Source organism: Roseococcus thiosulfatophilus (assembly GCF_017311575.1).
GTDB lineage: Bacteria > Pseudomonadota > Alphaproteobacteria > Acetobacterales > Acetobacteraceae > Roseococcus > Roseococcus thiosulfatophilus.
In genome coordinates this window covers 55,337-110,090 of sequence record NZ_JAFFQY010000033.1, presented here as the reverse complement: position 1 = coordinate 110,090, position 54,754 = coordinate 55,337, and the positions used below count along the sequence as shown (strand labels likewise).

The window sequence follows — 54,754 nt, the reverse complement described above, 5'->3', positions numbered from 1 at the left end:
GGCGAAGGGCAAGGTGCTGGGCGTGCTCGGCATCCATTTCGACTGGGCGCCCCAGGCCGCCTCGGTGCTGCGCGGCGTGCGCCTGCAACCACATGAGTCGGCCACCACCCGCGCGCTGCTGGTGGACCGGCAGGGGCGGGTGCTGGCGGCTTCGGACGGGCAGGGCGCGCTGGCGGAGACCATCCCCATCCCGCCCCAGGCCGGCGCCTCGGGCGTTTTCGAGGCGGGCGGGCATCTCTTCGCCCATCATGCGACGCCGGGCTACGAGACCTATCGCGGCCTGGGCTGGCGCGGGGTGCTGGTGCAGCCCCTGGCGCGGTGAGGCGGCTCAGGCGTTGCGACGCAGGGCGCGCGCCAGCACGTCCAGCACCGCCATCCGCACAGCGACCCCCATCTCCACCTGCTCGCCAATGACAGACCGCGCGGCGTCATCGGCCACCGCGCTGTCAATCTCGACGCCGCGGTTCATGGGGCCCGGGTGCATCACGATGGCATCGGGCTTGGCATGGGAGAGCTTGGCGGCGTCCAGCCCGTAGAAGCGGAAGAATTCGCGCGGGGAGGGGACCAGGCCGGAGTTCATCCGCTCGCGCTGCAGGCGCAGCATCATGACCACGTCGGCGCCGTCCAGGCCCGCGCGCATGTCGTGATGCACCTCCACGCCCAGCCGCGCGCATTCGGATGGCATCAGCGTCGGCGGCCCCACCACCCGCACCCGCGCGCCCATGGCCAGCAGCAGGTGGATGTTGGAACGCGCCACGCGGGAATGCAGCACGTCGCCGCAGATGGCGACCACCAGGTTCTCCAGCCGCCCCTTCCGTCGGCGGATGGTCAGCGCGTCCAGCAGCGCCTGGGTCGGGTGTTCATGCGTGCCGTCGCCGGCATTGATGACGGCCGCATCCACCTTTTGCGCCAGCAGGGCGGGGGCACCCGACTGCGCGTGGCGGATCACCAGCAAATCCGTGTGCATGGCGTTCAGGGTGGCGGCGGTGTCGAGCAGCGTCTCGCCCTTGTTCACGGAGCTGGTCGAGACGGACATGTTCACGATGTCCGCCCCCAGCCGCTTGCCGGCCAGCTCGAAGCTGGTGCGGGTGCGGGTGCTGTCCTCGAAGAACAGGTTGATCAGCGTGCGGCCCTTCAGCAGGTCCCGCTGGGTCTTTCCCTGGCGGTTGAGCAGGGCGTAGCTCTCGGCCAGGTCGAGCAGGGCGGAGATGTGCGGCGGCTCCAGCCCCTCGATCGCGAGCAGGTGGCCGGAGGGGAGGATGGGATAGGAGAAGCCGCTCATGCCCCCTTGTAGGGCGGGCATGGCGGCTTCGGGAAGCGGCGCCCCCCCCTTCGGCGTTTTCAGCCCAGGCGGAAGGCCTCGTTGATCGCGCTCTTCACGCCGCCGCCCATCTGCGGGCCGCCGCCGGCCACATAGACCGAGTCGCCGATCACCACGGCCCCCATCCCGTGCCGCGGCGTCATCATGGGCGCGTGGGATTCCCAGGAATTGCTGGCGGGGTCGTAGGATTCGTTCTGGCCATAGACGCGGTTGGTGCCCTCGCCGCCCATGCAGAAGATGCGGTCATGGAACCAGACCGTGCCATGGCCCGAGCGCGCGGTGGGGATGGGCGCGCGGAACACCCATTCATCCGCCCGCGGATCATAGGCATGGTGCAGGTTGGAATTGGTGTGGAAGGTGTCCACCCGCCCGCCGATGACATGGATGCGCCCGGCCACCACCACGATACCCGTGTGGTCGCGCCCCACCGGCATGGGCTGGCGGCGGCGGTAGCGGTCGCTGCGCGGGTCATAGACCAGGTGCCAATCAATGGAGCGCCGGTTGTCCGAGCCGATGGCGCCGCCGATGATATGGATCTCCTCGCCCAGCGCGATGCAGGCCATGGCCCCGCAGGCCTCGGGCAGGCGGCGGATGGGCGTCCAGCGCGTGCCGTCGAAGGCGAAGGCCTCGTCATGCGGGGTGCGGTTCTGTTCGATGAAGCCGCCGAAGGCATAGAGACGGTCCCCCAGCGTCGCCACGCCCACATGGTTGGCGCCGCGTGGCAGCTGCGCCAACTCCTCCCAGGAATTGGAGCGGGGGTCGTAGGCGTGGTGGTAGGGCCGGTCCACCCGCTGCTCGGCATAGCCGCCGACCAGGTGCATGCGGCCGCGGTATTCCACGGCCCAGGCCATCTCGGTGCGCGGGATGGGCAGGGGTTCCAGGGCGCGCCAGCTGCCCTGTTGGGCGGCGCGTGGGGCCGGGCTTTCGGTGACGGCATGGGCGTGGTGCAGGTCGGGCAGGCCGATGCGGCCGGGCTCGCGCAGCGCCTCGAACTGGCCGGCCTGGTGGTCATGGACATTGCCCTGGGCCATGGCTGTAAGGGGGGCGGGCCCGGCGGCGAGGGCGAGGCCCCCGCCCAGAAGGTGGCGGCGGTTCAACGGCATGGGCGTCTTCCTCACAGCTGGCGGGGCCATCATGGCCCGTGCCGGTCGTCTTCCTCCGCAGCTTTCCAAGACGGGGCGGTGGCGTCCAGCGCCCCCTGCAGGGTGTAGGCCGCGGCGGCGGCATCCACCGCGGCCGCACGCTTCTTCCGGGTCAGGTCGGCCTCGCGGATCATGGCGCGGTTCACGGCGGCGCTCGACAGCCGCTCATCCCAGAGTGCCACCGGCAGGCCGGTGGCCTCCGACAGCGCCAGCGCCCAGTCCCGCGCCGCCTGGGCGGCGGGGCCGAGGCTGCCATCCATCGAAAGCGGCAGCCCCACCACCAGCCCGCCCGCGCCCTCGCGCCGGGCGATGGCCATCACCTCGGCCGCGATGGCCGTGAGTTTCCCGCGCTTCACGCTGCCATAGGGCGAGGCCAGCATGAGCGACACATCCGTCAGCGCCACGCCGATGATGCGCGCCCCGGGGTCGAGCCCGATCAGCCGTTGCCCGCGCGGCAGGGCGGCGCGCAGCGCATCCATGGCCAGCAGGGGCATCAGCCTCTCCTTCCGGCGCTTCGGCGGGCCGGCTGCCGCCTGGCCCGGCGCCGCAACCTTGCCAGGGCCGCCGAGGGCAGGGGGGAAGCGGGCCGAAGCGCGGCGAGGCGCCGCCAAAGCGCCTCCGCCGCCGCCAACTCGCCCAGGCGCTCCCGCAGGCGGGCCTCCAGCGCCAGCAGCGCGGGGTCGTCCGGCCTCTCCTGGCGCAGTGGCGCCAGCGCCGCCAGCGCCTCCGCCGTCGCCGGCATCGCCGGGCCCTGGCCGATGGTGCCGGAGAGGGTGTCAAGCAAAGCGTGTAGCGCCGCCGCTTCCGCACGGGCCGTCGCCAGCGCGCCGGCGGCATCGTCCAGGCTGCGCGCCATGGGCGGCAGGAAGGGCAGCAGCGTCCCGAGCTGTGGCTGGCCCCGCAGCACCTGACGCGCCTCCGCCTGCGGCAGGGGGCGGGGCGTCGCCCCGGGGCGAAGCGCCTGGAACAACGCGGCCGCCAAGGCCGGCCAGCCCGGCCCCGGCTCGGCCCCGCCGCGCGCGCGGTGCAGGGAAGGGTCGAGGAAGTCCCGCGCGAAGCCCTCGACCACGCCCGCGGGGGGCGCGATGCCGAGGAAATCCGCGCATTCCCGCAGCGTCGCCTCCGGCCGGGCACGCAGCCTCTCCGTGCCGACCAGCAGCGTGCGGTCGTCGGGCAGGCTGGCCAGGACCGTCCGCATGGTCGTGGCCCAGAGCGCGGCCATGCCCTCGCCATGGCGCAGCATGGCGTGGAAATCGGGGTTGGCGGCGGCCCGGCGCGCCTGGCTTTCGGCCACCTCGGCGGGGTCGCGCAGCAGCAGCACGCGGCTCACCCGCCAGCCCATGCGGGACAGCGTGGCCTCCCAGAAGGGCAGCAGGGTGCTGATGCGCGGGTCCTTCAGCACGAAGGGGCCGGGGCCCTGGAAGCTGTCGCGCAGGATGGCCGCGGCCTCATCCTGCCAGGCGATCAGCGCCTCCAGCCCGTCGGCGGTGGCGTCATAGGCCCAGTTGCTCCAGCTCGTGCCCTGTGCCGCCATTAGCCGGTCATTCAGCGCGCGGGGCGCGGGGTGCTCGAAGAAGCCCTTGGGGTTCTCGTCGTTGCTGGGGGCGGCGAAGTGCCCCATGTCGCAGCCAAGGGCCTGGAGGCCCGCCGTCATCAGCGAGGTGCCGGAGCGATGGACGCCCAGCACCAGCACGAGATGGGGCGTGGCACCTGTCATGCCCGCGGGCGCATCATGTTGAACACGGCCATGCCGGGGCTTATGGTCCGCCGCCCTTGTGAATGGAAGTGGAAGACATGTCGCTCGATGCCGCGACGGTGCGTCGCGTCGCCAACCTGGCCCGGCTGCGCCTCGAAGAGACGGAAGTGGAAAAGCTCCAGGCGGAGCTGAACGGGATTCTCGGCTGGATCGAGCAATTGCAGCAGGTGGACACGGAGGGCGTGGAGCCCATGGCCGGCGGCGCGCCCGTGGAGGTGAAGCTGCCCTGGCGCGCCGATGCCGTGACCGACGGCGCCCAGGCCGAGAAGGTGCTGGCCAATGCCCCCGACCGCGAGGGCGATTATTTCGGCGTGCCGAAGGTGGTGGAATGATGCGCCCGACCGATCTGACCCTGGCCGAGGGCCTGGAGGCGCTCGAGGCGCGCGAGATCAGCGCCGTGGAACTCACCCAGTCCTTCCTCGACGCCATCGAGCGGCTGAACCCGCGCCTGAACGCCTACATCACCGTGACGGGCGAGGCCGCGCTGGCCGATGCCGCCGCCTCCGACGCCCGCCGCGCCAAGGGCGAGGCGCGGGCGCTGGATGGCATTCCGCTGGGCATCAAGGACCTGTTCTGCACTGAGGGCACGCGCACCACGGCGGGCTCGAACATCCTGGGCGGCTTCGTGCCGCCCTATGAGAGCACGGTCAGCGCCAACCTCAAGCGCGACGGCGCCGTGTTCCTGGGCAAGCTGAACCTGGACGAGTTCGCCATGGGCTCCTCCAACCAGACCAGCGCCTTCGGGCCGGTGGAAAACCCCTGGTCGCGCGCCAATGACCCGGAGAAGCGGCTGGTGCCGGGCGGGTCCTCGGGCGGCTCGGCTGCGGCGGTGGCGGCCAGGCTCGCCATGGGGGCGACGGCCACGGACACGGGCGGCTCCATCCGCCAGCCCGCGGCCTTCTGCGGCATCGCGGGCATCAAGCCCACCTATGGGCGGTGTTCGCGCTGGGGGATCGTGGCCTTTGCCTCCAGCCTGGACCAGGCGGGGCCGGTGGCGCGCACGGTGGAGGACAATGCCATCCTGCTCCGCTCCATGGCCGGGCATGACCCGAAGGACAGCACCAGCGCGAACCTGCCCGTGCCGGATTTCCGGGCCGCGGTGGGGCGCGGGGTGAAGGGGCTGCGCATCGGCGTGCCGGCGGAATACCGGCTGGACGGGCTGGCGCCCGAGATTGCCGCCCTGTGGGACCAGGGGCTGGACTGGCTGCGAGCGGAGGGCGCGGAGATCGTCCCCATCTCGCTGCCGCACGCGAAATACGCGCTGCCCACCTATTATGTGGTGGCGCCCGCCGAGGCGTCCTCCAACCTCGCGCGCTATGACGGGGTGCGCTTCGGGCTGCGCGAGAAGGGTTCGGACCTGAAGGACCTCTATGAGCGCACGCGTGCGCGCGGTTTTGGCGCCGAGGTGCGGCGGCGCATCATGATCGGCACCTATGTGCTGAGCGCTGGCTACTACGACGCCTATTACCTGAAGGCCCAGAAGGTGCGTGCCCTGATCCGCCGCGACTTCGAACTGGCCTGGGGCAAGGTGGACGCCATCCTGACGCCGGCGACCCCTTCCGCCGCCTTCGGGATGGACGAGAAGCAGGATGATCCGGTGGCCATGTACCTGAACGACATCTTCACCGTAACGGCGAACCTGGCGGGCCTGCCGGGCCTCGCGGTGCCGGCGGGGCTGGACGGGCAGGGGCTGCCGCTGGGCTTGCAGGTGATCGGGCGGGCCTTTGATGAGGAGACGGTGTTTGCCGTGGGCGGGGTGATCGAGCGCGCCGCGGCGTTCTCGGCTACGCCGCAGGTGATGGCGTGAGCGGCGACCTAACCGCCAAGACGAACGCCGAACTCGACACGCTGATCGCCAACCACGAGCGCCTCGGCAAGTTCGGCGCGCCCCTCTTCCTCGCTGCGCTCGCGGAGCGGGACAGGCGCAAAGCCGGCGGGCTCGACCTCGACCAAACGCTCGCGCTCATCCTGCGCGAGGCGCGCGAGGGGCGCTTCGTGACCTACAAGGACGTGGCCGATCAGTCCGGGCGGCCGTGGAACACCGTGCGCTACAAGGTGAACGAACACATCGGCGTGCTGGGCCAGCGCGAGCTGGCACGCCACAGCATCTTCCCTTGCGCAATGGTTGTTGGTGAGGCCGGGCGCGAGACCGGCACCCTTACCGTCGAACAGCTGGAAGGCTTCGCGCGCTTTTGGCAGCGCCTTAACCCATCCGACACGGCAAGCGGCGAGGCGCTGCTGCGGAGGGAGCAGGACAAGGTGATCGCCTTCGCCCGTCGGCAGGAGGCGCCGTGACGGCCGACGAACTCATCGCCCGCCACCCGCGCCTCTACCACCTCACCACGCCCGGCGCCTGGGAGGTGATCCGTGCCCATGGGCTACTCTCCACCGAGGCGTTGCTGCGGCGTGCCGGCCTGCCGGAGGTGGAGGTTGAGGCGCGCATCCGCCGACGGCGCGCGGCGCGGGATGTGCTGGAGCAGACGTCCTTCGGCCGCGTCGTGCTTAACGATAACCTTCCCATCCACATGGGTAAGCTCGCGCGCTGCCTCGACGATGGCCTCACCGCCGAGGAGTGGCTGGCGGAACTCAACCGCCGCGTCTTCTTCTGGGTGCGCGAGGCGCGGATGCTGGGGCTGGGCGAGGCGGCCGTGAACCGCAACGACCCGCGCAAACTGCTGGTGCTGGACACGGCGAGCGTCGTCTCCGCGTGCGGCGTGAGGATGCAGGTCTCGCCCATCAACACCTGCAGCACGCAGCGCAAGCCTGCCCGCCGTGGCCGCGCCACCTTCACGCCGCTTGGCGCTATGCCCTTTGCCGAATGGCGCTGGCGCCGCCGCGACACCAAATCCTCTCCCGACGAGGTGGTCGAAGTCACTGTTCTCGGCCATGTGCCCGACATCGAACGCCACCTGATCGAACGCAGGACCCTCACATGACCTACACCATTGAAGGCGAAACCGGCCCCTGGGAGGTCGTCATCGGCCTCGAAGTCCATGCGCAGGTGACGTCCCACGCCAAGCTGTTTTCCGGCGCGGCCACCGCCTTCGGCGCGGAGCCCAATTCCCAGGTCAGCTTCGTGGATGCGGGTTTTCCTGGAATGCTCCCCGTCATCAACGAGGCCTGCATAGCCCAGGCCGTCCGCACCGGGCTCGGCCTGAACGCGGAAATTCATCTCTGGTCGCGCTTCGACAGAAAAAACTATTTCTACGCGGACCTGCCGCAGGGCTACCAGATCAGCCAGTACGCCCACCCCATCGTGGGCAAGGGCGAGGTCGAGGTCACGCTCGCCGACGGTTCCACCAAGATCATCGGCGTCACGCGCCTGCACCTGGAGCAGGACGCCGGCAAGTCGCTGCATGACCAGCACCCGACCAAGTCCTTCATTGATTTGAACCGCTCCGGCGTCGCGCTCATGGAGATCGTCTCCGAGCCCGACATGCGCTCGCCTGAGGAAGCCGGCGCCTATCTCGCCAAGCTGCGGCAGATCATGCGCTACCTTGGCACCTGTGACGGCAACATGGACGAGGGCTCCATGCGCGCCGACGTGAACGTCTCCGTCCGCAAGGCGGGCGAGGGCTTCCGCACGCGCTGTGAGGTGAAGAACGTCAACTCCATCCGCTTCGTCATGCAGGCGGTCGAGGCCGAGGCGCGGCGCCAGATCGAGGTGTGGGAGAGCGGCGGCACGGTCGAGCAGGAAACCCGCCTCTTCGACACCGCGCGCGGCGTCACCCGCTCCATGCGCTCCAAGGAGGACGCGCATGACTACCGCTATTTCCCCGACCCGGACCTGCCGCCGCTCGTGCTGGAGCAGTCCTGGGTGGAGCAGCTCAAGGCCAGCCTGCCCGAACTGCCCGACCAGCGCCGCGCGCGCTACGTCGCCATGGGCCTCTCGCCCTACGACGCCCATGTACTGACCATCGAGCGCGAGACGGCCACCTTCTTCGAGACGGTGGCGAAGGGTCGCGACGCCAAGGTCGCCGCCAACTGGGTGACGGGGGATTTCTTCGCCGCCCTGAACCGCCTCAAGCGCGACATCAGCGACCCGCCGGTGACGGCCCAGCACCTGGGCGAGCTGCTGGACCTGCTGGCCGACAAGACCCTCTCCGGCGCGCTGGCCAAGCAGGTCTTCGAGGCGATGATCGAGACGGGCCAGGCCCCCAGCGTGATCGTCGAGGAGCGCGGCCTGCGCCAGGTGACCGACACCGGCGCCATCGAGGCCGCGGTGGACGCCATCATGGCGGCGAATGCCGACAAGGTGGCGGAATACCGCGGCGGGAAGGAGAAGCTGTTCGGCTTCTTCGTGGGCCAGACCATGAAGGCCATGGCGGGGAAGGGAAATCCCGCCCTGGTCAATGAAGTGCTGAAGGCGAAGCTGGGTTGATCGGGCTGTCCGGCGGCGGATCCACGCCGCCGGGGCTCAGGCGCCCTCGGCCAGCAGCGCCTCCAGATCCAGCCGGCGGGTGAACATGGTCATCCGCCCGTCGGCATCCCGGGGCCATTCCTCGCGCGGGCGGTCGCGGTAAAGCTCCACCCCGTTGCCATCCGGGTCGCGGAGATACAGCGCCTCGCTCACCCCATGGTCCGAGGCGCCCTCCAGCCGCACGCCCGCCTCCAGCACACGGCGCAGCGCCACGGCCAGCGAAGCCCGGTCGGGGTAGAGCAGCGCCACGTGATAGAGCCCGGTATGCCCGGCGGGCGGCGGCGTGCCGCCCGCGCTCTCCCAGGTGTTGAGGGCGATGTGGTGGTGGTAGCCGCCGGCCGAGAGGAAGGCCGCCCCCGGCCGTTCCAGTATGACCTCGAAGCCCAGCACGTCGCGCCAGAAGCCCAGCGCGCGCGGCAGGTCCGCGACCTTGAGGTGGACATGCCCGATGCGGGCCTGGTGATGGATCGTGTTCATGCCTCCAACATGGAGCCGTGCGCGTCCACGCGCCAATCACCGTCGCGGATGAGGCTTATTCGCCACCCGCCGTCCGGGCCGCGTCACCAGCCACAGCCCCGCGAAGATCAGCGCCACGGCCGGCAGGGCCAGCCAGCCCATGCGCTCGCCGAAGATGATCGCCCCCCAGACCACGCCCGCGATGGTGACGATATAGCCTACCTGGCTGGTGACCACCGCCCCCGCCGCCGCGATCACGCGGAAATAGGCGAGGTAGGCGATGGCGGTCAGCACGGCCTGCAGCGGCAGCAGCGCCTCCGCCCGCCAGTCGGCTGACAGCGGCGGGTGGAACTGGCCCAGCGCCAGCGCGAAGAAGGCCAGGCAGAAGGCCGCCCCGTAGAGCGACCCCGCCGCCACCGCCAGCGGCCCCGTGCCGCGCGGCGCGAACTGCACCGCCACCAGCCCCGACACCGCGTAGCAGACCGGGGTGAGGGCCGCGACCAGCGCCCAGCCGATCAGCGAGGCCGCGGGCAGCGCCGCCCCCGGCGCCATGGCCAGCGCCACGCCGGCGAAGCCCAGCGCGGTGCCGGCGACGCGCCGCGCCGTCAGCCGCTCCTGCCCGATGGCCGCGGCACCCACCACCGTCAGCATGGGGGCCAGCGGGATGAGCAGGGCGAAGAACCCCGCCGGGATATGCTGCAGCGCGTGGAAGCCGAAGACATTGGCCAGGGCGAAGCCCGACCCGCCCGCCGCGAGGTAGTAAAGGAGATGCGCCCGGTCGCGCGGGATGGCCTGCCCCCGGGCCCGGCACAGCAGCGTCAGCGCCAGGGCCGACCCCACGGCCGTCCAGAAGGCGAAGCCCATGGCGGAGATGCCGAGCCCCATGCCCACCTTGGCGATGGCGGGCGTCAGCCCCCAGATGGCCCCGGTCAGCAGCAGCAGGGGCAGGACGGGCGTGCGGGTCATGCCCGCGCAGAGGCCCCCGGTGCGCGCCTCTGTCAACTCAACGCTCAGGCGGCGGGGTATAAGCAGCGCATGGAGTGGCCCGAATCGGAAACCATCGCCCTGCGGCCCGACCCGCTGCTGCCCGAGGCCCCATGCCCCGTGCGTTGGCGGCGTTCGGCCCGGGCGCGGCGCGTCTCGCTGCGCATCTCCCCGGCCGAGGGGGCGGTGGTGGTGACCTTGCCCATGAAGGTGGGCCGCCGCCATGGCCTCGCCTTGCTGACCGAACATGCGGGCTGGGTGTTGCAGCGCGTGGCGGCCCTGGCGCCGGAGCGCAAGCTGGTGCCGGGCGGCAGCGTGCCCATCGGCGGGGTGGAGCACCTCATCCGCCACGACCCCGCGCGGCGTGGCGCGGCGCTGCTGGAGGAGGGCGTGCTGGTGGTCTCGGGCCAGGCGGAGTTCGTGGGAAGGCGCGTGCGCGACTTCCTGCGCGCCGAGGCGCTGCGCCGCATCGCGCAGGCCGTGCGCCCACATGCCGCGGCACTGGGCGTGGCGCCGCGCGCCATCCGGCTGAAGGACACGAAAAGCCGCTGGGGAAGCTGCGCGCCCGACCGGACGCTCGCCTTCTCCTGGCGCCTGGTCATGGCGCCACCCTGGGTGCTGGATTACGTGGTGGCGCATGAGGTGGCGCATCTGCGGGAGATGAACCACTCGGCCCGTTTCTGGGCGCTGGTGGAATCAAGAACCCCGCACCGCGCCGCCGCGAGCGAATGGCTGCGGCGGAACGGGGCGGGGCTGTTGCGGGTCGGCTGAGCGGCGGGGTCAGCCCACCGTCAGCCGCCGCTCCGTGATCTGCTGCTTCATGGACTTCTGCAGCTTCTCGAAGGCGCGCACCTCGATCTGGCGCACGCGCTCGCGGCTGATGTTGTACTGTTGGGACAGCTCCTCCAGCGTGGTGGGCTCGTCCTTCAGGCGGCGCTCGATCAGAATGTGGCGCTCGCGCTCGTTCAGGGTGCGAAGCGCGCCGTTCAGCAGGTCCTTGCGGTTGGACATGTCCTGCCGGTCGGCGAGTTCCTCCTCCTGGCTCTCGCTCTCGTCCACCAGCCAATCCTGCCACTCGCCCTCGCTGTCGGCGCGGACGGGGGCGTTCAGGCTGTTGTCGGGCGAGGCGAGGCGGCGGTTCATGCTCACCACGTCCTGCTCAGGCACGGCCAGCGTCTTGGCGATCTTGGCGACCACCTCCGGCTGCAGGTCGCCATCCTCCAGCGCCCCGATCTGCCCCTTGAGGCGGCGGAGGTTGAAGAACAGCTTCTTCTGCGCGGCGGTCGTGCCCATCTTCACGAGCGACCAGCTGTGCAGGATGTATTCCTGGATGGCGGCGCGGATCCACCACATGGCGTAGGTGGCCAGGCGGAAGCCGCGGTCCGGGTCGAACCGCTTGACCGCCTGCATCATGCCGACATTGCCCTCGCTGATGAGTTCCCCCACCGGCAGGCCATAGCCGCGGTAGCCCATCGCGATCTTGGCGACGAGGCGCAGGTGCGAGGTGACGAGCTTGTGGGCGGCGGCCTCATCGGCCGCGTCGCGCCAGCGCTTGGCGAGGTTCAGCTCCTCCTCCGGGGCCAGCATCGGAAACTTCCGGATCTCCTGCAAATAGCGGGAGAGGTTGCCTTCCGGGGCCATCGGGATGCTCAGTGACGCCATGTGGTCCGAACTCCTGACTGCGCCAGAACCCGCCCCGTGACGGCGACGGGCATCTGGCCGTTCGTGGCAACGACCGCCGGGCCCTTTCGGTTGCATCCGCCCCGGTCACGGAGGGGGCGGTGGCAGCGAACCGAAGTCACGCGGCACCCGGCCGACGTTGCACATTACCGTTCGTTTAGTCCGTTCTCCCCTGCAATGCAAGGATAACCAACCCCGCCACTCTGTCATCCCGGTAAACCGGGCAGGACCCCTAGGCGGAAAGGGCGGAGAGGAGGGCCTGCAGGTCTTTCGGCGGATCAGAGCGGAAAGTTAGCACATCCTTTGTAACCGGATGATGAAATTCCAGACTGGCCGCGTGCAGCGCCTGGCGGGGGAAGGCCAGCAGGGCCTGGCGTGCCGCCTCGGGCAAGGCGCGACTCGCCGCCGGTATGCGCCGCAGATAGACCGGATCCCCCACCAGCGGATGGCCGATATGCGCCAGGTGCACCCGGATCTGGTGCGTCCGCCCGGTGGCGAGCTTGCAGCGCAGCAGGCTCACCCCGCCATGGAACACGCGCTCGGTGCGATAGCGCGTCAGCGCCGCCTTGCCGGACTTCGCGCCGCCGCGCCCCACCACGGCCATGCGCTTGCGGTCGAGCTGGTGGCGGCCGATGGCGGCCTCCACCTCGCCCGCGGCGGGGCTGGGCACGCCCCAGACCAGGGCCAGATACTCCCGGTCCAGGTCGCGCGCCGCGAAGGCCTCGGACAGGGCGCGGTGGGCGCGCTCGCTCTTGGCCACGACCATGACGCCCGAGGTGTCCTTGTCCAGCCGGTGGACGATGCCCGGCCGCTTCTCGCCGCCGATCCCTTCCAGCTCCTCCCCCGCATGGCCGAGCAGCGCGTTGACCAGCGTGCCGTCCAGGTTGCCCGGTGCGGGGTGGACGACCAGCCCGGCCGGCTTGTTCAGCACGATGAGGTGCGAGTCCTCGAAGAGGATGTCGAGCGGGATGTCCTGCGCCACCGGCCGGGCGGGCAGGGGCGGCGGCGGGGCGAGGGTATAGGTCACCCCCGGCCGGATGGGCCGCGCGGGGTCGGTGAAGACTTGGTCGCCCTCCCGGGCCTGGCCTTCCTCGATCAGCGCCTTGACGCGCGAGCGCGAGAGCGTGCCTATCCGCGCCGCGAGGAAGCGGTCGGCGCGTTCGCCGCGGTCGGCTTCGGCCGCGAGATATTCATGGGGTGCGGAGGGGTCGGCCAATGCGGGCGCTCAAATTCCTGGTGGTGGCGATGGGGGTGATGATCGTCGCCGGCACCGTGACGCTGGTCGCGCTGATCGTCCAGCGGGCGGGCGGGGCGGTGACGGGGGCCATGCCGGCCGTGGCGCTGGACCTGCCGGCCGGCACGCGGATCCTGTCCGTCAGCGGGGCGGGCGATCGTTTCGCCGTCCTGGTCGAAGGCGCGGGGGAGGAGCGGCGCATCCTTCTGCTGAATCCGCGCAGCGGGCGCGTGGTGGGCGAGGTCCGCCCCCGCCCGTGACCCACCGCAAGCCCCATCTGCCCGAGAAGACCTGCGCCGCCTGCGGCCGCCCCTTTGCCTGGCGGAAGAAGTGGGCGCGGGTGTGGGAGGAGGTGCGGTATTGCTCCGATGCGTGCCGCGAGGGGCGCCATGCAAAGGCCCGGCTTGCCCAACCGCGCCGGGGGGGCTAAGAGCGGCGCTTCCAAGGCTTGGTCCCCTTCGTCTAGAGGCCTAGGACACCGCCCTCTCACGGCGGCAACACGGGTTCGAATCCCGTAGGGGACGCCACCTCAACGCCTTGATTCGACGCGTTGACACCCCCCGGCGCTTCTGGCTCGCTTCGTCCAAACCCGGGGGCGCTCCATGGCATTCGAACTGACGGCCGAGCAGGCCGAGATCCGCGCGCAGGTACTCAAGCTCTGTGCCGGTTTCGGCGATGACTACTGGCTCCGGAAGGAGCGCGAGGCCGCCTTTCCCCATGAATTCCACGCCGCCATCGCCAAGGGCGGCTGGCTCGGCATCGCCATGCCGGAGGAATATGGCGGCGGCGGCCTCGGCATCAGCGAGGCCGCGGTGATGATGCAGGCCGTGGCCGAGAGCGGCGCCTGCATGTCCGGCGCCTCCGCCATCCACATGAACATCTTTGGCCTCAACCCCGTCGTGGTCTTCGGCAATGAGGACCAGAAGCGCCGCGCCCTGCCGCCGCTGATCGCGGGCGAGGACAAGCCCTGCTTCGCCGTCACCGAACCCGATGTCGGCCTCAACACCACCGAGCTGAAGACGCGCGCCGAACGCCAGGGCGACCGTTACATCGTGCGCGGGCAGAAGATGTGGATCAGCACCGCGCAAGTCGCCAACAAGATGCTGCTGCTGGCGCGCACCACCCCGCTCGACCAGGTGCGGCGCAAGACGGAGGGGCTGTCCCTCTTCTACACCGACCTCGACCGCGCGCGCATCGAGGTGCGCCTCATCGAGAAGATGGGCCGCCACGCGGTGGATTCGAACATGCTCTTCTTCGACGGGCTGGAGGTGCCGGAGGCCGACCGCATCGGTGAGGAAGGCAAGGGCTTCCACTACATCCTGCACGGCATGAACCCCGAGCGCATCCTGATCGCGGCCGAGGCCGTGGGCATCGGCCGCGCCGCGCTGGCCAAGGCGACGCAGTATGCCAAGGACCGCCGCGTCTTCGGCCGCGCCATCGGCCAGAACCAGGGCATCCAGCACCCGCTCGCGCGCTGCTGGGCGCATCTGGAGGCGGCGGAGCTCATGGTGATGAAGGCGGCCGCCCTCTATGATTCAGGCCGCGAATGTGGGGCGGAATCCAACGCGGCGAAGTATCTGGCCGCCGAGGCCGGCTTCTCCGCCGCCGAGACCGCGGTGATGACTCATGGCGGCATGGGCTATGCCCAGGAATACCATGTGGAGCGCTATCTGCGCGAAAGCCTGATCCCGCGCATCGCGCCCGTCAGCCGGGAGCTGATCCTGAGCCACCTCGCCGAGCGCGTGCTGGGCCTGCCGAAATCCTACTGAGAGGCGCTATTCCAGCCCCGGCAGCCGGCTCGCCACCAGCGAACCGTCCAGCGCCTCATGTTCCGAATAGCCCAGCACCTCGTAGAGCTGCGCGCGCGTCTGCAGCCGCGGCAGCATGGCGGCGATGGAGCCGTCGCGCGCCAGCGTCGCATAGACCTCCGTCAGCGTGGCGGCTTCGGCGCGGAAGGCCGTGGCGGGCCAGATCACGATGCGAAAGCCCCAGGCCTCGAACTGGTCGGCGGTGAACATCGGCGTGCGGCCGAACTCCGTCATGTTGGCCAGCAGCGGCACGTCCAGCGCGGCGGCGAAGCGGCGGAAATCCTCCTCCCGCGCCAGGGCCTCGGGGAAGATGGCATCCGCACCCGCGCGGACATAGAGCTGCGCGCGCGCGATGGCGGCCTCGATCCCCTCCTGCGCCACGGCGTCGGTGCGCGCCATGATGCGGAGGTGCCGGCGGGCGCGGCGGGCGGCGGCGATGCGCTCGGCCATCTCCTCGGGCGCGCAGAGCTTCTTGTCGTTCAGGTGGCCGCATTTCTTGGGCTGGTGCTGGTCCTCGATCTGCACGGCGCCCGCGCCGGCCGCCTCCAGCTCCCGCACCGTGCGCATCACGTTGAGCGGCGGGCCGAAGCCGGTGTCGGCGTCCACCAGCACGGGCAGGCCTGTGGCGCGCACCGTGGCGCGGGTGAAGAAGCAGAGTTCCTCCAGCGACACCAGGCCGAGATCGGGCAGGCCCAGCAGCGAGGAGGTGGCGCCGCCCGAGATGTACAGCGCCTCGAACCCCGCCCGCTTGGCCAGGATGCCGCCCATGGGGTGCGGCGCGCCGGGCATGCGCAGGATGCCGGGCCGCGCCCAGAGTTCGGCCATGCGCAGCCCCGCGGGCGTCTCGGGCTCCGGCCCCAGCAGCCAGGTCATGCCGCGGCCTTCCGGCGCGCCCGCCGTCGCGCGAGCAGCGGCGGCAGCACGATGGACAGCACCAGCAGCGCCATCAGGACCAGCGTGATGGGACGGTCCAGCACCATGGAGATGTCCCCTCCCGTGATCTGGTAGCTGCGGAGCAACTCGCCCTCGGTCATGCGGCCCAGCAGCAGGCCGATGACGGCGGCCGGGATCGAATAGTCATACCGCTTGAACAGCCAGCCGATGCCGGCGAAGACCAGAAGGGTGTAGGGCCCCTGCATGTCGCCCGTCAGGCCGAAGCTGCCGAAGGCCGCCAGCACGAAGACGCAGGGCACCAGCAAGGCAAGACGCACGCGCACGATCAGCGTCAGCGCCTGCAACAGCACCAGTCCCACGCCCAGCAGCAGCACCGCCTGCGCGATGTTGGCCAGGATGATGGTGTAGACCAGGTCCGCATTGTCGGTCAGGAAGCGCGGCCCGCCGGTCACGTTGTGCATGGCGAAGGCGGCGAGCAGCACCGCCGTGCCGCCGCCCCCCGGCAGGCCCAGCGCGAAGAGGCTGACCATGGAGCCGCCCTCGCTGCTGCTGTTGGCGGATTCCGCCGCCACCACGCCCGTGGGGTTGCCGGCGCCGAAGCTCTCGGGCGCCGGGTCGCGCCGGCGCGCATCGGCGTAGGAGACGAGGTTCGACACCGAGGAACCGATGCCCGGCACCGCGCCCACCACCACGCCCAGGATGGAGCCGCGCAGCAGCGTCACGGGCCGGCGCAGCGCCATGCCCATGCCCGCCAGCACGCGCGAGAAGCGCACCGTGCGCTGCCCGCTGTCCTGCACCAGGTAGCCGCGCTGCGACATGGCAAACAGCTCGGAGGCCGCGAACATGCCGATCATGGCCGGCACCACCGCGATGCCGTCGATCAGGAAATCCACGCCCATGGTGCCGCGCAGCACCCCGTTGGAACTCATCCCCACCGTGCCCAGCAGCAGGCCGAAGACGCCGGCCAGGATGCCGCGCGCCATCTGCGATCCGCGCAGGGAGGCGATCAGCGTCAGCCCCCACAGCGCCACCATGAACATCTCGGTGGGCCCCATGGCCAGCACCAGGCCCGAGAGCGGCTTGATGAGCACCAGCAGCACCACATAGCCGATGGCCGTGCCGATGCAGGAGGCGGCGAGCGCGATGCCCAGTGCCTCGCCATGCTGGCCGTTGCGCGCCATGGGGAAGCCGTCGAAGGCGGTGGCGACGGCGGAGGACGTGCCGGGGATGTTCATCATGATGGCCGAGACGCCGCCACCGAACATGCCGCCGGTGAAGATAGCCGTCAGGAAGAACATGGCCGAGGTGAAGTCCATGAACAGCGTCGTCGGCAGGAAGACGGCCATGGCCATGCTGGTCTGCAACCCCGGCACGCAGCCGAAGACGAGGCCGATGGCCAGCCCCGGAATCATCAGCAGCCACGGGTTGTAGGAGGCGAAAAGCAGCCCGAAGGCGCCCGAGAGGGCGGCGAGGTCTATCACAGCAGCAGCGTCGGAATGGGGTAGGGCACCAGGGCCCGGAAGGAGAGCGTGGCCAGCACCGCGAAGACCGCGGGCACCACCAGAAGCTGCACGGGCCGCCGCTCGCCCTCCACCAAAAGGGCGGCGGCGACGAAGACCGCGCTGCCCACATCGAAGCCCACGACCGGCAGGGTGATGATGTAGAGGGCGAAGAGCCCCATCAGCGCCGGCGCGCGCCCCAGCGGCGCATCATCCCCCCGCGCCGCCCGCCCGCGCAGGATGCCGATGGCGATCAGCGCGCAGAGCCCCAGCGCCAGCAGCGCGGCGGGCAGGATCAGGATGAGGTTGTCGGTGGTGGGCGAGGCCTGGATGGCGTCATGCAGATACAGGCCCACCACGCCCGCGATGAGCACGACCAGGGCCAGGTGGCCCCAGTCCAGCCGCGGCCGCGCGTTGTCCCCGGCCATGGCGGTCAGCGGCCCACATCCTTGTAGCGCTCGATGATCTCGAAGGTCTGGCGCATGATCTGCGTGGTGCGCTCCGGCCCCACCCAGTCGGCGCCGATGCGGTTGCTGCGGAAATGGGCTTGCGCTTCGGGCTTGGCCAACGCGGCCTCATAGGCGCTCACCAGCTTCTGCCAGCGGTCGGGGTGGCTGGTGCGGAAGCTGGCGCGCGTGGCGAGGCCGCGGATGGAGCCGGAGAGGATGGGCACCTCCACGTTCAGCGGGCGCAGCGCCTCGTTCACCGTGGGCACCTCCTCCCAGCCCTCCACGCGGCGGTCATGGATGACAGCCAGCGGCCGAACCAGTTCGCGGATGCCCGCGCTGCCGTCGCCACCCAGGATGGTGAAGTCCACCTGGCCGCCCGCCGCCGCCGCGCGCGCCGCCGCCCCGCTGTCATAGGTGACGATGCGGAGGTTGCGCGCTGGGATCTGCAGGGCATCGAGCAGGATGTAGACGTTGAGTTGCCCGCCCGAGGAGGGCACCACGCTGACGCTGTGCCGCCCCGGATTGTCGCGGATGGAGGCCATCAGCGCGGCCAGGCTATCCACGCCGATGTCGCGCTTGGCCGCGATGAGTTCCCAGTCCGACCACTGCGCGTTCACGAAGGCGAAGTCGTCCAGCGTGTAGGGCGCGCGGGTGTGGATGATGCTGGTCTGCAGATAGGGCGACATGGCGGTGGCCAGCATGGTGTAGCCGTCATCGGGCTGGGCGCGCACGAAGGCCGCCGCCACCTGCCCGCCGGCACCGGGCCGGTTCACGACGGTGATGGGCTGGCCCAGCTCCGGCGCCAGGAATTGCGCGATGCCACGCGCGGTGCGGTCGGCGCTGCCGCCGGGGCCGAAGCCGCAGATGAAGGTGATGGGGCGGACGGGCCAGGCGGCCTGGGCCTTCGCCATCCCTGGGGCCGTCCCGGCGAGGGCCAGGCCGCCACCGGCGGCGAGAAGGTTGCGGCGGGGCAGCTGGACCATGGGGGTTCCCTTTCCTGGCGGTCATGCCGCCATTCTTGTTGACAATCTTGGCCGTTTCGGCGGCCGTGCGTTTCCTCGAAAGAAGGCTAACCGCCGCGCGGAACCCGTGTCAAACCGCGAGTTGTCCTTGGGTTGTTGACCTGGGTCTGGGGTGGGCAAATACTGGTGCGGTGCAGCCAACCCACGCCCCGTCCACCCGTCAGCCCGCCATTCTGTCGACAGATGACGATGGCGCGCCGCTATCCGAGCGCGCCTATCGCCACCTGGCGGAGGCCATCATCCGCGGCGACATCCCGCCCGGCGCCAAGCTGAGCGAGCCCGATCTCTCCCGCCGCCTCGGCATCAGCCGCGGCCCGCTGCGCGAGGCGGTGCGCCAGCTGGAGGAGCGCGGCCTGGTGCGCCGCCGCCCGCGCGCGGGCGTCACCGCCGTGCGCCTGTCCGAGGCCGAAATCCTTGATCTCTTCATCGCGCGCGAACCGCTGGAGGGCATGGCCGCGCGCCTCGCCGCCGAACGCGCCACGCCGCCCGGCATCGCCCGCCTGCGCGCCATCCTGCGCGAGGAGGAGAACGACCCGCGCGGCACCAACCGCCGCTTCCACGCCGAGGTGGCGCGGCTCTCCGGCAGCGCGCGCATCCTGGCCATTCTGGAGAGCGATCTCTACCGCCTCATCCGCAACTGGAACCACGGCAAGCGCATCGCCGCCGGCCGCGGCGCGCGCGCGGCCGAGGAACACCGGCGCATCACCGACGCCATCGCCGAGCACGACGGCGAGCTGGCCGAGCTGCTGATGCGCCGCCACATCGCGGCCGCGCGCGCCGTGATGCACGCGAGCCTGCTGGCCGGAAGGCCCCATGACATGACGGAGGACGACGCATGAGCGCATCACCCGGGGCGCGCCTGCGCGCCCGCCTGGAACAGGGCCTGCCCACCGTGGCGCCCGGCGCCTATGACGGGCTTTCGGCAAGGCTGGTGGCGGAGGCGGGCTTTCCCGCCCTCTATGCCAGCGGCGGTGCCATCGCGCGCAGCCTGGGCGTGCCCGATCTCGGCCTGCTCGGCATGGAGCAGGTGGTGGAGCGCGTGGCCGCGATGTGCGACGCGGTGGACATCCCCGTCATCGCCGATGCCGACACCGGCTATGGCAATGCGCTGAACACCCAGCGCGCAATTCAGGCCTTCGAGCGCGCGGGCGTGGCCGCGATCCATCTGGAAGACCAGCAATTCCCCAAGCGCTGCGGGCATTACGAGGACAAGTCGCTGGTCCCCGCCGCCGAGATGGCGGGCAAGCTGCGCGCCGCCCGTGACGCCGCGCGTGACCCCGATTTCGTGCTGATCGCGCGCACCGATGCCATCGCGGTGGAGGGGCTGGACGGTGCCCTGGCGCGCGCCCATGCCTATCGCGCGGCCGGCGCCGACGTGATCTTCGTCGAGGCCCCCACCAGCCTGGAGCAGATCGAGCGCATCGCGCGGGAGGTGCCCGGCCCCAAGCTCATGAACATGTTCCACGGCGGCAAGACGCCCATCATGCCGGCGGAGGAGCTGGCGCGCATGGGCTATGGCATCGTCATCATCCCCTCGGATCTGCAGCGCGCCGCCATCCACGCCATGCGCGCGACGCTCGCGGCCATCGCGCGGGACGGCACCAGCATGGCCATGGCCGAGCGCATGGTCTCCTTCACCGAACGCGAGCGCATCATCGGCACGCATCACTGGCTCGAGCGCGACGCGCGCTACGGCGCCTGAACAACACCGGGGAGAGAAACATGGCGGCGGAACGTGACAGCCTGGGCGCCAGGCGCGACATCCGGCTCGGCGAGCATGTGTGGCGGGTGATGAGCCTGGAGGCGGCCGAGGCCGCGGGGGCGGGGCCGCTCTCGCGCCTGCCGCGCTGCCTCAAGGTGCTGGCGGAAAATGTGCTGCGGCACGAGGACGGGCTGGTCATCGGCGCGCCCCAGCTCGCGGCGCTGAAGACATGGGGCGAGGCGGGCGCGGTGGGGCAGGAGGTGCCCTACCACCCCACCCGCGTCGTGATGAACGACAGCGGCGGCCTGCCCGCCATGGCCGACCTCGCCGCGCTGCGCGACGCCGTGGTGCGCGCCGGCGGCGACCCCCGCCGCATCAACCCGCGCGTGCCGGCGGACATGGTGGTGGACCATTCCATCATGGTGGACCACGCCGGCAGCCCGGATGCGGCGCAGCGCAACCTCGACCTCGAATACGAGCGCAACGCCGAACGGTACCGCTTCCTGCGCTGGTGCCAGGGTGCCTTCGACAATTTCCGCGTGGTGCCGCCGGGCAACGGCATCCTGCACCAGGTGAACCTCGAAAGCTTTGCCCGCTGCGTCTGGACCGAGACGCGCGGCAACCAGCGCTGGGCCTTCCCCGAGACGCTGCTGGGCACCGACAGCCACACGCCCATGATCAACGCGATCGGCGTGTTCGGCTGGGGGGTGGGCGGCATCGAGGCGGCGGCCGCCATCCTGGGCCAGCCCATCGGCATCGTGCTGCCGCGCGTGGTGGGCTGCCGCCTGGTCGGCGCGCTCCCCCGCGGCGTCACCGCCACCGACGCGGTGCTGATGGTGACGCAGAAGCTGCGTGCGGTGGGTGTGGTCGCGACCTATGTGGAGTTCTTCGGCCCCGGCCTTACCGCGCTGAACGTCTTCGACCGCGCGACGCTGGCGAATATGGCGCCCGAATACGGCGCCACCATGGGCTTCTTCCCGGTAGACGCGCAGACCATTTCTTTCCTGGAGATGACCGGCCGCGGCGGCGACCATGCGCGCCTGGTGGAGAGCTATTGCCGCATGCAGGGTCTCTGGCACGACGCGGCGGGCGTCCAGCCCGACTATGCCGAAGTGGTGGAGATCGATCTCTCCGAGGTCGAACCCAGCGCCGCCGGCCCCCGCCGCCCGCAGGACCGCGTGGCGCTGCCCCGCATCCGCGACAGCTTCGAGACGGCCTTCCCCCCGGCGCCGGAGGCCGGGGGCCGGCTGTCCGACGGCGCGGTGGTGATCGCGGCCATCACCTCCTGCACCAACACCTCCAACGCGCAGAACATGCTGGCGGCGGGGCTGCTGGCGCGCAAGGCGGTGGCGCGCGGGCTCAAGGCGAAGCCCTGGGTGAAGACCTCGCTCGCCCCCGGCTCGCGCGTGGTGGCGGACTACCTGGAGGCCACGGGGCTGCACGCGCCGCTGGACGCGCTGGGCTTCCACCTGATCGGCTTCGGCTGCACCACTTGCATGGGCAATTCCGGCCCCCTGCCGCCCGAAACCGAGGCCGCCATCGAGGCGGGCCAGACCACCGCCGTCGCCGTGCTGTCCGGCAACCGCAACTTCGAAGGGCGCATCCACACCCAGGCGAAGGCGAACTACATCATGAGCCCGCCCCTGGTCGTGGCCCATGCGCTGGCCGGCACGGTGCGGATCGACATGACACGGGAGGCGCTGGGCACCGGGCAGGACGGCAAGCCCGTGTTCCTGGCCGACATCTGGCCAAGCCCGGAGGAGATTGCTCAGGCCGCCGCCGTGGCGCTCAACGCCCCCCGCTTCACCAACCGCTACGCCACCGTCTTCCAGGGCGATGCGCGCTGGGAGGCGCTGCCGGCGCCGAAGGGTGACACCTTCCCCTGGGAGGGCGAGAGCCTCTACCTCAACGAGCCGCCCTTCCTGCGCGAGGTCCCGCGCGAGGCGGCGGCCATTCCCGACATCACGGGCGCGCGGGCGCTGGCCTTGCTGGGGGATTCCATCACGACCGACCACATCTCGCCGGTGGGCATCATCACGCCCGGCTCGGCGGCGGGGAAGTATCTGATCTCGCTGGGCGTGCCGCCCGCCGAGTTCAACTCCTTCGCCGCGCGCCGCGTGAAGCACGAGGTGATGATCCGCGGCACCTTCGCCAACATCCGCATCCAGAATCGGCTGGCGGGCGGGCGCACGGGCGGCTGGACGCGGCATGAACCCTCCGGCGAGATCATCCCCGTCCACGAGGCCGCCGAACGCTATGCGGCCGAGGGCGTGCCGCTGGTGGTGGTGGCCGGCCAGGACTACGGCGCGGGCTCCTCGCGCGACTGGGCGGCCAAGGGCACGCTACTGCTGGGGGTGCGCGCCGTGATCGCGAACGGCTTCGAGCGCATCCACCGCGCCAACCTCGTCTATATGGGCGTGCTGCCGCTGGAACTGCCCGCGGGCGTCACGGTGGAGACGCTGGGCCTGGACGGGACCGAGCGCTGGGACATCGCGGGCATCCACCCCGCGCCCGAGCCAGGCGCCGGCCTGCCCGCCCGCCTGCACCGCGCCGATGGGCGCGTGGAGGAACTGACCCTGCGCTGCCGCCTGGATACCCCCTTCGAGGCCGAATGTTTCCGCGCCGGCGGCATCCTGCCCCGCGTGCTGCGCGCCTCGCTGGTGCCGGAGGCCGCATGAGCCAGGACTTCCTCCGCGCCGTCTTCATGCGGGGCGGCTCCAGCAAGGGCGTCTTCTTCCACGCGGCCGACCTGCCGGCCGACCGCGCGGTGCTCGACCCCATCCTGCTGGCCGTGCTGGGCAGCCCCGACCCCTATGGGCGGCAGATCAACGGGATGGGCGGCGGCATCTCCTCGCTGTCCAAGGCGGTGGTGATCGGGCCTTCCACCCACCCGGAAGCCGATGTGGACTACACCTTCGCCCAGGTGGCGGTGGACCGGCCGGAGGTGGACTGGTCGGCCAATTGCGGCAACCTCTCCTCGGCCGTGGGGCCTTTCGCGGTGGATGAGGGGCTGGTGCGGGTGGAGGACGGACCCGAGGCGCTGGTCCGCATCCACCAGGTCAACACGCGCCGCATCATCCATGCGCGTTTCCCGGTGCGGGGCGGCCGCGCGGTGACCGAGGGCGACTATGCCATCGCGGGCGTCGCGGGCACCGGTGCCCGGGTGCGGCTCGACTTCCTGAACCCCGGCGGCACGCGGGGCCGCGGCCTGCTGCCCAGCGGCGCGGCGCTGGACATCATCGAGGTGGAGGGCGCGCCCCCCGTCCGCGCCAGCCTGGTGGACGCCGCCAGCCCCGCCATGTTCGTGCCGGCGGAGGATCTCGGCCTGACCGGCGCCGAGACGCCGGACGAGATCGAGGCGAAGCCCGGCCTCATGGCGCTGCTGGACCGGCTGCGGCGCGCGGGCGGAGTGCGGATGGGCCTCGCGGCCACGCCCGATGCCGTGCCGCTCGCCGCGCCCCGCATCGCGCTGCTCGCTTCGCCCGTGGCCGCGCGCGCGCTGGATGGCAGCACCATCGCGGCCGAGGCGCAGGATATCGCGGTGCGGATGCTCTCCATGGAGCGCGTGCACCGTGCCGTGCCCATGACGGGAGGGCTCGCGCTGGGCATCGCCTGCCGCGTGCCGGGCACGGTGGCGGCGCAGCTGGCCCGCCCAGGCACGCTGGAGGCCGAGGAGGTGCGGGTGGCCCACCCCTCGGGCCTCGTCAGCGTGGGCGCGGAGCTGCGGACCGGTGCCGACGGCGCGCCGCATGCCGAAAGCGCCGTGGTGTTCCGCACCGCGCGCCGGCTGATGCAGGGCGAGGTGGCGGTGCCGCGCGGGCTGCTGCCTGGTGCCGAGGCATGAACGGCACCTGACCCACTGGCGCGCCATGCTTGATCCGGCATCGGCTTCGCGCGAACGTGACGGCCAGCAGAGAATTGTCGGCCGAGGCTTTCCTCGCCCCCATCAAGGCCGGCATCATCCGGTTCAAGACCAAGGCACGGCGATCACGCCGAAGCCATGACTGGGGAGACGTCCATGAAGTTCCATCGCCGCTCAACCCTTGCCCTTACGCTGGCGGGCCTCACGGCGCCCGCCCTCGTGAAGGCCCAGGGCAATTCCGGCTGGCGGCCGACGCGGCCCGTGCGCCTGATCGTGCCCGCGGCACCCGGTGGCTCCAACGACATCCTGGCCCGCATCATCGCGGAGCCCGCGAGCCAGATCCTGGGCCAGCCCGTGCTGATCGAGAACCGCGCCGGCGCGGGCAGCGTCATCGGCACCGAGGCGGCGGCGCGTGCGCCCGCGGACGGGCACACGGTGCTGATCAACAGCTCCCTCGCCACGCTGCCGGCCGTCGTCGCCAACCTGCCCTACGACACCATGGGCGATTTCGAGGGGGTGGCGGTGGCGGGATTCTCGCCGCACCTGCTGGTGGTCAATGCCGCCGTGCAGGCGCGCACGGCCCAGGAATTCCTGGCCCTGCTGCGCGCCAATCCCGGGCGGCTGAACTATGCCTCGGCCGGACCGGGCAGCGGCCCGCATATCGGCGGCCTGGTGCTGATGGCGCGGATGAACGTGCAGGCCGAGACGGTGCATTACCGCGGCGGCGGCCCCGGCATCGCGGCGCTGGTCTCGGGCGAGGCGCATTTCGGCACGCCCACCATGGCCTCCGCCATCGCGCAGGTGCGCGGCGGCGCCCTGCGCGCGCTGGCCGTGCTGGCGGAGGAACCCAGCCCCGCCCTGCCGGGCGTGCCCAGCGCCCCGCAGGCGGGCATGCCGGGCGTGATCCATGAGGAGTTCTTCCCGATCCTGGCGCCCAAGCGCACGCCGCCGGCCGCGCTGGCCGCCTTGAGCGAGGCCTTCCGCCAGGCCATCCACCGCAGCGCCGAACGGGTGAACGACATGACCGGCGTCACGGCCCGCCCCGGCTACGAAACCAGCGCGCAGGTGATGGCGCTGGTGCAGTCCGGCATGGAAAACTACACGCGGTTGCTGCGGGCGGCGGGGGTGCAGCCGACGTAGTGCGCCGCGTGAGCCTGGGCCGGCCCCGAGTGGCGGGCCGCCCTGGTCTTCGTCGCTCTCGCCGATGAAGACGCGCTGGAGACAGGCGGCGGTGCGTCCGCCGCCAGGGTCAGCTTCCTGGAGGGCGGTTCAGCCGTCGGCCCAGGCGGTCACCGAGCCAGGCCGCGGGCAGCCAGATCGCGGCGGAGAGGCCCACATAGCCCAGGGCGAGCGCCCATTCGCCCGCATCGAGCAGCCGGATGCTCTCCAGGCTGAAGACCGAGAAGGTGGTGAAGCCGCCACAGAACCCCGCCATCACGCCGTGGCGCATGGCGGGCGTCGCAAAGAGGCGGCCATCGGGCCCGGTCAGCGCGGCGTAAAGGCCGATCAGGAAGGAGCCGGCGACGTTCACGCCCAGCGTCGCGAAGGGAAAATCCGGCCCCAGCAGCGCGATCCCGGCCAGGGCGCACAGATAGCGCGCCACCGAACCCAGCGCGCCGCCCAGCGCGATGGCGAGGTAGAGGCGGGTGCCCGGCGCCATCCGCTCAGGCCCCGAACAGAAGCAGCCCGGCCCGGTGACCGGCCAGGGCCGCCGCGAGGCACAGGCCGAGCGAGCCCAGGACATTCCCCGCCGCCCGCGCGCTGTCGCCGGCGCGCCAGAGGGCCAGGGTCTGCAGGCTGAAGGAGGAGACGGTGGTGTAGCTGCCCAGCCCGCCCACCACGAGCAGCAGCCAGGTCTCGCGCCAGCCCTCCGCCACGCCCTCCACGTGCAGGACGCCCGCGGCCAGCAGCCCGATCATCGCCGCGCCGCTGACATTCACCACCAGCGTGCCCCAGGGGAAGGTCTCGCCCATGCGGCGGGCGATGACGCCGGAGAGCCAGAAGCGCGCGCAGGCCCCGAAGGCGCCGCCGAGGGCGACGAGGAGAACGCCGATCATCCCGCGATGACCGGGGCGGGTGGCGGATGGCGCATGATGACCCTGACGCTTGCACCCTTTCGGCCTGCGCCGGAAGTGACGGGCCGCTTATCGTGCCCGCGCCAGCACCTTCCGCGCGCGGTCCACCACCGGCAGGTCGATCATCTGCCCCTCGAAGGCCACGGCGCCCTTGCCCTCCGCGATCGCGGCGTCGAAGGCCGCGATCAGACGCTGCGCGCGCTCCACCTCGGCGGGCGAGGGGCCGTATTCCTCGTTGATCGGCGCCACCTGCGAGGGGTGGATGCAGGCCGCGCAGCCAAAGCCCAGCCGGCGCGACCGCCGCAGCGAGGCGCGATAGGCCTCAAGGTCGGAGAAATCCGCGAAGGGGCCGACGGAGCCCATGGGCAGCACGCCCGCCGCGCGCGCCGCCGCCACCACTTGCATGCCGAAGGCGTAGAGCGCGTCGGCGCCCGGCTCCGCCTCCAGCTCGGTGCAAAGGTCCTCCGCGCCCACGCCGATGGCCGCCACGCGCGGTGTGGCGCGCGCGATGGCGGGCAGCCGCGGCAGGGATTCCGCCGTCTCCACCACCGGGAGCAGGCGGGTGTGGCCGTCCGGCAGGCCCAGCGCGGCCTCGCGCGCCGCGACCACCTCGGCCAGCAGGCGCACATGCTCGGGCCCCATGGCCTTGGGCAGCATCAGCGCCGTCACCTCGGGCATCACGGCGGCCTGGATGTCGGGGATGGCCAGTTCCAGCGGGCGGTTGATCCGCACGCAGACCTCCACGCCGCCGCCGCGCACCTGGCGCGCGGCAGCGGGCAGGGCGGCGCGGGCCGCGTCCTTGCCATCGGGCGGGATGCTGTCCTCCAAATCGAGGATGATGACATCCGCGCCGCGCGTGTGCGCGCGCGCCACGAACTTCTCCGCCGTGACGGGCACGAAGAGGAGGGAACGCCAGTTGGGCGCGGGCATCACGCCTCCTCGCCGAAGGCGGCGCCGGTCTTCATCATGGTCGCGATGCTCTCCTCGTCATGGCCCAGTTCGCGCAGGATGTCGGCCGTGTCGCGGCCGAGGCGCGGGGCGGGGATGGTCTCCTCGCGCATGCCGCCGCTGAAGCGGTTCGGGATGCGCGTGCGGCGGATGCGGCCCTCGGTCGGGTGGTCGTCCTGCTCCCAGAAGCCGACCTCGGCCAGATGCGGGTCTTCCAGCAGATCCTCGATGCGGTTGTAGCGCGCGGCAGGCACGTCGGCGGCGGCGAGGATGTCGAGCCATTCGGCGGTGGTCTTCTCGCGCAGCGCTTCGGCGCGCAGTTCGAAGAAGGCAGCGGCGTTCTCGCTGCGCGCCTTGGGGGTGTTGAAGCGCGGGTCGTCCCGCAGCTCCGGTTTCCCAATGGCGGCGAAGAAGGCGAAGGCCTGGCGGTTGTCGTTCGGGTGGGCGGTGATGAAGCCGTCCTTCGTCGGCAGCGGGCGGTAATAGGGGCTAAGCAGCCGCTCATCGCCGGCGGGGCCGAGGGCGGGTTCGAAGGTGGCCGCACCCAGATGCTCGCTCGCCACGAAACTCGCCATGTTCTCGAACATGGGCACCTCGATCGCTTCGCCCATATCCGTGCGCTCGCGGCGGTACAGCGCGAAGCCCACGCATTGCGCCGCGATCAGCCCCGCGATGTGGTCCGTCATCACCATGGGCACGAAGCGCGGCTCACCCGTGGACCGCTCGAAGGCGCCCGCCACGCCGGAGAGCGACTGGATCACGGGGTCATAGGCCGGCCGGTTGAAATAGGGCCCGCCGCGGCCGAAGGCCTGGATGGAGCAATGGATCAGCCGCGGGTTCAGCGCCGAGAGCGTGGCGTAATCCAGCCCCGCGCGCTCCAGCCCCGCGGGCCGGACATTGGTCACGAAGACATCCGCCTGCGCCAGCAGCGCGCGCAGCGCCGCCGCGCCCTCGGGCTGCTTGATGTCGAGGCCGATGCTGCGCTTGTTGCGGTTGAAGTTGATGAACTTGCCGCTCATGGCCGGTGAGCGGCTGCCGGCGGCGAGGTAGCGCAGGATGTCCCCACCGGGCGCCTCCACCTTGATGACCTCCGCCCCCTGGTCCGCCAGGGTGCGCGTGGCGATGGGGCCGACGACCACGGTGGTCAGGTCCACCACGCGCACGCCGTCGAGCGGGCCGCTCATGCGAAGCGCAGCTCCATCTGCGCGCAGAGGGCGCCGCCCTGGTCGGCCACCCAGGCCGACATGCCGTCGCCGCTCACCGCGGCGCCCGCCAGCGTCACGGTGTCGCCCACCGAGATGGGGCGCGTCAGCCGCGCGGTGAAGGAAGCGAGCCGTCGGCCATCGGCGCGCGCCATGGCGGCGTCCAGCAGCAGCTGCATGGTCAGCCCGCCATTCTGCACCAAGGCGGGATAGCCCTCGACCTCGCGCGCATAATCCGCGTCGTAATGGATGCGGTGCGCGTTCCAGGTGATGGCGGAATAGCGGAACACCAGCGTGCTCGGCAGGTGCTGTTGCTGGCTCCAGGCGGCATCGGTCGGCGCGGGCTGGCCGGCATTGACGGGCGAGGCCGCGCCGGGCGCCACCGCCTCGCGGTAGAGCGCGTCGAACTCATCCACCGCCACGGGGCGGTCGCCCACGGAGAAGGTGTGGCGCATGGTCAGCACGCAGATCGTGCCGGTGCGCGCCTGCTTGGGCTCGATCACGGCCACCTCGGCGCGCTTGGTCAGCACCTCGCCCACGCGGAAGCCGCCGTGCAGCTGCACGCGCCGCCCCGCGCCCATGCGGCGGGGCAGGGGGATGGGCGGCAGCACCACGCCGGGCTCGGGGTGGCCATCGGCGCCGATCTCGCCCTGCCGCGCGCTCTCGGCGCAGAAGAGGCTGAACCAATGCGCCGGCACCTCCGCCCCGCGCGGGAAGGCATTGGGGTTCATGTCCAGCATGGCGGCGATGCGGCGCATCACGGCGGGTGTGACGTCATCCTCGATGGTCCAGCTGCGGCCGAGCCATTCCTCGCGCACACGGGCGACCTGCGTGGCGAAGTCCTCACTGGTGTTCACGTCAGCGTCCTCCATGGCGGCTCCGGGCGTTGCCGCGCGGGGCTGGAAGCTCACCGCCGTGGCGCGCTCTCCATCATGCGAGGCGGACCGTTTCCCCGGGCATCTTGCGGCCAGCTTCCCCCTGGCCCCGCCCCCCGTCAACCGCATGACACTTCCGGCGGGCGTCACGCGGCGCCTAGACTTCCCCCGCGCCGGAGCACGGCGCGAAGGACGCCCCGCCCATGCAGGCGCGGCGCATGGAGGAGAAGTTCATGCAACGCAGGAGTTTGCTGCGCGCGGTCGCGCTTGCGCCCCTCTCCCTGGCCGCCCCGCGCCTCGCGGTCGCGCAGGCCTATCCCGCCCGGCCCATCCGTCTTGTCATTCCCTGGCCTGCGGGGCAGGCGACCGACATCATCGGCCGGCTGATCGCGGAGGGGCTGACGCCGCTGCTGGGGCAGCCCGTGGTGCCGGACAACCGCGCCGGCGCGGGCGGCACCATCGGCACGGACAATGTGGCCAAGGCCGCGCCCGACGGGCACACCTTGCTCGCGGCCTCATCCGGCCCGGTCAGCGTCGCACCCCTGCTGCGACGCCTGCCCTTCGACGCGGAGCGTGACCTGGCCCCCGTCGCCATGGCCGGCAACTCGCCCTACCTGCTGGTGACGCGGCCGGGCTTCCCGGCGACCAACATGGACGAATTCATCGCGGCGGTGCGGGCGGCGCCCGGGCGGTACACCTTCGCCTCCTCCGGCGCGGGCGCCACGGCGCATCTGGTGTCGGAGGCCATCAATCGCCGCCTGGGCTTCGAGGTCACGCATGTGCCCTTCACCGGCAGCGCGGCGGGCGTGGCCGCGGTGGCGGGCGGGCATGTGGACTATGTGGTGGAGACGCTGGCCGCCACCCAGCCGGTGATCCGCTCGGCCAACCTCCGCTCGCTGGGCATCTCCCTGCTCAACGGCAGCGCGCTGGCGCCCGATGTGCCGCCGCTCTCGCGCGTGGCGGGTCTGGAGGGGCTGGACCTCGGCGCCTGGCTCGGCCTCATGGTGCCTGCGCGCACGCCGGCGCCGATCATCACGCGCCTCGCCGACGCCATGCGCGACGTGATGCGGAACGAGACCCTGGTGCAGCGGATGGCCGCGGCCGGGGTGGAGCCCACCTATCGCGACACCGAGGCTTTCGCCGACACGCTGCGCGCGCAGCGCGAGGTGTTCAGCGACGTGATCCAGCGGGCGAATATCCGCATCGAGTGACGGCGCGGCGCCGGGGCCGGGCGCGTTGACAGCGGGGGCGGGCGGGGCAAGCTTGCCGGCCCCGGAGACCCACCATGCCCCCCCACACCCGGCGCCCGCTGCCCCCCAGCCTCTATGCCGAGACGGCGATCCCCGCGCCGGACATGCCGCCGCTGGAGGGCGAGGCGCGGGCGGATGTCTGCGTCATCGGCGGCGGCTTCACCGGCCTCTCCGCCGCGCTGCACCTGGCCGAGGCGGGCGCCTCCGTCATCGTGCTGGAGGCGCAGGAGCCTGGCTGGGGCGCCTCCGGCCGCAATGGCGGCCAGGTGAACCCCGGCCTGAAGCACGACCCCGACGTGGTGGAGCGCGACTTCGGCCCCGATCTTGGCGGGCGGATGCTGGCGCTGGCCTATGGCGCGCCCGATGCGCTCTTCGCCCTGGTCCGCCGCCACCAGATCCCCTGCGAGGCGCGGCAGGAGGGCACGCTGCGCGCCGCCATCGGCGCCCGCGCGGCGGAGGAGGTGCGGCACAGCGCCGAGCAGGGCGCGCGTCGCGGCTGGCCCGTCACCTTCCTGGACGCGTCGGAAACGGCGGCGCTCACCGGCACCCCGCGCTACACCGCCGCCATGCTGGACGCGCGCGGCGGCGACGTGCAGCCGCTCTCCTATGCGCGCGGGCTGGCGCGGGCGGCCATGGGACAGGGGGCGCGGGTGCATGGCGGCAGCCCCGCCGTGAAGCTCTCTCGCGCCGGCGAGGGTTGGCGCGTCGAGACGCCAAGCGGCGCGGTGCAGGCGGGGCAGGTGGTGCTGGCCACCAACGGCTACACCGATGACCTCTGGCCCGGGCTGCGGCGCAGCGTGGTGCCCGTGTTCAGCTCCATCCTCGCGACAGAGCCGCTGGCCGAGGAGGTGGCCCGCGGCATCATGCCGCGGCGTGCCTCGCTCTATGAGGCCGGGCGCATCACCACCTACTACCGCATGGACCGGCAGAACCGGCTGGTGATCGGCGGGCGCGGACCGCAGCGGCCGCTGCCGGGGCCCGAGGCGATCCGCTACCTGGCCGATTACGCGGCGAAGCTCTGGCCCGCGCTGCACGGGGTGGAATGGACCCATGGCTGGAACGGGCAGCTCGCCATCACCGCCGACCACTACCCGCATCTGCATGAGCCCGCGCCCGGGCTGGTCGCCGCACTCGGCTACAATGGCCGCGGCGTGGCGATGGCGACCGCGATGGGCGCGCAGATCGCGCGGCGGCTGAGGGGGCAGGAGGTGGACATGCCCATCACCTCCATCAAGCCGATGCCCTTCCATGGCTTCTGGAAGCTGGGCGTGGCCGCCCGCGTCTGGCAGGGGCGCGTGCTGGACCGGCTGGGGCTGTAGGTCAGGACACCGCCCCGCTGCCGAAGGCACCCCGCAGCGGCGCCCCCTCGGCGAAGCGCGTGGCGCGATAGGGATCGAGAGGCAGGTCGGGCACGAGGCCCAGCGCCGCCTGGGCCAGCATGCGCCCCACCATGGGCGAGAGCTTGAACCCATGCCCGCTGAACCCGAAAGCCACCAGCAGCCCCTTAATGCCGGGCAGCGGGCCCAGCACCGGGTTCCAGTCGGGCGTGGTGTCATAGAGCCCCGCCCAGGCGCGCACGAAGCGCCCATGCTCCGCGAAGCGCGGCATGCGGTGGGCAAGCTGCGCGCCCACCTCCGCCACCCAATCCATCGGGATGTCGCCGGTGCCGCCATCGGGGTCGGCCACCTCGTCGCCCGCATCGCCGGCGCCCACCAGGATTTCCGCGCCCGCATGGGGGCGGCTGTAGAGCATCAGCGGCGAGGCGAAATCCTTCAGCACCGGCAGCGCCCTCGTATAGGGCGCATCGGCCGCGAAGCTCGCGACCAGGTGGCGGGAGGCGTGGCAGGGAATCTCCGCCTCCGCCCAGCCGCGCAGCAGCGGGCTCCAGACATTCAGCGTGCTGACCACCACGCCCGCGGCGATGTCGCCCGCCGCGGTGCGGACGCCGCGCACCCGCCCGCCCTCGCGCAGCAGCCCCAGCACGGGCGTGCCCTGGCGGATCACCGCGCCCTGGCGGCGCGCGGCGCGGGCGAAGGCCTGGGCGGTCATGTAGGGGTCGGCGAAGCCCGCCTCCTCCTCATACCCGCAGAGCGCGATGTCCGAGAGGTCGAGCCAGGGGTGAATGGCCCGCGCCTCGGCATGGTCCACCAGCCGCGCCGCGATGCCCAGTTCCTGTTGCGCCGCGATGGTCCGGCCCAGGGCTTCCGCCGCCTTGCCCTGGGGCGCCACGGCTAGGTAGCCGGTGCGGACGAGGCCGCAATCGGCCTCCTCATCTTCGAGGAGGGCCGGGAAGTCCTGGAACATGGCCAGTGCCGCCCGCGCCACCGCCACATTGGGCCGCACCGAGTAGTAGGTGCGGAGAATGCCCGAGGATTGCGCCGTGGTGCCGCCCGCGATGTCGCCTCGCTCCAGCAGCAGCACACGCCGGCAGCCGAGCCGCGCCAGGTGGAACAGCGTGGCGCAGCCCACGGCGCCGCCCCCCCAGCACCACCGCGTCGAAGCTTTCCATCGTCAGCGCCCCAGCATGTCGCGCGCCTGCCACCAGGCGCTGAGCGCGCGGCGCAGCAGGGGGCGGGCGAAGAGGAAGGGCGTGCTGCCGCTGGGCACATCGTCGAAGGCGGTGGCGCCCTCGGCCTCGCCCAGCATTTGCAGCGCCGCCTTGTGGCCCAGATAGGGCATGAGCGCCACGCCCGAGCCATTGCAGCCCACGGCGTACCAGACCCCCTCGGCATCCTGGCCGATGCCCGGCAGGTCGCTGCGCGTCATGGCCACGTTGCCCGTCCAGGCATGGTCGAGCCGCAGCGGGCCGAGGCCCGGGAAGACGCGCTGCAGATGCCCGCCCAGCCGCGCCGCGGCCTGGCGCAGCGGGATGGGGTGCAGCGCCGCGCGGCCGCCCAGGATGATGCGCTCGCCATCGGGCGAGGGGCGGAAATAGAGGTGCGAGGACGCCGTCTCCACCAGCATCCGCCCGTTCGGAATCAGCGCGCCGACGCGGTTGGCGCCCAGCCTTTCGGTGGCGATCAGGAAGGAGGGCAGGGCCACCACGCGCCGCGCCACGGCGGGGGCGGGCCGCGCGCCGGAATAGCCATTGGTGGCGACCAGCACCGCCCCCGCGCGCACCGCCCCGCGCGGCGTGCGGACCATATGCCCTGCGCCCTCGCGCGCGATGGACAGCGCGGGCGTATGCCCCACCACCCGTGCGCCCGCCGCCCGCGCCACGGCCAGCAGCCCCTGGTGGAACAGCGCCGGGTGCAGCCCGCCATGCGTGGGGAAGAGCAGCCCGCCATGGTAGAGGTCGGACGCGATCTCGCGATGCTGTTCGGCGCGCGGCACCACCTCGACGGGAAGGCCCACTTCGCGCGCCAGCAGCTCCGCCTCGCGCGCCAGAATCTCGTAGTCGGCGGGGGTGGCGGCGCCGCGGAAACGGCCGACGCGGCGGAAGCGGGCGTCTATTCCCTCGCGCGTGATCAGCCCCGTGGCGAAGTCCAGCGCGGCCATGCCCTCGCGGATCAGCGCCTGGGCCTTGGGCCGGCCGTGGCGGGCGATGAGGGCTGAGTAGCTGAGGCGATGGCCGTGGCCGACCATCCCGCCCGAACGGCTCGACCCGCCGAAGCCCGCGGCCTCGGCGTCCAGCACCAGCACCTTGCGCCCGGCGCGGGCCAGGGTGAGGGCGGCGGACAGCCCGGCGTAGCCCGCGCCCACCACCACCACATCGGCGGCTTCGGGCAGGGGCGCGTCGTCCGGCGCCTCGCGCGGGGCTTCCTCCCACCAATAGGGCGCCTCCTGCAGCGCGGAGAGGTCCAGCGCGGCGCTCATGCGGGCGTCCTTTCCCACTCCGTGCCCCAATCCTGCACCACATGGCCGGGCGAGACCTCGGTGTAGCGGCGCGGCGGCGCCACATAGTCCGGCGCGCGGATGGGCGAGCGGATCTCATCCGCATCCAGCCCCCGCCGGATGCGCCCGCGGCTTGGGTCCGGCACCGGCACGGCGGCCATGAGGCGGCGCGTATAGGGGTGGCGCGCATCGCCGAAGATGGCGGCACGCGGGCCGATCTCCACGATCTCGCCCATATACATCACGGCGACCCGGTGGCTCACCCGCTCCACCACCGCGATGTCGTGCGAGATGAAGAGGTAGGCGAGGCCCAGTTCCGCCTGCAAATCCAGCATCAGGTTCAGCACCTGCGCCTTCACCGAGACATCGAGCGCGGAGACCGCCTCATCCGCCACGATCAGCCGCGGTTCCAGCGCCAGCGCGCGGGCAATGCACAGGCGCTGCCGCTGGCCGCCCGAGAATTCATGGGGGAAGCGCTCGGCCATCGCGGGATCGAGCCCCACCCGGCGCAGCAATTCGGCCACGCGCGCGCGCGCCTCCTCGCGGCCCGCGAGGCCATGCACCACGATGGGCTCGGCCAGGGCCGCGCCCACGCGCTTGCGCGGGTTGAGCGAGGCGAAGGGGTCCTGGAAGATCATCTGCATGCGCCGGCGCATGGCCACCAGGCCGCGCCGGTCGAGTGTGGCGATGTCGGTCCCCTCGAACAGGATACGCCCGCCCGAGGGCGGCACCAGGCGCAGGATGGAGCGGCCCGTGGTGCTCTTGCCGCAGCCGCTCTCGCCCACCAGCGCCAGCGTCTCGCCCTTACGCAGCGCGAAGGACACATCCTCGACCGCATGGACGCGACCGGTGACGCGCGAGAGCAGGCCCGAGCGCATGTCGAAGCGCGTGACGAGGCCCGCCACCTCCAACAACGGCCGTTCCGCCGCGTCCACGGTATCGGGCGTGGGGGAGGGGGTGTCGCTTTCGCCGGTGGCGGTGTCCACCACCGGGAAGCGCAGCGGGCGCGACTGACCCTCCATGGAACCCAGGCGCGGCACGGCGGCCAGCAGCGCGCGGGTGTAGGGGGCCTGGGCCTGGGTGAAGAGGCGCGTGGTCTCCCCCTGCTCGACGGCGCGGCCGCGGTGCATGACCACCACGCGGTCCGCGATTTCGGCCACCACGCCCATGTCATGCGTGATGAAGAGGACGGACATGCCCTCCTCCTCCTGCAGCATCTTCACCAGTTCCAGGATCTGCGCCTGGATGGTGACGTCGAGCGCGGTGGTCGGCTCATCCGCAATGAGCAGGCGGGGGCGGCACGCCAGCGCCATGGCGATCATCACGCGCTGGCGCATGCCGCCCGAGAAGCGGTGCGGGTATTCGTGGAAGCGCGACTGCGCGGCGGGGATGCGCACGCGGTCGAAGAGGCGCAGCGCCTCCGCCTCGGCCGCCGCGCGGCCCAGGCCGCGATGGTAGATCAGCGCCTCGGCCACCTGGAAACCCACGGTCAGCACGGGGTTCAGGCTGGTCATGGGCTCCTGGAAGATCATCGCGATCTCATTGCCGCGCACGCGCCGCATCTCGTGCTCGGGCAGCGGCGGCAAGTCGCGGCCGTCGAGCGCGATGCGCCCCTCCACGCGGGATTGCGCGGGCGGCAGCAGCCGCATGACGGAAAGCGCCGTGACGCTCTTGCCGCTGCCGCTCTCGCCCACCACGGCCAGCGTCTCGCGCTCCCCCACCGTGAAGGAGAGGTCTTGCACCACGGGGCGCCACTCGCCATCGGCGCGGAAACTGACGGTGAGGTTCTCGATGGCGAGGACGGGCGTGGTCACGACTCGCCCTTCAGCTTCGGGTCCACCGCGTCGCGCAGCCCGTCGCCCAGAAGGTTCAGCGCGAAGACGACGACCAGGATGGCCACACCCGGCGCCATGGCCAGCCAATAGCTGTCCAGGATGTTCTCGAACCCCTCGCGGATCATGCCGCCCCAGGTCGGGATGGGCGGGCGCAAGCCCAGGCCGATGAAGGCGAGCGAGGCCTCGGTGCGGATGGCGCTGGCCAGCCACAGCGAGGACATGACCAGGATTTCCGCGAAGATATTGGGCAGGATATGCAGGAAGAGGATGCGCGCGTCGGAGTAGCCCAGCGCGCGGCAGGCCTCCACATATTCGCGTTCCTTCACCGCGATGGTGGGCGCGCGCGCGATGCGCGCGAAGGCGGGCACCGAGGTGGCGGCGATGGCTAGGATGATGTTGGGCAGCGTCGGTCCCAGCATCGCGACCAGGATCAGCCCCAGGATCAGCGCGGGGAAGGCCAGCAGCACGTCCATGGCCTGCATGACTACCACGTCGAACCGCCCACCATACCAGCCCGCCAGCATGCCGATGAGCGAACCCACCAGCATGGCCGCCAGCGTGGAGGCGATGCCGATGAACAGGCTGTAGCGCGCCCCGTGCAGCAGCCGCGACAGGATGCAGCGCCCGAACTGGTCCGTGCCCAGCGGGTAGGTGGCGGAGGGGCCTTCGAGGCGGGCGAAGATGTCCTGCTCGATCGGGTCGTGCGGCGCGATCCAGGGCGCCAGCGCCGCCAGCGCTACCACCGCCAGCAGGACGATCAGCCCCGCCCAACTGGTTTTGTTGGTGTTGAAGGCGCGCAGCAGGGTTGCGGTGGCCGTCATTTCAGCTTCACCCGTGGGTCAGCCGCCCCATAGGCGAGGTCGGTCAGCAGATTCACGATGATGACGACGAAGGTGTAGATCACCATCATCCCCTGCAGCAGCGTGTAGTCGCGCTGGTTCAAGGCCCCCACGATCAGCTTCCCAAGGCCCGGACGGTTGAAGACGATCTCGGTCAGCACCGAGTTGCCGATTAGCACGCCGAGATAGAGCCCCACGATGGTGATGATGGGGATCAGCGCGTTGCGCAGCGCATGGCGCCACACCACCGCCCGCCAGGGCACGCCCTTGGCGCGGGCGGTGCGGACATAATCCTCGCCCAGCACCTCCAGCATGGCCGAGCGCGTGACGCGCGTGATGTAGGCCGCCATGATGAGGCCGAGGTTGATGGCCGGCAGCGCCAGCGCCCCCAGCCAGGCCGAGAAGCTGCCGCCCTGGGTGGACATCACCGGCGCCCAGCGCAGCTGGATGGCGAAGAAGATCAGCAGCAGGATGCCCGAGACGAAGGCCGGGAAGGACAGCCCCAGCAGCGAGGCGAGACGGATCACGTAGTCCGTCGCGCGGTTGCGGTTCACCGCCGCCCAGACGCCCAGCGGAATGCCCGCCGCGGCACCGATGACCAGCGCCGCCAAGGTGAGTTCGATGGTCCAGGGCAGGACGGCCAGCACCTCCTGCACCACGGGCCGCCCGGTGACGAGCGAGACGCCCCAGTCGCCCCGCAGCGCGCCCCACAGGAATTCGACGTATTGCACGCCCAGCGGCCGGTCGAGGCCGAGCCGCGTGCGCATGGCGGCGATGGCATCGGCCGTCGCCTGTTCGCCCAGGATCACCTGCGCCGGATCGCCCGGAACGACCCGGACGATGAAGAAGACCAGCGTCAGTACCGCCCAGAGCGTGACCAGGGCGAAGGCGCAACGCCGCGCGATGAAGGTGCTCACGCGCCCGCCATCACCTCGTGAAGCGGGTGGTGTGCAGGATGGGCGGGGCCAGGTTCAGCGCGGCGCGCAGTTCGTAGCCCAGCTCGATGCTGTCCCGGTAGGCCCAGAGCTGCAGCTGCTCATAGATCGGGATGCCGCAGACCTCCGCCACGATGCGTTCCTGCGCCTCGCGCCACAGCGCGTTGCGGCGGGCGGCGTCGGTCTCGCTGCGCGCCGCGTCGATCTGCTCATCGGCCACGCGGCAATGGGAGAAGTTGGTCACGGCCGTCGGCGTCTGCACGATGGAGCGGCTGTGGAAGAACTGCGTCAGGTAGATGTCGGCCACCGGGAAGCGCGCCGCCTGGAAATGCACCACTTGCGAGAGGTTCTGCCGGATCTGCTGGTGGAAGGTCGCATGTTCCACCGGCGTGATCTCGAGCGTGATGCCCGCGCGGCGCAGCTGCGCCTGGGCGGCCTCCATCACCGTCATCATGCCGGTCAGCGTGGTATGGATGCTGCGGATGGTGATGCCGTTGGGGTGCCCGGCCTCGGCCAGCAGGGCGCGGGCGCGGGCGATGTCGTGCGGCGGCAGCGGCATGGCAGCATGCCCCTGGTAGCCGCGAGGCACCACGGATTCCGCGGCCACCGAGGTGTCGCGGCCGCGCAGCTGCACCACCTGGTCGCGGTTCAGCGCATGGGCGATGGCCTGGCGCACGCGGATGTCGTTCAGCGGCGGCATGGTCATGTTGAGGTGGATGACCGACATCTCGGCCGGCTGCATCGCCACCACGCGCACATTGGGCAGGGCGCGGGTGCGGGTGAACCAGTTCTGATCCTGCCGGCCGTAGATCATGTCCAGCTCGCCCGACTGGAAGGCCAGGTCGCGCGCCGCGTCGGAGGGCACGAAACGGTACATGATCTCGCGGATCTGCGGCGCGCCGCGGAAATATCCCTCATGCGCCGTCAGGCGGCCGAATTGCTGGGGCACGTATTCAGCGAAGGCGAAGGGGCCGGTCCCGATGGGCCGGCGGCGGAAGCCCTCATTGCCCATCTGTTCCACGGCCGCCTTGCAGACCATGAAACCGCCCGCGTAGTTCATGACCACGCCGAGCAGGCTCGGGATGTTGTTCTTCAGCGTGATGCGGACGGTGTGGCTGTCCACCGCCTCGACGCTGTCAAAGGCCGTATAGTCGGAGGAGAAGGCCGAGGTCTCGCGCGTGGCCGCGCGACGGAGCGAGAAGACGGCGTCCTCGGCCGTGAACTCGCCGAAGCCGTGATGGCATTGCGCGCCGCGGCGCAGGTGGAAGGTCCAGGTCCGCCCATCGGCGGAGCTTTCCCAGCGTTCCGCGAGGTCGGGCTCCATGTTCTCCGGGCTCAGCTCACCGGGGCGCAGCCGCACCAACCCGCTGAAGATGTGCTGCAGGAAGCCGCGCCCGGGCGTGGTGGAGTTGAGGTGCGGGTCGAGCACGCCCGCATCGGCGGAGGCGATGCCGATCCGCAAGGTGGTCTGCTGGGCCGAGGCCGCCGCAGGCACGAGCATAACCGCCGCGGCGAGCGCCGCAGCCTTCCACCAACCCATGAGCCAACACCCGTTATGTTCTTGATGCGTGGAGCATATGAAACCGCCCGCACCCGCCGCAAGCAATGTTTGCGGGGAACTCTCCCGCGATCCGCGCGCGAGGTGCTAAGCAGCGGCAGGGAGACGTCCATGAAATTCCGCATCACCGCGCTCGAGGCCTTCGAATGGTCCTTCACGCTGCGCATGCCCTTCCGTTTTGGCGTGATCACGGTGCGCGATGGCATCCAGGCCGTGCTGCGCGCGCGCATCCGCACGGAGGACGGCCAGGAAGGCGAGGGCATGGCGGCGGAGACGCTGGCCGCCAAGTGGTTCGACAAGGACCCCACGCTGAGCGACGCGCAGAACCAGCACCAGCTGCGCCGCAGCCTGGAGATCGCGATGTCGGGCGCGTTGCGCGCTGATGCCGACACCGCCTTCGGCCACTACGCGACGTCTACGCGCGCCCATACCGAGGCCTGCGGCGTGGAAGGGCTGAACCCGCTGGTGGCGAGCTTCGGCCGCGCCCTGGTGGACCGCGCCGCGCTGGACGCGCTGTTGCGCCTGCGGGGGCTGGCTTTTCACGAAGGGCTGCGGGCCGGCATCACGGGCTTCGCGCCCGCGCGTCTCGACCCCGCGCTGGCGGGCTTCGACGCCGATGCGATGCTAGCCACGACCCCCGCGCCCGGCCGCATCCATGCGCGCCACACCGTGGGCCTCGTGGACCCCATCACGGCGGCGGATGTGGAAACGCGGGTGGATGACGGCCTGCCCGAAACGCTGGAAGAGGTCGTCTCCACCTATCGCCATGGCTGGTGGAAGCTGAAGGTGGGCGGCGACCTGCGCGCCGATATCGACAGGCTGTGCCGCATCGCCTCCGTGCTCGATCGGTTGCACGGCTACCACGTCACGCTCGACGGCAACGAACAGTATGAGGATGCCGAGGGCGCGCTGGCGCTGTGGCGTGCCATGCAGGCGGAACCACGCCTGCAACGCCTGGTGGCCTCGGTGCTCTTCATCGAGCAGCCGGTGAAGCGCGCGCGCGCGCTGGAGACGGGTATGTCCGCACTCGCCGCGGAACGCCCCGTCATCATCGATGAAAGCGACGGGCCGCTCGATGCCTTCGTGGTGGCGCGTGGCCTCGGCTATGCGGGCGTGTCGAGCAAGAGCTGCAAGGGCATCTGGCGTTCCTTCCTCAACCTGGCGCGCTGCCGCGCCTGGAACGCCGAGGGCGGCACCACGCGGCACTTCCTTTCGGGCGAGGACCTCACCACCCTCTCGGGACTCTGCGTGCAGCAGGACCTGGCGTTGGTCAGCGCGCTGGGGCTGACCCATGTCGAACGAAACGGGCACCACTTCATTGACGGCTTCAACGGCCAGCCGCGCGAGGTGGCGGCGCGGTTCCTCGCCGCGCATCCGGACCTCTACGCCGACACCTCGCGCGGGCCGCGGCTGGCCATTCGCGAGGGGCTGCTCGACATCGGCAGCCTCGCCACGCCGGGGCTGGGCAGCGCCGTGCTGCCCGATGTGGCGGCGATGCGCCCGATGGCGCGGGCGGAGTGGCCGCCCGCGCCGCAGTAGCGTCCGATCGGCTTCGGCCTTGCACCGAAGCCATGAATCGGCCGCCCGATGCGCCTTCAGTTCACCCGGATATTGGCCTCGCGCACCACGCGGCCCCACTTCTCCGTCTCCGCGCGCATGAAGTTGGCGAGTTCCTCGGGGGTGGAGCTCACCGGGTCCGCGCCCACCTGCGTCAGCCGCGCGCGCACGGCGGGCCGGGACAGCGCCTCGTTCAGCACCGCGTTCACCCGCCGCACCACCGCGGCCGGCGTGTTGGCCGGGGCCAGCACCGCGCCCCAGGAGGAGGCCTCGGCGCCCGGCAGGCCGATCTCGGCCACCGTGGGCACGTCGGGCAGGGCCGCGTGGCGCCGCGTGCCCGTCACCGCCAGCGCGCGCACGCGCCCGCCCTGGATCTGCGGCAGGGCGCTGGGCAGCTGGTCCAGCATCATCTGCACCGTGCCCGCCACCGTGTCGTTCAGCGCGGGCGCCGAGCCGCGATAGGGCACGTGCTGGATGTCCACCCGGGCCACCTGCTTGAACAGCTCCATCACCGTATGTGTGGAAGTGCCGTTGCCGCCCGAGCCATAGGAAAGCTGCCCCGGCCGCGCGCGGATCAGTGCCAGCAGTTCCTGCGCCGTCTGCGCCGGCACCTGGGAATTCACCACCAGCACGTGGTCGGTCGCGAAGGCCATGCCGATGGGCGTCAGGTCGTTCAGCGGGTTGAAGCCCAGCTGCGCGTAGAGATGCGGGTTGATGGTGAGCGTGCCCGTGGTGCCCATCACCAGCGTGTAGCCATCGGCCGGGCTGCGGACCACGTTCTCGACGCCGACATTGCCGCCCGCGCCGGTGCGGTTCTCGACCAGCACGGGCTGGCCCAGCTGCTCGGCCATGGGCTCGCCCACCACGCGGGCCACGACATCGGTCGCACCCCCGGCCGCGAAGGGCACGACGAAGCGGATTCCGCGCGTGGGCGTCCAGGACTGCGCCAGCGCGGCGCCGGGCAGGATAAGGGCCGGCAGCGCAAGGGTGGCGCGACGGGTGATGACGGGCATGGTGTTTCCTCCTGTGATGCGTGCGGGCCGTTCGCGGCCTCTGTGGTGGTGTCAGTGGGTGGCGGCGTGACGCTCCCGGATGATGCGCAGCACCTCCTCGGGGTCCTCGCCCCACCAGCGGCGAGAGAGCAGCTCGACCTCGGTGAAGCCCGCATAGCCGGCCGCCTCCGCCATGCGGCGGAGGGCGGCGATGTCGATCACGCCGTCGCCTGGCATGCCGCGGTCGAAGACGAGGTCCGTCGTCGGCACCAGCCAGTCGCAGGCGTGGAAGGCGGCGATGCGGCCCTTGGCGCGCGCCATCTGCGCGGCAAGGTCCGGGTCCCACCAGACATGGTAGACATCCACCGCCACCCCCACGCCCTCGCCCAGCGCGTCGCAGAGGTCGAGCGCCTGGCCGAGCGTGGACAGCACCGAGCGGTCGGCGCAGGTCATCGGGTGCAGCGGTTCCAGCGCCAGCGTGACACCTGCCGCGCGGGCTTCGGGCAGGATGGCCTCCAGCCCATCGCGCACCATCGCGCGCGCTCCGGGCAGGTCCTTCGATCCGGGTGGCAGCCCGCCGCAGACCATGACGAGGCATTGCGCGCCCAGGGCCGCGGCCTCGGCGATGGCGCGGCGGTTGTCCTCGATGGCGGCGGCGTGGCCGGTGGCGTCGGCGGCGGGGAACATGCCGCCCCTGCAGAGACCCGTCACCGTGAGGCCCGCGTCACGAATGTGCCGCGCGGCGGCCTCCACGCCCATGGCGTGCAGCACGTCGCGCCAGGGCGAAATGCCGGGGATGCCTTGCCGTGCGCAGCCCTCGATGCATTGCGCGAGGCCCCATCTCTCCTTCACCGTGACGGTGTTGAGCGACAGTGGCGGGGCGTTGTGCGCGCGATTCACGTTCCGCTCCTCGCCGCTTCGCGGCTGCGGTGCTGCACGATCGCGCGCATCACGCCACCCCATGCAGCGCCAGCAGCGTGCGCATGCGCGACGCCGCCAGCTCCGGGTCACGCAGCAGCCCCGCCTGGTCCGCCAGCCGGAACAGCTCGGAGAAGTGCTGCAGGCTGCGCGTGCTCTGCTGCCCGCCCACCATGACGAAATGCTCCTGGTGGCCGTTCAGCCAGGCCATGAAGACCACGCCCGTCTTGTAGAAGCGCGTCGGCGCCCGGAAGATGTGGCGCGACAGCGGCACCGTCGGCGCCAGGATGTCGTGGAAGGTCGAGAGGTCGTTCTTCGACAGCGCCGCCAAGGCCCCGCCCACCGCCGGCGCGATGGGGTCGAAGATGCCCAGCAGCGCGTCGGAATGGCCCTGCTCGTCGCCGGCGATGAGCTCGGCGTAGTTGAAGTCATCGCCCGTATACATCCGCACGCCTTTCGGCAGGCGGCGGCGCATCGCGATTTCTTTCTGGTCGTCCAGCAGGGAAATCTTCACGCCATCCACGCGGTCGGCATGGGCGGCGATGACCTCCAGCGCCACCTCCATCGCGGCCATGTGGTCGTGATGGCCCCAGTAGCCCTCCAGCGCCGGGTCGAACATCTCGCCGAGCCAATGGATGATCACGGGCTCGCGCACCTGGCGCAGCACGCGGTCATAGACGCGCACATAGTCGTCCGGCCCGCGCGCCGCCTTGGCCAGTGCGCGCGAGGCCATCAGGATGATGCGCCCGCCCATGGCCTCCACGGCCGCGCATTGCTCCTCATAGGCGCGGATCACGTCATCCACCGTCACGTCCGGGCCGGCGGCCAGGTGGTCGGTTCCCGCGCCGCTCGCCATCACCGCGCCGGGCGTGTGCTTCGCCGCATCCAGGCTGAGGCGGATCAACTGCTGCGCCGCCGTCCAGTCCAGCCCCATGCCCCGCTGCGCCGTGTCCATGGCTTCCGCGACACCCAGGCCCAGTGACCAGAGGTGCCGGCGGAAGGCGATGGTGCGGTCCCAGTCGATCTTGGCGTCGAGCCAGGGGTCCTGCTCGGCCACCGGATCCGCCACGACATGCGCGGCGGCGAGGGCGATGCGCGGGAAGGGGGGCGTGGCGCGCGGAAATTCGCGCGGCGGCGAGAGCGTGTAGGAGGCGAGCCCCCCGGGCGTGGGCAGCGTCAGCGTGGACATGGTCAGGCCTCCAGCTTCGGCAGGTCCACCCAGCGGCGTTCCTTCCAGGATTGCAGCCCGGCCATGGCGAGCTGCACGCCCTTGGCACCGGCCAGCAGGTTCCACGGATAGTCCGGCACTTCGCCCGCGATGTGGCGGAGGAAGAGTTCCCACTGCACCCGGAAGCCGTTGGGATAGGGCTGGGTGTCGGGCACCTTCTGCCAGCCCTCGAAGAAGTTGATGGGCTGGGGAATGTCGGGGTTCCAGACGGGCTTGGGCGTGTTCACCCGCGCCTGGGTCCAGCAATCGGTCAGGCCCGCCACCGCGCTGCCATGGGTGCCGTCCACATGGAAGGTGACCAGGTCATCGCGCCGCACCCGCGTGCACCAGGAGGAGTTGATGTGCGCGATGGCCCCCCCTTCCAGCTGGAAGGTCGCATAGGCGGCGTCATCGGCGTCGGCGTCGTAGTAGGTGCCATCCTCCTGCACGCGGCGGGGGATGTGGATGGCGCCGAGGCAACTCACGCTCTCGACATTGCCGAAGAGGTTGTCCAGCACGTAGCGCCAGTGGCACAGCATATCGAGGATGATGCCGCCGCCCTCGGCCAGCTTGTAGTTCCAGGAGGGGCGCTGCGTGGGCTGGAGATCGCCCTCGAAGACCCAGTAGCCGAATTCGCCGCGGATGCTGAGGATCTTCCCCAGGAAGCCGCTGTCGATCACCATCTTCAGCTTGCGCAGCCCGGGCAGGAACAGCTTGTCCTGCACCACGCCATGCTTGACCCCGGCCTGCTTCGCGAGCCGCGCGAGTTCCAGCGCATCCCCCAGCGTGTCGGCCGTGGGCTTCTCGCAATAGACGTGCTTGCCGGCGGCGATGGCCTTGCGGATCAGCCCCGCGCGCATCTGCGTGGTGGCGGCGTCGAAGAAGAGCTCGTCCTTCGGGTCGGCCAGGCAGGCGTCGAGGTCGGTGCTGACGCGCTCGATGCCATGCGCCTTCGCCAGCGCCTCCAGCTTGCCGCGGTTGCGGCCGGTGATGATGGGGTCCGGCATCAGCGTGTCGCCATTGGCCAGCTTCACCCCGCCATCGGCCCGGATGGCCGCGATGGAGCGGATGAGGTGCTGGTTCATGCCCATGCGCCCCGTGACGCCGTTCATGATGAGGCCGATGCGGCGTTCCGCCATGGTCGCGTTTCCTTCCCGAAGTAACCAGATGGTTACTTCAGCCGGGACACGCCATCAGGTCAAGCGGGAATCAGGGCCGCAGGTAGCCGAGCACCACCTCCACCGCATGGGCCTCGCGTGCCTGCAACGCCGCCTCGCTGCCCAAATCCGTGCCGAAGATGGTGGAGAGGGTGAAGCGGTTGGCCACCGTGAAATGCCCGAGAGCCACGATGGAGAGGTAGAGTTGCAACGGGTCCACATCGCGGCGGAACAGGCCCTCGGCGGCACCCCGCGCCAGCACCTCGCGCAGCCGCGTGGTCAGCGGCGAGTAGAGCGCCGGCACATTGCCCGAGCGCCGCAGATGCGCCGCCGCGTGGACGTTTTCCTGGTTCAGCAAGGCCACGAATTCCGGGTGGCGGGCGGTGTAGCGCAGGTTGAAGGCGACCAGCCGCGCCATGGCCTCGGCGGGCGGCAGGTGGGCGACGTCAAGTTGTTCCTCTTCCTCGCGCTTGGCGGCATAGGCGGCCTCCAGCACGGTCAGCCAGAGGTCCTCCTTCGCGCCGAAATAGGCATAGAGCATGCGCTTGTTGGCACCGGCGCGCGCCGCGATCTCGTCCACGCGCGCTCCCGCCAGGCCCTTGGCGGCGAACTCCGCCATGGCCGCGTCCAGGATGCGCTGGCGCGTGGCGGCGGCGCGCGGCGAGAGGGGCGGGGCCGCGTCCATCACGCCGCCGGCCGCAGCAACAGGCGGGATTCGGCGGCCGCGTCCACCGCTTCCGGGCTGAACAGCAGCGGCACGGATTCATCCCGCGCCCAGAGCGGAAACAGGTCGCGGTAATGCGGGCTGTCCGGATCGCCCGACTGACCGGGGCTGTTGATGGTGAAGCTCTGGTCCCAGTCGCCCACATCCAGCACCATGCGCCAGGACACGCCCGAGATGACGCGGAAATCCGAGGCCCGCCAACCATTGTTGTTGATCGTCAGGTTCGACCCCCCGCGCGGCGCCGGCCCCACATCCAGCTTTGCCGCGAGTGCCGGGGCGAAGCGCGACAGCGGGTGCTCGAAATAGCCCTGGTGCAGCGCGCCCCATTGCCAGGCGGCGGTGTCGGCGCCGAGGCGCTGCGTGGCATCCTCCCAGGCCGCGACCAGCGTCCCGCGCAGCAGCGCGTCGCGGCGGTCGGTGTCGGTTTCCAACAGGTGCAGGATCAGCTGGGTGTCCGGCACCGCGACCATGGCGGCCACACCCTCCGGCGCCCAATTCCGCATCACGCCGGGAACGAGATGCCGCGCGAACCAGATCTCGAAGAGCGCCGCCGCGCCGCTCTCGGCCGCCAGCCGGTGATCCCAGCCGGCCAGCAGCGCGAAGGCCGGGTGCGCGTCATCCAGCCCGACCAGCAGCGCGCAGAGCCGCCGCGCGGGCACGCAGGTCACGTCCGATTGCAGGGCCAGCGTCTCCGCCACCGACCAGCGTTTGTCGCCCGTCAGCGCCTCGGACAGCCGGGCATAGCGCGCGCCATCGGTCCATTCGAAGCCGGTGCGCTTTGTGGCGAAGTCATAGCCTTCGGGCAGGTTCATCTGGTTGGCGGTGCCGAGCCAGCCGCATCCGGGGTTTTTCGCCCGCGGCAGGCCGGAGGAGCGCATGATGCCTCCCCATTCATGCCGCCCATCGCCCGGCACCGGCAGCAGCCCGTCCGAGGTCGTCCGCACCGGCACCATCCCCGCCGCGGCCCAGCCAATATTGCCCGCCACATCCGCCACCACATGGTTGCTGGACGGCGCGCCCCAGCCTTCCAGCGCTTTCGTGTAATCCTCGAAGCTGCGTGCCTGGAGGTAGTTCAGGCTGGCCAGGTAGGCCGCGTTGCCCGGCAATTGCCACACGCTGCGCACCGCCCAGGCGCGGTGGCGCGCCAGGTCGCGGTGCAGCACCGGCCCATGCCGGGTGAAGCGCAGGGTCACGCGCCGCGGCGCCTCGCCGCGCACTGGAACCTCCTCCTCCACCAGCCGCATCCGCTCCCAGCCGCCCGCGTAGCGATACAGCTCCGGGTCCTCGGCGTTCAGCTCATAGACGTAGAGGTCCTCCTGGTCCGTCGGGTGGATGGTCAGAGAGAAGGCCAGCACGTCATTGTGCCCGAGGCTCACCCCCGGCACCGCCGGCTCCCCAGCGCCGATCACGTCCAGCCCCGGCGCCGTCAGATGCGTGATGTAGCGCAGCGAGGGCTGTTCATGAACGCGGTGCGGGTCGCTCGCCAGGATCGCGCGGCCGGTGGTGGTGCGCGACGGCGCCAGCGCCCAGTTGTTGCTGCCCTGGGCGTCGAGCGCGATCGGGTCGGTGGGCGTGCCATTGGCGATGGCGGCGGGGTCGGTCGCCAGCAGGTAGGTGCGCATGACCTCGGGCGGGACTTCCTCCGCCAGCCAGCCCTCGGGGATGATCACCGTCCAGTCCGGCTGGAGCAGCTTGTGGAAGCGGTCCGCCGCCATCCCGTGCCGGACGGCGATGTTGTTGCGCGTCACCTCGGCATCGAGGTTGCGCACCCGGGCATGGGTGCGGCAGCGCACCACATCCTCGGGCGCCCAATGCGCGGGCTGCGTGCCCAGCAGGCGGAATTCCAGCGGCAGGCGCTCGGGCTCGCGCGCCACGAGGTCCACATAGGCGTTGATGCCCGCCACGAAGGCCGTGGTCCAGGCCTTCGCGTCCGGTCCGTATTCGGCCCACTCCGCCTCCATGTCGCCGCGGTAGAGCAGCAGCCGCGCCGCCACGTCGCGCTCCACATAGGCGGCGCCCAGATCGCCCGCCAGCAGCCCCAGCCCCCGCTTGCGCCAGCTGTCCATCTGCCACAGCCGGTCCCGTGCCGCCTGGAAGCCCTGGGCGAAGAAGGCGCCCTCCTGCGTGGCGGCGCGGATGTGGGGGATGCCCCAGCGGTCCGTGATGATCTCGGCCTCGGCGGGCAGGCCAGGGAGGTGAAGGGTCTCGGTGGGGGTGCTCATGCGGCGGCGCATCCTGTGGGGGCGGCGCCTCGGTGCGCCGGCCGGCAAAGCGCGAAAGCCAAGCCCTGCCACCCCCGGCTGTCAATTCGCGCGCGCCCCTGGTGCGGGATGTGCGAAGAAGGTCCTGTGCCGCATAAGGAGAACGCCGCATGAGCCTGACCACGCTCCGCCTGAAGGCCGAGCCCGCCACGCCCGAATCCATCACGCCCTACGGCACGCTCATCACCCCCGGCGAGGACGGCACGCCCTTCGGCCCGGCCGATGCCCCGCTGGAACTCGGGCGCGGCACGCCGCGGCTCTACATCATGCGGCTGAACCGCAAGCCGCTGCTGGTGCGCGGTATCACGCGCCACAGCCGCGTCACGCAATGCCTGGCGGCGACGGGGGGGAAGGATTGGTTCATCTGCCTGGCCGCGCCGCGGGATCCCGACGCGCCCGAGACGCCAGACCCCGCGCGCATCGCCTGCTTCCGCATCGGCGGTGGGGTGGCGCTCGCGCTGAAGCGCGGCACCTGGCATGCCGGGCCCTATTTCGAGGCAGAGAGCGCGGACTTCCTCAACCTCGAACTCAGCGACACCAACGAGACGGACCACCACACGGTGCGGCTGGACCAGGAATTCGGCACCGTGATCGAGATCATTCCATAGAGCGCGATCCGCGGAGGCGGATCATGGTCTAACGCAGCCAGGCGAATAGCGCCGACAGCAGCACGACGAGGGCTCCCGTCAGCAGGGCCAGCCAGAGGGCGGTCTTGCGTCGCATCGGCGTCCTCCCTTCAGACGAGCTCGAAGATTTCGGTCTGCACGCGCGCCGGCTCCACGCCCATGGCGTGCAGCGCTTCCTCCGCGGCGCGGGTCATGGGCGTGGGGCCGCACAGGAAGTGGTGCAGGCGGGGGCGTGGCGCCGGGGGCAGGTGGCGCTCCAGCAGCGCCTGGTCCACGAAGCCCGTCTCTCCCGTCCAGCCCTCGGGCGGGTCTTCCAGGATGTGGATCAGGCGCAGGTCCATGCGGTCCCGCAACGTGTCCAGCTCCTCGCGGAAGGCGACGTCCTCCCAGTTCTTGTTGCCGTAGAACACCCAGAAGGGGCGGCGGTCGCCCTGGGCGGACAGGCTGCGCAGCATGCTCATCACCGGGGTGACGCCGACGCCGCCCACCACCGCCACAAAGCCCTCCACGCCCGGCTGCATGGAAGGCGAGAAGACGCCGAAGGGCGCATCCAGATAGGCCGTCTCGCCGGGCTTGATCTCGCCGATCTTCCCGGTGAAGTCGCCCAACTCCTTGATGCCGAACTCGATGCGCGGCAGGGCCTCGGGCGGGGAGGAGATGGAGAAGGGGTGCTCGCGCAGCCCGAAGGGCGAGGCGCGCAGCGTCAGCCAGGCGAATTGCCCAGGCATGAAGCCCGTCAGCCCCCCATGCCCCACGGGCTCGACGGCCAGGGTCCAGACCTTGTTGCGCCCGGGCCGGACCTCGACCACGCGCCAGGGCGCGCGCCGCTGCCGCCAGGGCTTCACCACGCGCATCCAGACCAGCAGGACGAGCCAGCTGAGCGTCACCGCCAGCCACAGCGCCCGCTTCAGCGGAGCCGCCGTGAAATAGCCGATGCCGATGATGTGCGCGACGGCGGCCGCGAAGCCCAGCGTGGCGAAGATCACGTGCAGGTAGCGCCAGAGCCCGTATTCCAGCCGCAGCGTCTTGCGCCATTCGGAGGTGACGACCGCGAGCCCGAACAGCAGCAGCGCCGCCCGCCCCGCCGTCAGCTCCCAATCCGCGTAGCGCGGGTCGAAGGTCTCGCCCAATGTGTGGGGGTAGAGCCACCAGAGCAGCCCGAAATGCAGCGCGGCCAGCCCGAGCGCGATCCAGGCCAGATAGCGGTGGAACAGGTAGATGATATCAATGCCGAAGGGCGCGCTGAACTTGCGGATGCGTGACGTGAGGGCGAACTGCACCCCCATCATGGCCATGGCGGCGAAGCCCGTCGCCATCGAGAAGTTCCACCAGAAGGAACGCCCGGGCGGAACCTCGCCCAGGAAGAGCAGCGCCTGGGGCGCCAGCACCAGCAAGAGATAAAGCCCGATCCAGGCCGCAGGCCGCCGGCCCATGTGCGTTCCCCCTCCTGCGCGCCATGCGGCGCGGGTTGCAGGAGGGGAACACCGCCCGCCCCGCCGGGTTGCGCCGTCACCTTGCCCGGCCGTAGCCCGCGCGCAGCGCCTCGCCGATGCCATGCAGGTCGAGTCCCGCCAGCAGCGGGTTGGAGGAGAGGTCCATCCCCCACAGCGCCTCCATCACCGTGATGGTGGCGCGGGTGCGCGGCATGGGCACGCCCTTGGCCTCGGCCAGGGCGGTGTAGAAGGCGAGGCCATAGGGCACGTCCTCGGTGACATAGCGCGTGTCCATGCTGGCCGGGCCGTTCACCGTGGCGCCCTTGGCCTGGATGGCCGCGCCCATCTCATGCAGCGGCCCGCGCGGCACGGCGGAGGCGCGGTGCAGGGATTCCTCGAGGTCCGGCACGGCATGGCCAAAGGCGGCGGCGAGCGCCGCGCGTTCCCCGGCCAGCGCCTCCATCAGGCGGCAGGTGGCCTCGGTCATCAGCCCGTATTGCGGCCAGGTCTCGCCCCGCTCGATGCGCGAGACATTCGCCAGCGCAAGTGCTGCATGGATGATGGGGTTGGCGTTGGCCAGCGCGGGTTGCAGCGCGTCCGGCGCCAAGGGGCATTCATGGCCGAACAGGGTGTGGGCCAGCGCGGCGACCTCGGGCGCGGCCGCGGACGGGATCGCGGCCACATCCACCGCCGCCCGGAGGCCGATGACGCGCACCCGGTCGGGCCCGATGCGCCGCGCCGTGCAGGGGGTGGTGGCCAGCGCCCCCACGGGCGCGCGGCGCGGCCCCGCCACGGAAGCCCAGAGCGCGTCGAAGGCCAGCGGCGCCAGCGAGGCGGCGGGCGAGACCAGCAGCGTCACCCCCGCCGGCAGCACCGCGGCGATGCGGGGCAGCAAACCCGGGAAGGCATAGGCCGGCACGGCCAGCAGCGCCGCCTCGGCCCCCTCCAGCGCCTCGGGCAGGGTGGCCGCCACGCGGACGGGCCAGCTTCCCGCCAGCGCGCCCTCGCCGTGCAGCAGCGGCCCGAGCCCGCGCGTGCCCGCGCCCGAGGGCGACCACAGCGCCACCTCATGCCCGCGCGAGGCCGCCAGCACCGCCGCCGCCGGCCCCACCGCCCCCGCCCCCAAAATCGCCAGCCGCATGCCCATCCCTCCCTGTTCGGGAAGGAGCTTGGACGGTCGGGGCAAGTTTCCCTAGTCTCGGCCCAGACACAGGAGAACAGCCTTGGCCCTTTCCCGTCGCGCGCTGCTGGCCGCCCCCGCGCTGGCCGCCACCCCCGCCGTGTCCTCCGCCTGGGCGCAGGGCGGCGCCTGGCCCTCCCGCCCCATCCGCATCATCGTCCCCGCGCCGGGCGGCGGTGGCACGGCGGATACGCTCGCGCGCATCTTCGCCAATGAGATGGAAAAGCGCCTGCCCCAGCCCGTGGTCATCGAGAACCGCGGGGGTGCCGCGGGCAATGTGGGTGCCAACCTCGCCGCCCGCGCGGCACCCGATGGCTACACCCTGCTCTGGACCTGGGCGGGCACGATGGCGACCAACCCCGCCCTCTACCGCGAGATGCCCTTCAACCCGCAGACCGACTTCACGCCCGTGATCCTGCTGGGCAGCGTGCCCAACATCCTGATCGTGAACAACGACTTCCCGGCGCGCAGCCTGGCCGAATTCCGCGATTACGCCCGCGCCAACCCCGGCGCCATCAACCATGGCACCACGGGCAATGGCTCCTCCATGCACCTGGCGGCGGAGCTGTTCGCGTCCCGGACCGATACGCGGCTGACCCATGTGCCCTACACGGCGCCGGCGGCGGCGGTGACGGACCTGCTCTCGGGCCGCATCCAGTCCATGTTCAACCTTGTCACCGGCGCGCAGCCGCTGGTGACGTCGGGGCGGGTGCGGGCGCTGGCGGTGCTGTCGGAACAGCGCGTGCCGCAACTGCCCGACGTGCCGACCGCGGCGGAACTCGGCATGGATGGCCTCGCCTTCGGCACCTGGTTCTGCCTGATGCTGCCGCGCGGCGCGGACCCGGCGCTGGTGGCGCGGCTGAACACCCTGGCCAACGAAATCCTGGCCGACCCCGGCGCCCGGCAGCGGCTTGAGGGCGCTGGCATGGCGCTGGATGGCGGCGGCACGCCCGAACGGCTGCGCGATTATCTCGCCGCCGAAATCCCCCGCCATGCGGAGCTGGTGCGGCTCTCGGGCGCGCAGATGAACTAGCGCCTGATCCGCGGAGGCGAAGGCCGGAGCGGTGAATCAGCCGCTACGGCCCTGAACGGGTCGAACTAGATCGGCTTGCGGAGGTAGCGCACCCGCTTGCCATAGCGATGGTCGAGGGACTCGCCCGCGATGGTGAAGCCCCGCCGCTCATGGAAGGCCATGCTGACCTCGTTCAGCGGCTCCAGGTTCACCTCGCAGACCATCAGCGGGATCTTGTCGGCCCGCGCGATGGCGGCGAGGTCCTCATACAGCGCGCTGGCCACGCCCCGGCCGCGCGCGGCGGCCGCCACCACCACCCGGTCCACATAGGCGAAATAGCTCTCCCGTGCGGTGAACCAGGCGTGGTTGGGGCCCTGGGGCGGGGTGGCGTGGTCGAAGGCCAGCAGGAAGCCCGAGCCATCCGCCACCATGCGGGCGGCATAGGCGCTGCGGAGCCGCCCCTCGAAGGCGTCCAGCGTCATTTCGTTCACCGCCTCGGCCTCGCTGTTGTTCAGCGCCAGCAGGGCGGGCAGGTCGGCCTCGGTGATGTCGCGAATCTCCATGCGGCCAATCTTCCATGGGCGGGGCGGCTTGCCCAGCGCCGTGACATCGTCATTCCCCCGGGCGCCGGGCCACGTTAGGTTGGGGCGGATGAGCTTCCCCTCCCATCCGCAGCGCGAGGCGCTGGCCGGCGAACTCCATGCCCGGCCGGCCATCCCCATCGAGCTGCCGGCACGGCTGTCGCGGCTGGCCATGGCCAACCCGGACCGCGAGGCGGAGGACGCGCACCTGGCGGCCCTCTGCGCCCGGCACGGGGTGGTGCCGCCGCGGCCCGGGGCCTCCTGGTTCCTGGCGGATTTCGGCGCCTTCCGCCTGCGCTTCGAGCGCCACACGGAATTCACCGGCTGGAACTTCCTGGCGCCCGGCGCCGACCCCGAGCACCCCTTCGCCCGCCCCGCCATCGCGCATCTGCCGCCCGACTGGCTGGCGAAGCTGCCGGGGCAGGCCATCGCCGCCACCCATATCGCGCTGGTGGACGCGAAGGTGGAGGCCTGCGGCTTCGTCACCGACAGCATCGCGGGTGCCGCCGTGGCGGACCAGGTGGCGATGGTCTTCACCGATTTCCGCCTGCACCCGGACGGGTTCACGCGCATCCTGCTGGCGGGCGCGCCCAACCCCATCCTGGCCGGGCGCCTCGCCCAGCTTCTGTGGGAGATCGAGACCTACCGCGCCATGGCCCTGCTGGCGCTTCCGGCGGCGCGCGGGGTGGGGCCGGTGCTGTCCAACGCCTCGGCGCAATTCGCGCGCATTTCGGCGCAGCTTCCCGCCCTGCATGAACTCTCGACCGAGCGCGCCACGCTGGAGGAACTGACCGAGGTGGCCGGCGAGATCGAACGCGCCAGCGCCGACACCTCCGAGCGCTTTTCGGCCAGCGCCGCCTATCACCGCCTGGTGCTGCGCCGGCTGGCCGAACTGGGCGAGGTGCCGCTGCACGGCATCCCGACGCTGAGCCGCTTCCTGGACCGCCGGCTGGAACCCGCGATGGCGACCGTCACGGCCACGGGCGCGCGGATCAGCGCGCTGTCCATGCGCGGCGCGCGCCTCGTGGAATTGCTCCGCGCCCGCGTGGCCGTGGCGCAGGAGGAACAGGCCGAGAAGCAGTTGGCGACCCTCGCCGCCACCGGCCGCGCCCAGCTTCGCCTGCAACAGACGGTGGAAGGGCTCTCGGTCGCGGGCATCACCTATTACCTGCTGACCGTGATCGGCTACCTCATCAAGCCGCTGCCCTTCTGGGACCGCGTGGGCACCACGGCGGAGATGATCATCGCCGCGCTGGTCCCCCTGATCGCCGCCCTGGTCTGGCTGAACCTCCGCAAGCGGCGGCTGGAAAGCGATCACTGAGGGAAGGGGGGCTACCCCGCCGCGCCGGGCGAGGTCAGCCGCCGCACCGCCTCGACCAGGGGCGGCGCGTCCCACACCGCCTCACCGGTCAGGCGGCCGCGCTCCATCCCGTCGCGGTCAATCAGCAAGGTGGTGGGCAGGCCGCGCGCCCCGGCGCCGCGCGTCGCCGCCCCGCGCGGGTCGAGCCAGATGGCCAGCCGCTGCA

General features: G+C 71.4%; 54 protein-coding genes and 1 tRNA gene (2 of these 55 cut by a window edge). 22 read left to right on the top strand and 33 right to left on the bottom strand.

The annotated features are described in order from the left end of the window. Positions 1-322, top strand: partial view of a methyl-accepting chemotaxis protein gene (locus JTN19_RS20415; RefSeq protein WP_340643322.1) — the 3' portion only. It extends 743 nt beyond the left edge of the window; 322 of the gene's 1,065 nt are visible here — the last part of the coding sequence; its start codon lies off the left edge, out of view; it ends in the stop codon at positions 320-322. A 6-nt stretch (positions 323-328) separates the two neighbouring features. Here JTN19_RS20415 and JTN19_RS12275 read toward each other — a convergent pair whose 3' ends face one another. The 4 genes from JTN19_RS12275 to JTN19_RS12260 are packed head-to-tail and all read right to left on the bottom strand — an operon-like array spanning position 329 to position 4,180. After that, complete coding sequence (locus JTN19_RS12275) at positions 329-1,282, bottom strand: aspartate carbamoyltransferase catalytic subunit (RefSeq protein WP_206932910.1); 954 nt, start codon at positions 1,280-1,282, stop codon at positions 329-331. Between the two features lie 59 nt (positions 1,283-1,341). Continuing rightward, the gene (locus tag JTN19_RS12270; RefSeq protein WP_206932908.1) at positions 1,342-2,424 is read right to left on the bottom strand and encodes a Kelch repeat-containing protein; all 1,083 of its coding nucleotides are present in this window, start codon (positions 2,422-2,424) and stop codon (positions 1,342-1,344) included. Between the two features lie 29 nt (positions 2,425-2,453). After that, positions 2,454-2,957 (bottom strand): Holliday junction resolvase RuvX, encoded by a 504-nt coding sequence (ruvX, locus tag JTN19_RS12265; RefSeq protein WP_206932906.1) that lies wholly within the window; start codon positions 2,955-2,957, stop codon positions 2,454-2,456. Next, on the bottom strand, positions 2,957-4,180 hold the full coding sequence (locus tag JTN19_RS12260) for a sulfotransferase family protein (protein WP_206932904.1): 1,224 nt from the start codon (positions 4,178-4,180) through the stop codon (positions 2,957-2,959). The genes ruvX and JTN19_RS12260 overlap by 1 nt, the downstream gene beginning before the upstream one ends. A gap of 77 nt (positions 4,181-4,257) precedes the next feature. Between JTN19_RS12260 and gatC the strand changes: the two genes are divergently transcribed. Genes gatC through gatB form a run of 5 tightly spaced genes read left to right on the top strand, consistent with a single transcriptional unit; the run spans position 4,258 to position 8,600 of the window. Continuing rightward, entirely contained in the window at positions 4,258-4,551 is a 294-nt protein-coding gene (gene gatC, locus JTN19_RS12255) for an Asp-tRNA(Asn)/Glu-tRNA(Gln) amidotransferase subunit GatC (RefSeq protein ID WP_206932902.1), read from the top strand. After that, positions 4,551-6,026, top strand: coding sequence for an Asp-tRNA(Asn)/Glu-tRNA(Gln) amidotransferase subunit GatA (gene gatA, locus JTN19_RS12250; RefSeq protein WP_206932899.1), 1,476 nt, complete (start codon positions 4,551-4,553; stop codon positions 6,024-6,026). The genes gatC and gatA overlap by 1 nt, the downstream gene beginning before the upstream one ends. Next, positions 6,023-6,514 (top strand): hypothetical protein, encoded by a 492-nt coding sequence (locus JTN19_RS12245; RefSeq protein ID WP_206932890.1) that lies wholly within the window; start codon positions 6,023-6,025, stop codon positions 6,512-6,514. Before gatA ends, JTN19_RS12245 begins: the two co-directional genes overlap by 4 nt. After that, positions 6,511-7,155, top strand: a complete 645-nt coding sequence (locus JTN19_RS12240) for a DUF7002 family protein (RefSeq protein ID WP_206932881.1) — start codon at positions 6,511-6,513, stop codon at positions 7,153-7,155. The genes JTN19_RS12245 and JTN19_RS12240 overlap by 4 nt, the downstream gene beginning before the upstream one ends. Next, positions 7,152-8,600 (top strand): Asp-tRNA(Asn)/Glu-tRNA(Gln) amidotransferase subunit GatB, encoded by a 1,449-nt coding sequence (gatB, locus tag JTN19_RS12235; protein ID WP_206932879.1) that lies wholly within the window; start codon positions 7,152-7,154, stop codon positions 8,598-8,600. Before JTN19_RS12240 ends, gatB begins: the two co-directional genes overlap by 4 nt. 36 nt (positions 8,601-8,636) lie before the next feature. On the opposite strand, the gene JTN19_RS12230 is transcribed toward gatB, so the two are convergent. Beyond that, positions 8,637-9,116: a VOC family protein gene (locus JTN19_RS12230; protein ID WP_206932877.1), complete on the bottom strand. Its 480-nt coding sequence runs from the start codon at positions 9,114-9,116 to the stop codon at positions 8,637-8,639. A 36-nt stretch (positions 9,117-9,152) separates the two neighbouring features. Further along, positions 9,153-10,061, bottom strand: a complete 909-nt coding sequence (locus JTN19_RS12225; RefSeq protein ID WP_206932869.1) for a DMT family transporter — start codon at positions 10,059-10,061, stop codon at positions 9,153-9,155. A 69-nt stretch (positions 10,062-10,130) separates the two neighbouring features. On the opposite strand from JTN19_RS12225, the gene JTN19_RS12220 reads away from it, so the two are divergent. Further along, a complete protein-coding gene (locus JTN19_RS12220; protein WP_206932867.1) occupies positions 10,131-10,850 on the top strand; it encodes a M48 family metallopeptidase in 720 nt (239 codons plus the stop codon). A 9-nt stretch (positions 10,851-10,859) separates the two neighbouring features. Here JTN19_RS12220 and rpoH read toward each other — a convergent pair whose 3' ends face one another. Both rpoH and JTN19_RS12210 read right to left on the bottom strand, forming a co-directional pair. Beyond that, entirely contained in the window at positions 10,860-11,741 is an 882-nt protein-coding gene (gene rpoH, locus JTN19_RS12215) for an RNA polymerase sigma factor RpoH (RefSeq protein ID WP_206932865.1), read from the bottom strand. A 250-nt stretch (positions 11,742-11,991) separates the two neighbouring features. Then, a complete protein-coding gene (locus JTN19_RS12210; protein WP_206932863.1) occupies positions 11,992-12,975 on the bottom strand; it encodes an RluA family pseudouridine synthase in 984 nt (327 codons plus the stop codon). Here JTN19_RS12210 and JTN19_RS12205 point away from each other — a divergent pair. The 4 genes from JTN19_RS12205 to JTN19_RS12190 all read left to right on the top strand — a co-directional run bounded on the left by JTN19_RS12205 (position 12,975) and on the right by JTN19_RS12190 (position 14,762). Continuing rightward, on the top strand, positions 12,975-13,253 hold the full coding sequence (locus JTN19_RS12205) for a DUF6476 family protein (RefSeq protein WP_206932861.1): 279 nt from the start codon (positions 12,975-12,977) through the stop codon (positions 13,251-13,253). The genes JTN19_RS12210 and JTN19_RS12205 overlap by 1 nt on opposite strands. Continuing rightward, positions 13,250-13,423 carry a DUF2256 domain-containing protein gene (locus JTN19_RS12200; protein WP_206932853.1) on the top strand — a complete coding sequence of 58 codons (174 nt, stop codon included), beginning with the start codon at positions 13,250-13,252 and terminating at the stop codon, positions 13,421-13,423. Before JTN19_RS12205 ends, JTN19_RS12200 begins: the two co-directional genes overlap by 4 nt. Before the next feature lie 21 nt (positions 13,424-13,444). Continuing rightward, positions 13,445-13,520: transfer RNA gene (locus JTN19_RS12195), tRNA-Glu, on the top strand. 75 nt (positions 13,521-13,595) lie between these two features. Next, the gene (locus JTN19_RS12190; protein ID WP_206932851.1) at positions 13,596-14,762 is read left to right on the top strand and encodes an acyl-CoA dehydrogenase family protein; all 1,167 of its coding nucleotides are present in this window, start codon (positions 13,596-13,598) and stop codon (positions 14,760-14,762) included. Positions 14,763-14,768: 6 nt separating this feature from the next. Here JTN19_RS12190 and prpB read toward each other — a convergent pair whose 3' ends face one another. Genes prpB through JTN19_RS12170 form a run of 4 tightly spaced genes read right to left on the bottom strand, consistent with a single transcriptional unit; the run spans position 14,769 to position 18,626 of the window. Then, a complete protein-coding gene (gene prpB, locus JTN19_RS12185) occupies positions 14,769-15,674 on the bottom strand; it encodes a methylisocitrate lyase (protein ID WP_191084104.1) in 906 nt (301 codons plus the stop codon). Next, a complete protein-coding gene (locus tag JTN19_RS12180) occupies positions 15,671-17,176 on the bottom strand; it encodes a tripartite tricarboxylate transporter permease (RefSeq protein ID WP_206932849.1) in 1,506 nt (501 codons plus the stop codon). Before JTN19_RS12180 ends, prpB begins: the two co-directional genes overlap by 4 nt. Then, entirely contained in the window at positions 17,173-17,622 is a 450-nt protein-coding gene (locus JTN19_RS12175; protein WP_206932847.1) for a tripartite tricarboxylate transporter TctB family protein, read from the bottom strand. Before JTN19_RS12175 ends, JTN19_RS12180 begins: the two co-directional genes overlap by 4 nt. Before the next feature lie 5 nt (positions 17,623-17,627). Then, complete coding sequence (locus tag JTN19_RS12170; protein WP_206932845.1) at positions 17,628-18,626, bottom strand: tripartite tricarboxylate transporter substrate binding protein; 999 nt, start codon at positions 18,624-18,626, stop codon at positions 17,628-17,630. 170 nt (positions 18,627-18,796) lie between these two features. On the opposite strand from JTN19_RS12170, the gene JTN19_RS12165 reads away from it, so the two are divergent. The 5 genes from JTN19_RS12165 to JTN19_RS12145 all read left to right on the top strand — a co-directional run bounded on the left by JTN19_RS12165 (position 18,797) and on the right by JTN19_RS12145 (position 25,369). Then, on the top strand, positions 18,797-19,504 hold the full coding sequence (locus JTN19_RS12165; RefSeq protein WP_206932843.1) for an FCD domain-containing protein: 708 nt from the start codon (positions 18,797-18,799) through the stop codon (positions 19,502-19,504). Continuing rightward, the gene (locus tag JTN19_RS12160; protein ID WP_206932841.1) at positions 19,501-20,367 is read left to right on the top strand and encodes an isocitrate lyase/PEP mutase family protein; all 867 of its coding nucleotides are present in this window, start codon (positions 19,501-19,503) and stop codon (positions 20,365-20,367) included. Before JTN19_RS12165 ends, JTN19_RS12160 begins: the two co-directional genes overlap by 4 nt. Positions 20,368-20,387: 20 nt before the next feature. Next, complete coding sequence (gene acnA / locus JTN19_RS12155; RefSeq protein ID WP_206932832.1) at positions 20,388-23,045, top strand: aconitate hydratase AcnA; 2,658 nt, start codon at positions 20,388-20,390, stop codon at positions 23,043-23,045. After that, positions 23,042-24,211 (top strand): 2-methylaconitate cis-trans isomerase PrpF family protein, encoded by a 1,170-nt coding sequence (locus JTN19_RS12150; RefSeq protein ID WP_206932830.1) that lies wholly within the window; start codon positions 23,042-23,044, stop codon positions 24,209-24,211. Before acnA ends, JTN19_RS12150 begins: the two co-directional genes overlap by 4 nt. A 174-nt stretch (positions 24,212-24,385) precedes the next feature. Then, entirely contained in the window at positions 24,386-25,369 is a 984-nt protein-coding gene (locus JTN19_RS12145; protein ID WP_206932828.1) for a Bug family tripartite tricarboxylate transporter substrate binding protein, read from the top strand. Positions 25,370-25,478: 109 nt separating this feature from the next. Here the strand turns inward: JTN19_RS12145 and JTN19_RS12140 are convergent, their stop codons facing one another. The 5 genes from JTN19_RS12140 to JTN19_RS12120 all read right to left on the bottom strand — a co-directional run bounded on the left by JTN19_RS12140 (position 25,479) and on the right by JTN19_RS12120 (position 29,326). Then, positions 25,479-25,889 carry a fluoride efflux transporter FluC gene (locus JTN19_RS12140; RefSeq protein ID WP_206932812.1) on the bottom strand — a complete coding sequence of 137 codons (411 nt, stop codon included), beginning with the start codon at positions 25,887-25,889 and terminating at the stop codon, positions 25,479-25,481. A gap of 4 nt (positions 25,890-25,893) precedes the next feature. Next, complete coding sequence (gene crcB, locus JTN19_RS12135) at positions 25,894-26,286, bottom strand: fluoride efflux transporter CrcB (protein WP_242531093.1); 393 nt, start codon at positions 26,284-26,286, stop codon at positions 25,894-25,896. An 87-nt stretch (positions 26,287-26,373) separates the two neighbouring features. Beyond that, on the bottom strand, positions 26,374-27,234 hold the full coding sequence (locus tag JTN19_RS12130; protein ID WP_206932803.1) for an HpcH/HpaI aldolase/citrate lyase family protein: 861 nt from the start codon (positions 27,232-27,234) through the stop codon (positions 26,374-26,376). Continuing rightward, a complete protein-coding gene (locus JTN19_RS12125) occupies positions 27,234-28,436 on the bottom strand; it encodes a CaiB/BaiF CoA transferase family protein (protein WP_206932796.1) in 1,203 nt (400 codons plus the stop codon). The genes JTN19_RS12130 and JTN19_RS12125 overlap by 1 nt, the downstream gene beginning before the upstream one ends. Further along, a complete protein-coding gene (locus JTN19_RS12120; protein WP_206932794.1) occupies positions 28,433-29,326 on the bottom strand; it encodes an FAS1-like dehydratase domain-containing protein in 894 nt (297 codons plus the stop codon). Before JTN19_RS12120 ends, JTN19_RS12125 begins: the two co-directional genes overlap by 4 nt. Before the next feature lie 236 nt (positions 29,327-29,562). On the opposite strand from JTN19_RS12120, the gene JTN19_RS12115 reads away from it, so the two are divergent. Then, entirely contained in the window at positions 29,563-30,540 is a 978-nt protein-coding gene (locus JTN19_RS12115; RefSeq protein WP_206932793.1) for a Bug family tripartite tricarboxylate transporter substrate binding protein, read from the top strand. Between the two features lie 74 nt (positions 30,541-30,614). Continuing rightward, positions 30,615-31,898 carry an NAD(P)/FAD-dependent oxidoreductase gene (locus JTN19_RS12110; RefSeq protein WP_206932792.1) on the top strand — a complete coding sequence of 428 codons (1,284 nt, stop codon included), beginning with the start codon at positions 30,615-30,617 and terminating at the stop codon, positions 31,896-31,898. Position 31,899: 1 nt separating this feature from the next. Here JTN19_RS12110 and JTN19_RS12105 read toward each other — a convergent pair whose 3' ends face one another. The 6 genes from JTN19_RS12105 to JTN19_RS12080 are packed head-to-tail and all read right to left on the bottom strand — an operon-like array spanning position 31,900 to position 39,523. Continuing rightward, on the bottom strand, positions 31,900-33,048 hold the full coding sequence (locus tag JTN19_RS12105; RefSeq protein WP_206932791.1) for an FAD-dependent oxidoreductase: 1,149 nt from the start codon (positions 33,046-33,048) through the stop codon (positions 31,900-31,902). Positions 33,049-33,090: 42 nt separating this feature from the next. Next, positions 33,091-34,395 carry an NAD(P)/FAD-dependent oxidoreductase gene (locus JTN19_RS12100; RefSeq protein ID WP_206932790.1) on the bottom strand — a complete coding sequence of 435 codons (1,305 nt, stop codon included), beginning with the start codon at positions 34,393-34,395 and terminating at the stop codon, positions 33,091-33,093. Continuing rightward, positions 34,392-36,227, bottom strand: coding sequence for a dipeptide ABC transporter ATP-binding protein (locus tag JTN19_RS12095; protein ID WP_206932788.1), 1,836 nt, complete (start codon positions 36,225-36,227; stop codon positions 34,392-34,394). The genes JTN19_RS12100 and JTN19_RS12095 overlap by 4 nt, the downstream gene beginning before the upstream one ends. Continuing rightward, positions 36,224-37,069 carry an ABC transporter permease gene (locus JTN19_RS12090; RefSeq protein ID WP_206932786.1) on the bottom strand — a complete coding sequence of 282 codons (846 nt, stop codon included), beginning with the start codon at positions 37,067-37,069 and terminating at the stop codon, positions 36,224-36,226. Before JTN19_RS12090 ends, JTN19_RS12095 begins: the two co-directional genes overlap by 4 nt. Beyond that, positions 37,066-38,004 carry an ABC transporter permease subunit gene (locus JTN19_RS12085; protein WP_206932784.1) on the bottom strand — a complete coding sequence of 313 codons (939 nt, stop codon included), beginning with the start codon at positions 38,002-38,004 and terminating at the stop codon, positions 37,066-37,068. Before JTN19_RS12085 ends, JTN19_RS12090 begins: the two co-directional genes overlap by 4 nt. 10 nt (positions 38,005-38,014) lie before the next feature. Further along, positions 38,015-39,523 carry an ABC transporter substrate-binding protein gene (locus tag JTN19_RS12080; protein WP_242531091.1) on the bottom strand — a complete coding sequence of 503 codons (1,509 nt, stop codon included), beginning with the start codon at positions 39,521-39,523 and terminating at the stop codon, positions 38,015-38,017. 168 nt (positions 39,524-39,691) lie between these two features. On the opposite strand from JTN19_RS12080, the gene JTN19_RS12075 reads away from it, so the two are divergent. Next, the gene (locus tag JTN19_RS12075) at positions 39,692-41,119 is read left to right on the top strand and encodes an enolase-like domain-containing protein (protein WP_206932781.1); all 1,428 of its coding nucleotides are present in this window, start codon (positions 39,692-39,694) and stop codon (positions 41,117-41,119) included. 56 nt (positions 41,120-41,175) lie between these two features. Here the strand turns inward: JTN19_RS12075 and JTN19_RS12070 are convergent, their stop codons facing one another. From JTN19_RS12070 to JTN19_RS12045, 6 genes are all read right to left on the bottom strand, one after another. Next, positions 41,176-42,150, bottom strand: coding sequence for a Bug family tripartite tricarboxylate transporter substrate binding protein (locus tag JTN19_RS12070; RefSeq protein ID WP_206932772.1), 975 nt, complete (start codon positions 42,148-42,150; stop codon positions 41,176-41,178). 51 nt (positions 42,151-42,201) lie between these two features. Continuing rightward, positions 42,202-43,029, bottom strand: coding sequence for a sugar phosphate isomerase/epimerase family protein (locus JTN19_RS12065; RefSeq protein WP_340643321.1), 828 nt, complete (start codon positions 43,027-43,029; stop codon positions 42,202-42,204). Between the two features lie 49 nt (positions 43,030-43,078). Next, complete coding sequence (locus tag JTN19_RS12060) at positions 43,079-44,236, bottom strand: dihydrodipicolinate synthase family protein (protein WP_206932768.1); 1,158 nt, start codon at positions 44,234-44,236, stop codon at positions 43,079-43,081. 2 nt (positions 44,237-44,238) lie between these two features. Continuing rightward, positions 44,239-45,393, bottom strand: coding sequence for a Gfo/Idh/MocA family protein (locus JTN19_RS12055; RefSeq protein WP_206932766.1), 1,155 nt, complete (start codon positions 45,391-45,393; stop codon positions 44,239-44,241). A 70-nt stretch (positions 45,394-45,463) separates the two neighbouring features. Then, positions 45,464-46,096: a TetR/AcrR family transcriptional regulator gene (locus JTN19_RS12050; protein ID WP_184386430.1), complete on the bottom strand. Its 633-nt coding sequence runs from the start codon at positions 46,094-46,096 to the stop codon at positions 45,464-45,466. Beyond that, positions 46,096-48,357 (bottom strand): penicillin acylase family protein, encoded by a 2,262-nt coding sequence (locus JTN19_RS12045; protein WP_242531090.1) that lies wholly within the window; start codon positions 48,355-48,357, stop codon positions 46,096-46,098. Before JTN19_RS12045 ends, JTN19_RS12050 begins: the two co-directional genes overlap by 1 nt. Before the next feature lie 149 nt (positions 48,358-48,506). Here JTN19_RS12045 and JTN19_RS12040 point away from each other — a divergent pair, with 149 nt between their 5' ends. Then, positions 48,507-49,004: an ureidoglycolate lyase gene (locus JTN19_RS12040; protein WP_206932762.1), complete on the top strand. Its 498-nt coding sequence runs from the start codon at positions 48,507-48,509 to the stop codon at positions 49,002-49,004. A 128-nt stretch (positions 49,005-49,132) separates the two neighbouring features. Here JTN19_RS12040 and JTN19_RS12035 read toward each other — a convergent pair whose 3' ends face one another. After that, positions 49,133-50,455 (bottom strand): ferredoxin reductase family protein, encoded by a 1,323-nt coding sequence (locus tag JTN19_RS12035; protein ID WP_206932758.1) that lies wholly within the window; start codon positions 50,453-50,455, stop codon positions 49,133-49,135. Positions 50,456-50,531: 76 nt separating this feature from the next. Then, entirely contained in the window at positions 50,532-51,596 is a 1,065-nt protein-coding gene (locus JTN19_RS12030) for an NAD/NADP octopine/nopaline dehydrogenase family protein (RefSeq protein WP_206932755.1), read from the bottom strand. 82 nt (positions 51,597-51,678) lie between these two features. Between JTN19_RS12030 and JTN19_RS12025 the strand changes: the two genes are divergently transcribed. Beyond that, positions 51,679-52,668 (top strand): Bug family tripartite tricarboxylate transporter substrate binding protein, encoded by a 990-nt coding sequence (locus JTN19_RS12025; RefSeq protein WP_206932749.1) that lies wholly within the window; start codon positions 51,679-51,681, stop codon positions 52,666-52,668. Between the two features lie 65 nt (positions 52,669-52,733). On the opposite strand, the gene JTN19_RS12020 is transcribed toward JTN19_RS12025, so the two are convergent. Continuing rightward, positions 52,734-53,210, bottom strand: a complete 477-nt coding sequence (locus tag JTN19_RS12020; RefSeq protein ID WP_206932748.1) for a GNAT family N-acetyltransferase — start codon at positions 53,208-53,210, stop codon at positions 52,734-52,736. An 88-nt stretch (positions 53,211-53,298) separates the two neighbouring features. Between JTN19_RS12020 and JTN19_RS12015 the strand changes: the two genes are divergently transcribed. Further along, positions 53,299-54,549, top strand: a complete 1,251-nt coding sequence (locus tag JTN19_RS12015; RefSeq protein ID WP_206932744.1) for a DUF3422 family protein — start codon at positions 53,299-53,301, stop codon at positions 54,547-54,549. 11 nt (positions 54,550-54,560) lie between these two features. Here JTN19_RS12015 and JTN19_RS12010 read toward each other — a convergent pair whose 3' ends face one another. After that, positions 54,561-54,754 carry the end of a TlpA family protein disulfide reductase gene (locus tag JTN19_RS12010; protein WP_242531112.1) on the bottom strand. 352 nt of this gene lie beyond the right edge of the window, so the window shows 194 of its 546 coding nt (coding positions 353-546); the start codon falls outside the window, past its right edge; its stop codon occupies positions 54,561-54,563.

What these genes read in the sequence shown, in the direction of transcription:
- JTN19_RS12225 (WP_206932869.1), bottom strand. Translation starts at nt 10,061, where the DNA reads ATGACCCGCACGCCCGTCCTGCCCCTGCTGCTGCTGACCGGGGCCATC.
- JTN19_RS12030 (WP_206932755.1), bottom strand. Translation starts at nt 51,596, where the DNA reads ATGCGGCTGGCGATTTTGGGGGCGGGGGCGGTGGGGCCGGCGGCGGCG.
- JTN19_RS12050 (WP_184386430.1), bottom strand. Translation starts at nt 46,096, where the DNA reads ATGGACGCGGCCCCGCCCCTCTCGCCGCGCGCCGCCGCCACGCGCCAG.
- JTN19_RS12140 (WP_206932812.1), bottom strand. Translation starts at nt 25,889, where the DNA reads ATGGCGCCGGGCACCCGCCTCTACCTCGCCATCGCGCTGGGCGGCGCG.
- gatC (WP_206932902.1), top strand. Translation starts at nt 4,258, where the DNA reads ATGTCGCTCGATGCCGCGACGGTGCGTCGCGTCGCCAACCTGGCCCGG.
- JTN19_RS12110 (WP_206932792.1), top strand. Translation starts at nt 30,615, where the DNA reads ATGCCCCCCCACACCCGGCGCCCGCTGCCCCCCAGCCTCTATGCCGAG.
- JTN19_RS12040 (WP_206932762.1), top strand. Translation starts at nt 48,507, where the DNA reads ATGAGCCTGACCACGCTCCGCCTGAAGGCCGAGCCCGCCACGCCCGAA.
- JTN19_RS12260 (WP_206932904.1), bottom strand. Translation starts at nt 4,180, where the DNA reads ATGACAGGTGCCACGCCCCATCTCGTGCTGGTGCTGGGCGTCCATCGC.
- prpB (WP_191084104.1), bottom strand. Translation starts at nt 15,674, where the DNA reads ATGACCTGGCTGCTGGGGCCGGAGCCCGAGACGCCCGCGGGGCTGCGC.
- gatB (WP_206932879.1), top strand. Translation starts at nt 7,152, where the DNA reads ATGACCTACACCATTGAAGGCGAAACCGGCCCCTGGGAGGTCGTCATC.
- JTN19_RS12120 (WP_206932794.1), bottom strand. Translation starts at nt 29,326, where the DNA reads ATGGAGGACGCTGACGTGAACACCAGTGAGGACTTCGCCACGCAGGTC.
- JTN19_RS12070 (WP_206932772.1), bottom strand. Translation starts at nt 42,150, where the DNA reads ATGCCCGTCATCACCCGTCGCGCCACCCTTGCGCTGCCGGCCCTTATC.
- JTN19_RS12090 (WP_206932786.1), bottom strand. Translation starts at nt 37,069, where the DNA reads ATGACGGCCACCGCAACCCTGCTGCGCGCCTTCAACACCAACAAAACC.
- JTN19_RS12055 (WP_206932766.1), bottom strand. Translation starts at nt 45,393, where the DNA reads ATGGCGGAACGCCGCATCGGCCTCATCATGAACGGCGTCACGGGGCGC.
- ruvX (WP_206932906.1), bottom strand. Translation starts at nt 2,957, where the DNA reads ATGCCCCTGCTGGCCATGGATGCGCTGCGCGCCGCCCTGCCGCGCGGG.
- JTN19_RS12145 (WP_206932828.1), top strand. Translation starts at nt 24,386, where the DNA reads ATGAAGTTCCATCGCCGCTCAACCCTTGCCCTTACGCTGGCGGGCCTC.
- JTN19_RS12015 (WP_206932744.1), top strand. Translation starts at nt 53,299, where the DNA reads ATGAGCTTCCCCTCCCATCCGCAGCGCGAGGCGCTGGCCGGCGAACTC.
- JTN19_RS12075 (WP_206932781.1), top strand. Translation starts at nt 39,692, where the DNA reads ATGAAATTCCGCATCACCGCGCTCGAGGCCTTCGAATGGTCCTTCACG.
- JTN19_RS12150 (WP_206932830.1), top strand. Translation starts at nt 23,042, where the DNA reads ATGAGCCAGGACTTCCTCCGCGCCGTCTTCATGCGGGGCGGCTCCAGC.
- JTN19_RS12160 (WP_206932841.1), top strand. Translation starts at nt 19,501, where the DNA reads ATGAGCGCATCACCCGGGGCGCGCCTGCGCGCCCGCCTGGAACAGGGC.
- JTN19_RS12035 (WP_206932758.1), bottom strand. Translation starts at nt 50,455, where the DNA reads ATGGGCCGGCGGCCTGCGGCCTGGATCGGGCTTTATCTCTTGCTGGTG.
- JTN19_RS12230 (WP_206932877.1), bottom strand. Translation starts at nt 9,116, where the DNA reads ATGAACACGATCCATCACCAGGCCCGCATCGGGCATGTCCACCTCAAG.
- gatA (WP_206932899.1), top strand. Translation starts at nt 4,551, where the DNA reads ATGCGCCCGACCGATCTGACCCTGGCCGAGGGCCTGGAGGCGCTCGAG.
- JTN19_RS12175 (WP_206932847.1), bottom strand. Translation starts at nt 17,622, where the DNA reads ATGGCCGGGGACAACGCGCGGCCGCGGCTGGACTGGGGCCACCTGGCC.
- JTN19_RS12205 (WP_206932861.1), top strand. Translation starts at nt 12,975, where the DNA reads ATGCGGGCGCTCAAATTCCTGGTGGTGGCGATGGGGGTGATGATCGTC.
- JTN19_RS12060 (WP_206932768.1), bottom strand. Translation starts at nt 44,236, where the DNA reads ATGTCCACGCTGACGCTGCCCACGCCCGGGGGGCTCGCCTCCTACACG.
- JTN19_RS12170 (WP_206932845.1), bottom strand. Translation starts at nt 18,626, where the DNA reads ATGGTCCAGCTGCCCCGCCGCAACCTTCTCGCCGCCGGTGGCGGCCTG.
- rpoH (WP_206932865.1), bottom strand. Translation starts at nt 11,741, where the DNA reads ATGGCGTCACTGAGCATCCCGATGGCCCCGGAAGGCAACCTCTCCCGC.
- JTN19_RS12125 (WP_206932796.1), bottom strand. Translation starts at nt 28,436, where the DNA reads ATGAGCGGCCCGCTCGACGGCGTGCGCGTGGTGGACCTGACCACCGTG.
- JTN19_RS12270 (WP_206932908.1), bottom strand. Translation starts at nt 2,424, where the DNA reads ATGCCGTTGAACCGCCGCCACCTTCTGGGCGGGGGCCTCGCCCTCGCC.
- JTN19_RS12020 (WP_206932748.1), bottom strand. Translation starts at nt 53,210, where the DNA reads ATGGAGATTCGCGACATCACCGAGGCCGACCTGCCCGCCCTGCTGGCG.
- JTN19_RS12275 (WP_206932910.1), bottom strand. Translation starts at nt 1,282, where the DNA reads ATGAGCGGCTTCTCCTATCCCATCCTCCCCTCCGGCCACCTGCTCGCG.
- JTN19_RS12220 (WP_206932867.1), top strand. Translation starts at nt 10,131, where the DNA reads ATGGAGTGGCCCGAATCGGAAACCATCGCCCTGCGGCCCGACCCGCTG.
- crcB (WP_242531093.1), bottom strand. Translation starts at nt 26,286, where the DNA reads ATGATCGGCGTTCTCCTCGTCGCCCTCGGCGGCGCCTTCGGGGCCTGC.
- acnA (WP_206932832.1), top strand. Translation starts at nt 20,388, where the DNA reads ATGGCGGCGGAACGTGACAGCCTGGGCGCCAGGCGCGACATCCGGCTC.
- JTN19_RS12115 (WP_206932793.1), top strand. Translation starts at nt 29,563, where the DNA reads ATGCAACGCAGGAGTTTGCTGCGCGCGGTCGCGCTTGCGCCCCTCTCC.
- JTN19_RS12080 (WP_242531091.1), bottom strand. Translation starts at nt 39,523, where the DNA reads ATGCTCGTGCCTGCGGCGGCCTCGGCCCAGCAGACCACCTTGCGGATC.
- JTN19_RS12100 (WP_206932790.1), bottom strand. Translation starts at nt 34,395, where the DNA reads ATGAGCGCCGCGCTGGACCTCTCCGCGCTGCAGGAGGCGCCCTATTGG.
- JTN19_RS12045 (WP_242531090.1), bottom strand. Translation starts at nt 48,357, where the DNA reads ATGAGCACCCCCACCGAGACCCTTCACCTCCCTGGCCTGCCCGCCGAG.
- JTN19_RS12130 (WP_206932803.1), bottom strand. Translation starts at nt 27,234, where the DNA reads ATGCCCGCGCCCAACTGGCGTTCCCTCCTCTTCGTGCCCGTCACGGCG.
- JTN19_RS12190 (WP_206932851.1), top strand. Translation starts at nt 13,596, where the DNA reads ATGGCATTCGAACTGACGGCCGAGCAGGCCGAGATCCGCGCGCAGGTA.